Annotated in this window: 47 protein-coding genes (2 of these 47 only partly in view); 22 read left to right on the forward strand and 25 right to left on the reverse strand. The window is 36.9% G+C overall.

Annotation, left to right across the window (positions count from 1 at the left end; translation table 11 throughout):
* The 3 genes in view from GQR44_RS01540 to GQR44_RS01550 are tightly spaced (at most 14 nt apart) and all read left to right on the forward strand, a layout consistent with a single transcriptional unit that may run on beyond the window.
* Positions 1–595 carry the 3' portion of a ring-hydroxylating oxygenase subunit alpha gene (locus GQR44_RS01540; protein ID WP_166368528.1) on the forward strand. Its footprint begins 527 nt before the window's first position, so the window shows 595 of its 1,122 coding nt (coding positions 528–1,122); its start codon lies beyond the left edge, outside the window; its stop codon occupies positions 593–595.
* 14 nt (positions 596–609) lie between these two features.
* Entirely contained in the window at positions 610–2,058 is a 1,449-nt protein-coding gene (locus GQR44_RS01545; RefSeq protein ID WP_166368530.1) for an NAD-dependent succinate-semialdehyde dehydrogenase, read from the forward strand.
* A 14-nt stretch (positions 2,059–2,072) separates the two neighbouring features.
* Entirely contained in the window at positions 2,073–3,026 is a 954-nt protein-coding gene (locus GQR44_RS01550; RefSeq protein ID WP_166368532.1) for a PDR/VanB family oxidoreductase, read from the forward strand.
* Here the strand turns inward: GQR44_RS01550 and GQR44_RS01555 are convergent.
* Positions 3,021–3,911: a helix-turn-helix domain-containing protein gene (locus tag GQR44_RS01555; protein WP_166368534.1), complete on the reverse strand. Its 891-nt coding sequence runs from the start codon at positions 3,909–3,911 to the stop codon at positions 3,021–3,023. The two genes, GQR44_RS01550 and GQR44_RS01555, sit on opposite strands and share 6 nt — an antisense overlap.
* A 13-nt stretch (positions 3,912–3,924) precedes the next feature.
* Entirely contained in the window at positions 3,925–4,869 is a 945-nt protein-coding gene (locus tag GQR44_RS01560; RefSeq protein ID WP_166368536.1) for a LysR substrate-binding domain-containing protein, read from the reverse strand.
* 87 nt (positions 4,870–4,956) lie between these two features.
* Here GQR44_RS01560 and GQR44_RS01565 point away from each other — a divergent pair, with 87 nt between their 5' ends.
* Positions 4,957–6,042, forward strand: a complete 1,086-nt coding sequence (locus GQR44_RS01565; RefSeq protein ID WP_166368538.1) for a tartrate dehydrogenase — start codon at positions 4,957–4,959, stop codon at positions 6,040–6,042.
* 154 nt (positions 6,043–6,196) lie between these two features.
* Here the strand turns inward: GQR44_RS01565 and ugpC (GQR44_RS01570) are convergent, their stop codons facing one another.
* Positions 6,197–7,300, reverse strand: a complete 1,104-nt coding sequence (gene ugpC, locus GQR44_RS01570) for a sn-glycerol-3-phosphate ABC transporter ATP-binding protein UgpC (RefSeq protein WP_166368540.1) — start codon at positions 7,298–7,300, stop codon at positions 6,197–6,199.
* A 388-nt stretch (positions 7,301–7,688) separates the two neighbouring features.
* On the opposite strand from ugpC (GQR44_RS01570), the gene GQR44_RS01575 reads away from it, so the two are divergent.
* The 3 genes from GQR44_RS01575 to GQR44_RS01585 all read left to right on the forward strand — a co-directional run bounded on the left by GQR44_RS01575 (position 7,689) and on the right by GQR44_RS01585 (position 10,767).
* A complete protein-coding gene (locus GQR44_RS01575) occupies positions 7,689–8,615 on the forward strand; it encodes a sugar ABC transporter permease (protein WP_166368542.1) in 927 nt (308 codons plus the stop codon).
* The gene (locus GQR44_RS01580) at positions 8,615–9,466 is read left to right on the forward strand and encodes a carbohydrate ABC transporter permease (RefSeq protein ID WP_166368544.1); all 852 of its coding nucleotides are present in this window, start codon (positions 8,615–8,617) and stop codon (positions 9,464–9,466) included. The genes GQR44_RS01575 and GQR44_RS01580 overlap by 1 nt, the downstream gene beginning before the upstream one ends.
* A 71-nt stretch (positions 9,467–9,537) precedes the next feature.
* The gene (locus GQR44_RS01585; protein WP_166368546.1) at positions 9,538–10,767 is read left to right on the forward strand and encodes an extracellular solute-binding protein; all 1,230 of its coding nucleotides are present in this window, start codon (positions 9,538–9,540) and stop codon (positions 10,765–10,767) included.
* Between the two features lie 836 nt (positions 10,768–11,603).
* On the opposite strand, the gene GQR44_RS01590 is transcribed toward GQR44_RS01585, so the two are convergent.
* The 7 genes from GQR44_RS01590 to GQR44_RS01620 form a co-directional block, all read right to left on the reverse strand.
* Entirely contained in the window at positions 11,604–13,073 is a 1,470-nt protein-coding gene (locus GQR44_RS01590) for a tripartite tricarboxylate transporter permease (protein ID WP_166368548.1), read from the reverse strand.
* Between the two features lie 8 nt (positions 13,074–13,081).
* A complete protein-coding gene (locus tag GQR44_RS01595) occupies positions 13,082–13,528 on the reverse strand; it encodes a tripartite tricarboxylate transporter TctB family protein (RefSeq protein WP_166368550.1) in 447 nt (148 codons plus the stop codon).
* Positions 13,529–13,608: 80 nt separating this feature from the next.
* On the reverse strand, positions 13,609–14,544 hold the full coding sequence (locus tag GQR44_RS01600; RefSeq protein WP_166368552.1) for a tripartite tricarboxylate transporter substrate binding protein: 936 nt from the start codon (positions 14,542–14,544) through the stop codon (positions 13,609–13,611).
* A gap of 354 nt (positions 14,545–14,898) precedes the next feature.
* Positions 14,899–15,831, reverse strand: coding sequence for a DUF5107 domain-containing protein (locus GQR44_RS01605; RefSeq protein WP_166368554.1), 933 nt, complete (start codon positions 15,829–15,831; stop codon positions 14,899–14,901).
* Between the two features lie 54 nt (positions 15,832–15,885).
* Positions 15,886–17,760, reverse strand: coding sequence for a beta-L-arabinofuranosidase domain-containing protein (locus GQR44_RS01610; protein ID WP_166368556.1), 1,875 nt, complete (start codon positions 17,758–17,760; stop codon positions 15,886–15,888).
* 84 nt (positions 17,761–17,844) lie between these two features.
* Positions 17,845–19,374, reverse strand: a complete 1,530-nt coding sequence (locus tag GQR44_RS01615; protein WP_166368558.1) for a sulfatase-like hydrolase/transferase — start codon at positions 19,372–19,374, stop codon at positions 17,845–17,847.
* Between the two features lie 85 nt (positions 19,375–19,459).
* Entirely contained in the window at positions 19,460–21,046 is a 1,587-nt protein-coding gene (locus tag GQR44_RS01620) for an MFS transporter (protein ID WP_166368560.1), read from the reverse strand.
* A gap of 392 nt (positions 21,047–21,438) precedes the next feature.
* Between GQR44_RS01620 and GQR44_RS01625 the strand changes: the two genes are divergently transcribed.
* Positions 21,439–22,164: an IclR family transcriptional regulator gene (locus tag GQR44_RS01625; RefSeq protein WP_166368562.1), complete on the forward strand. Its 726-nt coding sequence runs from the start codon at positions 21,439–21,441 to the stop codon at positions 22,162–22,164.
* 345 nt (positions 22,165–22,509) lie between these two features.
* Here GQR44_RS01625 and GQR44_RS01630 read toward each other — a convergent pair whose 3' ends face one another.
* Positions 22,510–24,060 (reverse strand): sulfatase-like hydrolase/transferase, encoded by a 1,551-nt coding sequence (locus GQR44_RS01630; RefSeq protein ID WP_166368564.1) that lies wholly within the window; start codon positions 24,058–24,060, stop codon positions 22,510–22,512.
* A gap of 481 nt (positions 24,061–24,541) precedes the next feature.
* Here GQR44_RS01630 and GQR44_RS01635 point away from each other — a divergent pair, with 481 nt between their 5' ends.
* From GQR44_RS01635 to ugpC (GQR44_RS01650), 4 genes are all read left to right on the forward strand, one after another.
* A complete protein-coding gene (locus tag GQR44_RS01635; protein WP_166368566.1) occupies positions 24,542–25,774 on the forward strand; it encodes an ABC transporter substrate-binding protein in 1,233 nt (410 codons plus the stop codon).
* A gap of 81 nt (positions 25,775–25,855) precedes the next feature.
* Complete coding sequence (locus GQR44_RS01640; protein WP_205962926.1) at positions 25,856–26,725, forward strand: sugar ABC transporter permease; 870 nt, start codon at positions 25,856–25,858, stop codon at positions 26,723–26,725.
* Complete coding sequence (locus GQR44_RS01645; protein WP_205962927.1) at positions 26,722–27,603, forward strand: carbohydrate ABC transporter permease; 882 nt, start codon at positions 26,722–26,724, stop codon at positions 27,601–27,603. The genes GQR44_RS01640 and GQR44_RS01645 overlap by 4 nt, the downstream gene beginning before the upstream one ends.
* Before the next feature lie 93 nt (positions 27,604–27,696).
* Positions 27,697–28,794, forward strand: a complete 1,098-nt coding sequence (gene ugpC, locus GQR44_RS01650; protein WP_166368568.1) for a sn-glycerol-3-phosphate ABC transporter ATP-binding protein UgpC — start codon at positions 27,697–27,699, stop codon at positions 28,792–28,794.
* Positions 28,795–29,514: 720 nt separating this feature from the next.
* On the opposite strand, the gene GQR44_RS01655 is transcribed toward ugpC (GQR44_RS01650), so the two are convergent.
* The 6 genes from GQR44_RS01655 to GQR44_RS01680 form a co-directional block, all read right to left on the reverse strand.
* Positions 29,515–30,507 (reverse strand): ABC transporter permease, encoded by a 993-nt coding sequence (locus tag GQR44_RS01655; protein WP_166368570.1) that lies wholly within the window; start codon positions 30,505–30,507, stop codon positions 29,515–29,517.
* On the reverse strand, positions 30,504–32,039 hold the full coding sequence (locus GQR44_RS01660) for a sugar ABC transporter ATP-binding protein (protein WP_166368572.1): 1,536 nt from the start codon (positions 32,037–32,039) through the stop codon (positions 30,504–30,506). Before GQR44_RS01660 ends, GQR44_RS01655 begins: the two co-directional genes overlap by 4 nt.
* A gap of 103 nt (positions 32,040–32,142) precedes the next feature.
* Positions 32,143–33,069, reverse strand: a complete 927-nt coding sequence (locus GQR44_RS01665) for a sugar ABC transporter substrate-binding protein (RefSeq protein WP_166368574.1) — start codon at positions 33,067–33,069, stop codon at positions 32,143–32,145.
* Positions 33,070–33,594: 525 nt separating this feature from the next.
* Positions 33,595–34,233, reverse strand: a complete 639-nt coding sequence (locus GQR44_RS01670; protein ID WP_166368576.1) for a 2-dehydro-3-deoxy-6-phosphogalactonate aldolase — start codon at positions 34,231–34,233, stop codon at positions 33,595–33,597.
* Complete coding sequence (locus GQR44_RS01675; protein ID WP_166368578.1) at positions 34,220–35,161, reverse strand: 2-dehydro-3-deoxygalactonokinase; 942 nt, start codon at positions 35,159–35,161, stop codon at positions 34,220–34,222. The genes GQR44_RS01670 and GQR44_RS01675 overlap by 14 nt, the downstream gene beginning before the upstream one ends.
* A 39-nt stretch (positions 35,162–35,200) precedes the next feature.
* The gene (locus tag GQR44_RS01680) at positions 35,201–36,346 is read right to left on the reverse strand and encodes a mandelate racemase/muconate lactonizing enzyme family protein (RefSeq protein WP_166368580.1); all 1,146 of its coding nucleotides are present in this window, start codon (positions 36,344–36,346) and stop codon (positions 35,201–35,203) included.
* Positions 36,347–36,657: 311 nt separating this feature from the next.
* Here GQR44_RS01680 and GQR44_RS01685 point away from each other — a divergent pair, with 311 nt between their 5' ends.
* Entirely contained in the window at positions 36,658–38,079 is a 1,422-nt protein-coding gene (locus GQR44_RS01685) for an aldehyde dehydrogenase family protein (protein ID WP_166368582.1), read from the forward strand.
* A 410-nt stretch (positions 38,080–38,489) separates the two neighbouring features.
* On the opposite strand, the gene GQR44_RS01690 is transcribed toward GQR44_RS01685, so the two are convergent.
* Positions 38,490–38,702: a hypothetical protein gene (locus GQR44_RS01690; RefSeq protein WP_166368584.1), complete on the reverse strand. Its 213-nt coding sequence runs from the start codon at positions 38,700–38,702 to the stop codon at positions 38,490–38,492.
* Positions 38,703–40,088: 1,386 nt separating this feature from the next.
* Between GQR44_RS01690 and GQR44_RS01695 the strand changes: the two genes are divergently transcribed.
* The 5 genes from GQR44_RS01695 to GQR44_RS01715 all read left to right on the forward strand — a co-directional run bounded on the left by GQR44_RS01695 (position 40,089) and on the right by GQR44_RS01715 (position 45,584).
* Complete coding sequence (locus GQR44_RS01695; protein ID WP_166368586.1) at positions 40,089–41,381, forward strand: FAD-binding oxidoreductase; 1,293 nt, start codon at positions 40,089–40,091, stop codon at positions 41,379–41,381.
* A 69-nt stretch (positions 41,382–41,450) separates the two neighbouring features.
* On the forward strand, positions 41,451–41,813 hold the full coding sequence (locus tag GQR44_RS01700) for a cupin domain-containing protein (protein WP_166368588.1): 363 nt from the start codon (positions 41,451–41,453) through the stop codon (positions 41,811–41,813).
* Positions 41,814–42,135: 322 nt separating this feature from the next.
* Positions 42,136–43,059, forward strand: coding sequence for an EamA family transporter RarD (rarD, locus tag GQR44_RS01705; RefSeq protein WP_166368590.1), 924 nt, complete (start codon positions 42,136–42,138; stop codon positions 43,057–43,059).
* A 382-nt stretch (positions 43,060–43,441) separates the two neighbouring features.
* Positions 43,442–44,194, forward strand: a complete 753-nt coding sequence (locus GQR44_RS01710) for a sulfite exporter TauE/SafE family protein (protein ID WP_166368592.1) — start codon at positions 43,442–43,444, stop codon at positions 44,192–44,194.
* 19 nt (positions 44,195–44,213) lie between these two features.
* On the forward strand, positions 44,214–45,584 hold the full coding sequence (locus GQR44_RS01715) for an aldehyde dehydrogenase family protein (protein ID WP_166368594.1): 1,371 nt from the start codon (positions 44,214–44,216) through the stop codon (positions 45,582–45,584).
* A gap of 599 nt (positions 45,585–46,183) precedes the next feature.
* Here the strand turns inward: GQR44_RS01715 and GQR44_RS01720 are convergent.
* From GQR44_RS01720 to GQR44_RS01740, 5 genes are all read right to left on the reverse strand, one after another.
* Entirely contained in the window at positions 46,184–46,678 is a 495-nt protein-coding gene (locus tag GQR44_RS01720; protein WP_166368596.1) for a universal stress protein, read from the reverse strand.
* Between the two features lie 76 nt (positions 46,679–46,754).
* On the reverse strand, positions 46,755–48,098 hold the full coding sequence (locus GQR44_RS01725; RefSeq protein ID WP_166368598.1) for a TRAP transporter large permease: 1,344 nt from the start codon (positions 48,096–48,098) through the stop codon (positions 46,755–46,757).
* Entirely contained in the window at positions 48,095–48,679 is a 585-nt protein-coding gene (locus GQR44_RS01730) for a TRAP transporter small permease (protein WP_205962928.1), read from the reverse strand. Before GQR44_RS01730 ends, GQR44_RS01725 begins: the two co-directional genes overlap by 4 nt.
* Before the next feature lie 135 nt (positions 48,680–48,814).
* On the reverse strand, positions 48,815–49,816 hold the full coding sequence (locus GQR44_RS01735) for a TRAP transporter substrate-binding protein (protein WP_205962929.1): 1,002 nt from the start codon (positions 49,814–49,816) through the stop codon (positions 48,815–48,817).
* A 666-nt stretch (positions 49,817–50,482) separates the two neighbouring features.
* Positions 50,483–51,235 (reverse strand): IclR family transcriptional regulator, encoded by a 753-nt coding sequence (locus tag GQR44_RS01740; RefSeq protein WP_166368600.1) that lies wholly within the window; start codon positions 51,233–51,235, stop codon positions 50,483–50,485.
* A gap of 186 nt (positions 51,236–51,421) precedes the next feature.
* Between GQR44_RS01740 and GQR44_RS01745 the strand changes: the two genes are divergently transcribed.
* Both GQR44_RS01745 and GQR44_RS01750 read left to right on the forward strand, forming a co-directional pair.
* Positions 51,422–52,423: a dihydroxyacetone kinase subunit DhaK gene (locus GQR44_RS01745; RefSeq protein ID WP_166368602.1), complete on the forward strand. Its 1,002-nt coding sequence runs from the start codon at positions 51,422–51,424 to the stop codon at positions 52,421–52,423.
* Positions 52,420–53,037, forward strand: coding sequence for a dihydroxyacetone kinase subunit L (locus tag GQR44_RS01750; protein ID WP_166368604.1), 618 nt, complete (start codon positions 52,420–52,422; stop codon positions 53,035–53,037). Before GQR44_RS01745 ends, GQR44_RS01750 begins: the two co-directional genes overlap by 4 nt.
* 262 nt (positions 53,038–53,299) lie before the next feature.
* On the opposite strand, the gene GQR44_RS01755 is transcribed toward GQR44_RS01750, so the two are convergent.
* The gene (locus tag GQR44_RS01755) at positions 53,300–54,019 is read right to left on the reverse strand and encodes an exonuclease domain-containing protein (protein ID WP_166368606.1); all 720 of its coding nucleotides are present in this window, start codon (positions 54,017–54,019) and stop codon (positions 53,300–53,302) included.
* Positions 54,019–55,863 carry a DUF294 nucleotidyltransferase-like domain-containing protein gene (locus tag GQR44_RS01760; RefSeq protein ID WP_166368608.1) on the reverse strand — a complete coding sequence of 615 codons (1,845 nt, stop codon included), beginning with the start codon at positions 55,861–55,863 and terminating at the stop codon, positions 54,019–54,021. The genes GQR44_RS01755 and GQR44_RS01760 overlap by 1 nt, the downstream gene beginning before the upstream one ends.
* 336 nt (positions 55,864–56,199) lie before the next feature.
* Here GQR44_RS01760 and galE point away from each other — a divergent pair, with 336 nt between their 5' ends.
* Together galE and GQR44_RS01770 are read left to right on the forward strand one after the other, a co-directional pair.
* Positions 56,200–57,210: a UDP-glucose 4-epimerase GalE gene (gene galE / locus GQR44_RS01765; protein ID WP_166368610.1), complete on the forward strand. Its 1,011-nt coding sequence runs from the start codon at positions 56,200–56,202 to the stop codon at positions 57,208–57,210.
* Positions 57,211–57,277: 67 nt separating this feature from the next.
* A protein-coding gene (locus GQR44_RS01770; protein WP_166368612.1) for a UDP-glucose--hexose-1-phosphate uridylyltransferase crosses the window boundary here: on the forward strand, positions 57,278–57,671 show its 5' portion. 662 nt of this gene lie beyond the right edge of the window; 394 of the gene's 1,056 nt are visible here — the first part of the coding sequence; its start codon is at positions 57,278–57,280; its stop codon lies off the right edge, out of view.

Raw genomic sequence — 57,671 nt, forward strand, 5'->3', positions numbered from 1 at the left:
ATGTACTGTAGTAAAAGACCTCAAATTAGCGGCTCGTTTTGTAAGCGAAACGCCAGCGAACTGGAAAACTATCGTTGATAACTATATTGAATGTTATCACTGTCCAACTAATCACGTGAGTTTTGCTGAGTCTGTAGATGTTGGAGATTATGAGCATAGCTTGCACCACAATTGGACACTACAAGTAGGTAAAGCAAAGCCTTCTGAATCCTCATATAAATTTGATGAGTCCATCGTAGATCCTCGCTTTAGTGGCTTTTGGATTTGGCCTTGTACCATGTTTAATATGCCCCCTGGTGGCGATTACATGACCGTTATTTATGAGTTTCCAATGAGCGCAGGGAAAACATTACAATATTATGATATTTATTTTCTAAATGAAGAACTTACAGAAGATCAAAAACGTTTAGTGGAGTGGTACAAAGATGTATTTCGCCCAGAGGATTTACGCTTAGTTGAGAGTGTTCAAAAGGGATTAAGCTCAAGAGGCTATCGTGGTCGAGGCCGTATTATGACAGATAAACAAAGAAGTGGTATTAGCGAACATGGTGTCGCACATTTCCATCAAATTCTTGTTCAACAACATTTAGATTAATAAAGGACTTTGCAATGAACATACTTCAACAACCAACACTTTTTAAACAGTCTTGCTATGCCGGTGGTAAGTGGATCTCTTCGAGCAATGTTATTAATGTAACAAACCCAGCAAATGGTGAATTGATAGGCACGATCCCAAAGTTATCAGAGCAACAAATAATAGACACAATTGAACAATCTCAGCAGGCAATGCAAAAATGGAAACAAGAAACTGCAAAATCTCGCTCAATTATTTTACGAAATTGGTTTAATTTAATTGAAAGTAATATTGATGATTTAGCATACATTATGACCATGGAACAAGGTAAACCGTTGCATGAATCACGTGGTGAAATTAAATATGCAGCTTCATTTATTGAATGGTTTGCAGAAGAAGGTAAACGTACTTACGGCGAAACTATTCCCCAAACCATAGGAACAAACCGCCTCACAACAATTAAACAACCTATTGGTGTGTGTGGTGCAGTTACTCCATGGAACTTCCCTGCTGCGATGATCACTCGAAAAGCGGCACCAGCAATGGCGGCAGGATGCAGTATTATTATTAAACCAGCTTCTGAAACGCCTTATACTGCTCTAGCCCTAGCAGAGTTAGCAGATCAGGCTGGGATCCCAGCAGGTATATTTAATGTAGTAACGGGCGAGTCGAGACAAATTGGTGAAATACTTACATCGCATTCACTGGTGAAAAAGTTTTCATTCACAGGATCCACCCCTGTTGGGCGACAACTATTAAAACAATGTGCAACAACGATTAAAAAATCTTCAATGGAATTAGGCGGCAATGCTCCTTTTATTGTTTTCGATGATGCAGATATTGATAAAGCGGTAGAAGGCGCAATGATCGCAAAATTTAGAAACGGGGGACAAACTTGTGTTTGTGTAAACCGTCTATATATCCATGATGCGATCTATGATCAATTTGTCAGTAAATTCATGGATAAAGTTAGTAATCTTAAAGTAGGCAATGGACTTGATGAAGGCATTGATATTGGCCCGATGATCACGTCTCAAGCAATTAAAAATATGCAAAGCTTACTTCAAGATGCGCTAGACAAAGGGGCCAAACTCGCTCCTTTATCTATTTCAACACCTGACCATGCTAACTATATGAGTCCACAAGTACTATTAGATGTTGACCATAGTATGAATATTGTACATGAAGAAATTTTTGGACCTATTGCTTCAATCATCAGGTTTAGTACTGAAGAAGAAGTACTTGAACGGGCTAATGATACGATTTACGGTTTGGCTTCTTATTTCTATACCAATAATATTAAACGAGTTTACCGCATGTCAGAAAATTTAGAGTACGGCATGATAGGTATTAATACTGGATTAATTTCAAATGAAGTATCTCCATTTGGCGGTACAAAACAATCAGGCTTGGGCAAAGAAGGCTCTAAATATGGTATCGAAGATTACTTAGAGGTTAAATACCTCTGCTTAGATATAGCGTAATAACAGAGGTTTATATGGAAGAGAAAGCAAAATTAGTAGTAACGGTTACTGAATGCAAGTTGATCAGTGAAACAGTTAAATACTTTCAATTTGAGTTAATTGATGGCTCTTTACCAGAGTTTTCACCTGGCAGTCACGTGACAGTATCGATGCAAAATGGGGAATTACAACGCTCATATTCTTTGTTAAGCGCACCTACAAACACACGCTTTTATGCGATTGCAGTCCACCTTAATGAAACCTCAAAGGGTGGCTCACATTATATGCATAACAATGTAAAAGTGGGTGATACTTTAGATATTTCTGAGCCTGAAAACTATTTTCCCTTAGTAGAAAATAGTACAAAGAAACATATTCTAATTGCGGGTGGTATTGGTATTACTCCATTTCTTTCATATCTACATACGCTACAAAAAGGAGCGTTTGACTTTGAATTACATTATTGTTTTCGTCAGCCAAATACCGCAGGCTTTATATCAGAGTTAAAAGAGCAGTTAGGCGATAAGCTATTCTTGTATAATGGCGCACAACAACAAAGGATTAATATAGCTGAGCTAATGTCTACTATTCCTGCAGATAGCCATTGCTATGTATGTGGTCCAGATTCTCTGATTGATGAAGTCATTGAGAGAGGCAAAAAGTCATTTGACGATGAATATATTCACTTTGAAAAGTTTACTGAAAGTATTCAAACTGGCCATGCTTTTGATGTGCATTGTAAGCGATCTAACATTACGCTTCGAGTAGAAGAAGATATGTCTATCCTCCAAGCATTAGAAGCAGATGCACGTATTAATATTGAGTGTCTATGCCGAAATGGTGTTTGTGGAACCTGCGAAACAACTATCTTAGAAGGTGAAGCAGAGCATCATGATCTTTATCTATCAGAAGAAGAGCAACAAGAGCAATCTACTATGATGGTATGCGTGTCTCGTGCTCGCTCTGCTCGACTAGTTCTCGATTTATAATTGTTCAAAAACTAACATCAAATAAGGTTGTTTATTCTGCTCATGATAACTTGCAATAATAGTTGAATGATCAAATTCGTATCGCATATTTGATGCCACTTGAAGTTGCTCCACTAGTTTTTGTTCAGCTGCAATAAAGTGATAGATTTTTGTTTGCAGTTTTAGATAGGAGATCTCTGGCTTTTTGTCATGATAGTTTGTGGCCAGAATTTCTCCTTCTTTATCGGTAAATACAACAATTTTAGGGATGTACTTCAATAGCGTATTAAAATAGTGTTGTGTTTTTTGCAAATTAATTTCAGCTTCCTTACGCACTGTATTATCAAGGCTGATACCAATCAATTTTGTTATTTTCCCGTTACGGCCCCTAACACCTGTAGCACGAGAGGTTATCCAACGAGAAAGTCCATCTTTAGATATTTTAAAATCAATTTCATGTGCCCCGCCATGCTTAATAATATCTTCATAGTTACTATTTAAGCGTTGCTTTGTATTTTCATCCATCAAACTCCAAAAATCGCTATTAGAGGTAACGTTAACACCATAAACTTTTTCAACATTGTCAGAATAAGTGGCAGTATCATTAAACAAATCCCACTCCCAAGTTACAATTTCACCAGTACTATGCAGTATATTTAACTCATTAATTTTCTTGGTAGAAATGGGGTGCATTTCCTCACTAGGCGTTCCATATTTAAGCCATATTTGATCTACTTTTAAAAAGTCAGCTAACTGTTCTAGATTATTATCATCGATTTTGCCGTCTTTAGTCCATTTGTTGACTGCAGTACGAGAAATATCTAGCATTTTAGCAACTTTTATTTGCGTTATTTTTTTATCTTTAAGTAACTTAACAAAACGTTGATTGAACTGTTCAGTGCTCATGAAAGTTATAACCTCAGGTAGCTGGTATATTTAAATCAGACTGAATTTGAGTCGCTAAAAACTGTTCAAATTCAATTAAAAATGTCCGTAGATTGGCGTTATGACTGGTTTTTTGGTGGTAAACAGCATAAACGTTTGCCTCTTGTTTCCATTGAGGTAATAGCTGAATAAGCTGTCCTGACTTCAATTCTGCTTCAACATCCCAAATTGAACGCAATATAATACCCTGCCCTTCTTGACACCATAACTTGGCTACATGGCCATTATTCACAATTAATTCAGTGTTCGGCATGATAACCACAGACTCACCATGACAACCTAATTTCCAACTCCCAAATAAGGTATCGCGCTCTCTAATACCAATGCAAACATGCTTTGACTCAAGATCTGATGGATGTATTGGTTTGCCATGTTGCTCTACATAACTAGGGCTCGCACATAGGATTCGGTGGTTATTAGCTATTTTTTTGGCGATATATTGTGGGGGAAATGAGCCACCGATCCGAATATCTAGGTGTAGATTGTCTTCTATAAGATCAGAAGGTTTGTCATTTAAATATAAATCAATATTTAGCTGTTGGTATTTTTGTTTTAAAGCTGCAATAAAATGACTTAAAAAAGTGGCCCCAAATCCTGAGCTACAACCAACACGGATTAAGCCTTTAGTTTCAATGGCTAGCTCTCGTAGTTGAGCTTGCATTTTATCCAGTTGGATTAATAGCTGTTCAGATGTGTTGAGTACAATTTTCCCCTGCTCAGTTAAGTGTACAGATCTAGGTGCACGAAAGAATAAAGTAACCCCAACATTATCCTCTAATAATTTAATGCGCTTTGAGATATATGCAGGTGATACGCCTAGTTGGTCTGCCGCAATACTAAAGCTTTCGCAATGAGCCGCAACACTAAACACTTTTAAATCTTCTAAAGAGGGTAATTTGTTTACATTTTGTAATCTCATACTTTACACCTTGGCACTCCTTAGTTAAGTCGTTTCATTCTATTATCTTTCGAACGAATAAAATCATTATATAGTAAAGGATTAATTATGAAAGAATACAATATAGCAGTAATAGCTGGCGACGGAATCGGTAAAGAAGTGATTCCAGAGGGAATTATTGCTCTACAGGCAGCAGCAAAATTACATGGCGTTAACCTGAAGTTTACTTATTTTGATTGGTCATGTGAAACCTATCATCGAACAGGACGTATGATGCCTGAAAATGGTATTGAACAATTAAAAGCTTTCGATTCTATTTATTTAGGTGCAGTTGGTTACCCTGGTGTACCAGATCATATTTCCTTATGGGGCCTTTTATTACCAATAAGAAAAGAATTTGAACAATATATAAACTTACGACCTGTGCGATTATTTGATGGTATTCCTTCACCGCTAGCAAATAAAAAAGCAGGAGACATAGACTTTTATGTGGTTCGCGAAAATGTGGAAGGTGAATACTCGGCGATTGGAGGCATACAATATGAAGGTACTGAAGATGAGTTTGTATTACAGCAAAGTGTATTTACACGAAAAGGAACAGACCGAGTTTTAAAATATGCCTTTGAACTAGCACAAAGCCGCCCTAAAAAACACTTAAGCTCAGCCACTAAGTCAAACGGTTTATTTCATTCAATGCCTTACTGGGATAGTCGAGTGAAAAATATGGGAGAACAGTACCCTAGTGTCAATGTAGATCAATTTCATATAGATATTTTCACTGCTAACCTTGTACGTATGCCCGAGTTTTATGACGTCATCGTCGGCTCTAACTTATTCGGTGATATTTTATCTGATTTAGGACCCGCTTGTACTGGCACCATCGCGATTGCCCCTTCTGCCAATATAAACCCGGACAAACGATTTCCATCAATGTTTGAACCAGTCCATGGGTCTGCACCAGATATAGCTGGCCAAGGTATTGCAAACCCTATCGGGACTATTTGGGCTGGAGCAATGATGATGAAACACCTAGGGGAAACAGATATACATGACCTCATGATCGATGCTATTGAAAAAGTAATTAAAAAACAACAGTGTTTAACAAGAGACATGGGAGGAACAGCCAGCACTGGTGAACTAGGACAGGCAATTACAGACCAAATTAGCCAATTAAACATAACTGCATGTGCTTAAAAAAAGTGTTATAACAAAAGGGTGTTAACAGTGATTTAATAACACCCAGTTAACGTAAATAAAAATGCCTCGATATAAGTAACTTATATCGAGGCATTTTTGTTAAACGGTAAAAGTAAGTTTTAAGTAAAGTACTAAAATAACAGCCTAAACATCACTTGGATTCATAATCACGTAGTGACAGCCCTTCTTGATCAAATAAATGCAGGTCAGACTGCTCTGCATATAAAGACATTTTATCGCCTCTATTCACTTGTTGATCCGAAGGAATGTGCACAATAAAATTATCATTGCTCTGATAATGCCCAAATAGATAAGTACTATTACCTAAGCGCTCTACGTTGTTAGCCAGAAATGATAGCGTCAGTGCGTTTGCTTCTGTAGCAGCTAGTTGCATATGTTCCGGTCTGATACCCAACTTAACTTGGTCGCCTTTTTGGCAATTGCTTGAATGCGTATTAATCAATACCGACTGCCCATCAGGTAAGCCGACGCTAACTTGAGAGCCGCTAACATCAAGTAATGTTGCACTAATAAAGTTCATTTTAGGAGAGCCTATGAATCCGGCAACAAACTCATTACCAGGACGGTAATACAGTTCCATTGGACTGCCAGTTTGCTCCACTCTACCATCTCGTAATATGACAATTCGATCTGCTAGGGTCATGGCTTCAACTTGATCATGGGTAACATAAACCATGGTATTACCCAGTTGCGAATGTAAGTTAGCTATTTGCAAGCGCATCTCAACACGTAACTCAGCATCTAGATTAGATAATGGTTCGTCAAATAGAAACACTTCAGGGTCACGAACGATGGCTCTTCCTATTGCAACACGTTGACGTTGGCCACCCGATAGTTCTTTTGGTTTACGATTTAATAATGGCTCTAATTGTAAAATATCACTGGCTTTCTTAACTTGCTTTTTAATCTCACTTATCTCAACGTTTGCCATTTTTAAAGCAAACCCCATATTCTCCTCAACCGTCATATGCGGATAAAGTGCATAGGATTGAAATACCATGGCGACTCCGCGATCAGCAGGTTCTACGTTGGTGACATCGATGTCTCCAATAGAAAGTGTGCCACTGGTAATATCATCAAGTCCAGCAATGAGACGCAATAGGGTAGATTTACCACAACCAGAGGGACCGACAAAGACAGTAAACTCACCTTCTTTTATTTCTAAATCAACACCATGGATAATTTCGGTTTCTCCAAAGCGCTTAACAACCTGATGTAATGAAATTGCAGCCATGACTAATTACCCTCTTAAGAACGTGTGATGAAAACCGAGTGCGAAGCGAAAATAATGTTTGCGAAAACGCTCAATCAAATGAATTTACGTTATCGCAACTTTCCTCGTGTAGATAGTCCCGAGCACATTAAATGTGATCTATAAAAATACAATTTATAATAAGTATGACTGGGATCTCACTGTTATTTTTGAATTATTTACACATAAAAAAGGAGAGAGACCAACCTCCCAATTTTTAATTTTTAAACTGAAATCGTGAGTGAAAATGTTTACCTTATTAGGGTAATTAGCTAGGCTTATTTGAAATAAGTGAAATAAAGGCTTGAAATGTATTGCGTAAACATAAGCGCAATTGATGATTATCTGATAACAATATGATGGAGCAGATATGTTGCAGCAATCAACAGCCAAAACAAATGGAATTCAACGACCAAAGCGCTTACCAACACCAACACGCAGAATATCCAAACAGTGGGTACCTTGGATATTTATGGCACCAGCCTTAATATTATTCAGTCTCTATGTGCTCTATCCCATCGCTGATAGCTTTATGCTTAGTTTTTATAGTTGGGATGGTCTTGGCGATAAAACTTGGATTGGTTTCGATAATTATATTCAGTTGTTTGACTCAGAAAGCTTCTGGACGGCATTAAAAAATAATATTCTTTGGATGATATTGTTTATGTTAGCTCCGCCGATCGGGTTAGCGATCGCACTGTTTTTAAATCAAGACGTGGCCGGTATACGTTTAGTTAAAGCCCTCTTTTTCTTTCCATTTGTAATTTCCCAAGTAGTTATAGGATTAGTTTTTTCTTGGTTTTATGATCCTAATTTAGGGTTGCTGAATACCATTTTAGATGTTTTTGGTTTTCAGACCATTGCCTTACTGTCTAGCGAAGAATATGTCACCTACGGCATTATTGTTGCGGGTTTATGGCCACAAATAGCGTACTGCATGATTTTGTACCTCACAGGATTAAATAGCCTCAGTCCCGATCAAATAGAAGCGGCACGCTTGGACCGCGCAAAAGGTTTAAAAATGCTGCGTTATATTATTTTACCGCAACTATCACCTGCAACATTTATCGCTGTCGTCGTGACCGTGATAGGTGCACTACGTTCCTTTGACTTAGTGGCAACCATGACAGCCGGCGGACCATGGGGAAGTTCCACAGTACTCGCCTACATGATGTATGAAGAATCTATATTCAATTACCGTATGGGTTATGGCGCTGCCGTTGCCGTTGTGTTGTTTTTGATTATGGCTGTTTATATTGCCTATTTCTTAGTTAATATGTTGAGGAGTGAAAGATAATGTATCCAACACCGATAAAACATGCTTCACCGTTAACCAACATTCTTTATCGTATTTCACTACCGATAACTATTTTATTATGGTTAATGCCTTTAGCAGCGGTAATGATGACTTCGATACGATCCATTCAAGATATTAACCAAGGTAATTATTGGGGTTGGCCCACCAGCTTTAACTTCATTGAAAACTATAATATGGTTTTTCAATCAACAGAGATGGGACAATATTTACTTAACTCCATGATCATCACTCTACCTGCCGTACTCGGTGCGGTCGCTTTATCAACCTTAGCGGGCTTTGCTTTAGCCAAGTATAAATTTAAAGCAAATATTTGGATGTTGGCTATTTTTATTGGTGGTAACTTTGTTCCTTTTCAAATTTTAATGATCCCAGTACGAGACCTCACTATCTCTTTAGGTTTGTATGATACTCACATGGGATTAATCATGTTTCATGTAGCTTTTCAAACCGGCTTTTGTACGCTATTTATGCGTAACTTTATTGTAGGTTTGCCTAATGAATTATTAGAGTCTGCGCGGGTTGATGGCGTTAGTGAGTTTAAAATCTTTTGGTATATTGTTTTACCCTTAGTACGCCCCGCACTTGCAGCACTTTCTGTACTTATTTTTACTTTTATTTGGAATGATTACTTCTGGGCATTGGTATTGGTACAAAGTGATACCGTGCGTCCTGTGACGGCTGGCCTAAGTTCATTGCAGGGCCAATGGCTAGCGTCTTGGAATCTAATTTCAGCGGGTGCAGTCGTGGCCGCATTGCCACCTGTAGCACTCTTTTTTGCCATGCAGCGTCACTTCATTGCAGGGTTAACACTCGGTGCAACCAAAGGATAATAGTGATCTTATAGATCAAGTTTAAATAACCATTGGCGACAAGATGCTGCCATTACTTACAAGGAAAAAATATGAAAAAGTTCAATACAATATTGGCTGCTAGTGCGCTTTCCGTGACGCTATCATCCATGTCCTATGCTGGTAACTTAGTCATCAATTCAGATGCTTCAGATCCAGCACCAAAAGCGGCATTTGGTGAAATAATCACTGCCTTTGAAAAAGAAAATCCAGATATTAAAGTAACTTACAATCTTTATGACCATGAGGGTTATAAAACCACTATTCGTAATTGGTTAGTTACGTCACCACCAGATGTTGTATTTTGGTATGCAGGTAACCGCATGAAGGCATTTGTGGACAAAGGCTTATTTGAAGACGTATCCGATATTTGGAATGCTAACGATATGCACCAAGATTTTGCCAGCTCTAAACCAGCGATGACCATAGATGGGAAACAATGGGGGGTACCTTATACTTATTATCAATGGGGTATTTATTACCGTAAAGATATCTTTGATAAATATGGTATTGCTGAACCCAAAACATGGGATCAATTCCTTGCAGCTAGTGAAACACTGAAAAAAAATAATATTGCACCCGTCGCGATTGGTAGTAAATATCTTTGGACTACGGCCGGTTGGTTTGATTACATTAATTTACGTGTCAATGGCTTAGATTTTCATATGGATCTAATGGATGGAAAAATACCATACACAGACGAACGTGTGAAAAATACCTTCAACACATGGAAACAGATGGTTGAACCTGGCTATTTCCTAGAAAACCATGCCACTTACTCTTGGCAAGAGGCACAGCCTTTCTTATACCGTGGTGAAGCGGCAATGTATTTGATCGGTAACTTCATTACCCCTAACTTCCCAGCAGAATTAGAAGGTAAAATGGCCTTCATGCAATTCCCAGTGATCAACCCAAAAGTTGGTATGGCTGAAGATGCGCCAATGGATACCTTACATATTCCGTCAAAAGCAGCAAACAAAGAAGATGCACGTGCTTTCCTCGCATTTATGGCAAGACCTGAAAACCAAACCTTAGTTAACAAAGCGCTATTACAGATCCCACCGAATAAAAAAGCAAAAGCAGTTGATAATCCTTTCCTAAATAAAGGGGTTACCATGCTTAATAATGCCGATGGAACGGCTCAGTTCTTTGACCGAGATACCGATCCAGGTATGGCTAAAGAAGCAATGAAAGGTTTCCAAGAGTTTATGGTAAAACCAGAGCGACTTGATAGCATTCTTAAACGTTTAGAAAAAGTGCGTAAACGTACTTTTAAAAAATAGATCGCAGATGCTAAATAACTAAATATTTGATAAATAAACATTAAATAATTAGCTAACTAGGCACTACCTCTAGCGTTACTACTTAAAAAGGAGCTGTTAATAACAGTTCCTTTTTTTATGCGGCCATCAAAATAATGCAATGTAGTAGTATTTTCACCTCTACCAATGATAATTAACTAACCTCAATTCTGCTTAATGGAAGTGGAATTATATTGAAATCATAAGATTATATTTTGGGGCTATACCGTGCTGTTAGTTTTGCGTAGTTCAAGGCGAGTTATTACTTGAATTCAACAAGCAATAACTGGTTATTGAGAGGTAATTTAACGAAGAAATAAGCGGAAATAAGAGTGTTGTATCGCTTTGCTTATACAGAACTGAAGTTAACTAGATGACTAAAAATTAAGAAGGGGTTAAGGAGGTAAGACCTGATAAGTAAAATGGCTAAAAACGACTACTACAGCTACTACCACTGAACCGAAACTGAAACGGCTAATTTAAACCAGTAGTACCTCGACCGTTAACAAACGGACTTATAACAGGACACTACGGTCTTTTTTACTAACTAGCCAGCCACAATATATGGGCTAGCGATACTTACCTATTAATCATCAAGATGCATATGCTATCGCCAACACCACACTCAAACGAGGTATACCTGCAATGACCTTACGGGCAGCTAACTACGATAACCTTCTTATTTTACAAATAAAGATTATCGAATTAACACCTCATAGAGCAAGTCATGGAGTAAACACCTTTGCGTTTGTAATACACCTTTGCTCTTGTAATAAATGATGAATGGCATTTTATTGCCTGTTTTTTAACAATTTCTATTATCTGCTTTTTAATAATTTCTTTTGTAGCATAGGTAAAAACAAAGATACGATTATTAATATAAAGAATACCCAACAAATACCAGTAGAAAGGAAAGTACCATAATCCCCTCGCCCCATTAATAGTGCCCTTCTAAAATTACTTTCAGCCATAGGTCCAAGAATCAGTCCTAATATAATAGGTGATGAGGACATTTCTATTTTTTGGAAGAAGTACCCAAGAATGCCAAAAAATAACATAACAATCACATCGAATATATTGTTAGCTAAAGCATATGAACCGACAAAACATAAAAGAAAAATGGTAGGAACCAATATTGACTTTGGAACCGATAAAACCTTGGTAAATAACCGAACGCTGTTTAAACCTAATACCAACATACAAACATTAGCAATCAATAAACCTATAAAAATCGCATATACAATTGGGCCATCGTTTTGAAATAATAAAGGACCGGGCTGTAAACCTTGCACTGTCAGCGCACCTATCATAATAGCAGCAACCGCATCGCCGGGAACACCTAGCGTTAACATTGGTATAAGCGCCCCACCTGTCACACCATTATTGGCAGCTTCAGGTGCTGAAATCGCTTCAGGCAACCCTGTACCAAATTTTTCAGGATGTTTAGACATACTTTTTGCTTGGCCATAGGCGATAAACGAAGCGATATCAGCCCCCACACCAGGAATACTACCAATAAAGGTGCCTAATGAACCAAAAGCAAAACTATTTTTAATAATCACTCCCCAATCTGAACGCTCAGGGAACACTTTTGTGACTTTTCTAGTCGGCGCGGTCTTCTTAAAGATATCTTCGACACCAACAAAGGCTTGGCTCATTGCAAAAAGACCAATCATGACTGGAATAAAATTTATGCCGCTAAAAAGATTCATATTATTAAAGGTGAAACGTAACGTGCCTGTAATATCATCAATTCCTATCGTCGCAATAAGTATCCCAAACGCGCCACTTATCAAACCTAATAGCATTGATTTCCCTGATATGCTCGAGATAACACACAATCCAAACACTGCAAGCATAAAGAATTCAGGCGCACTAAACCTTAGTGCAAATTTAGCTAGTAATGGTGAAATTAGAATCAGGAAAATACAGCTTATAGTGCCACCTAAAAACGAACTGGTAGTCGAAATACCTAGGGCACGCCCAGCCTCTCCCCTGGATGCCATTTTATAACCATCAAGTGCTGTTGCAGCAGAGGCAGGCGTTCCTGGAGTATTAAGTAAAATTGCTGATATAGAACCACCGTATACAGCACCAACATACACGCCAATTAATAATAAAATACTATGTGTTGCATCCATTCCGAAGGTTAAGGGTAAAACTAAAGCAACCCCCATTGTGGTCGTCAGGCCGGGAAGGCATCCAATGCACATTCCTCCTGCGACACCTAATACGATATATAATAAAACAGAGGGTTGTAATACCAAATTTAATGCTTCAGCTAACATATCAACTCCTAAAAAAGCACACCAAATCTAAATGGCACTTTTAAAACATAGTGGAAAACACAATAAATAACTGCGGTGATAGCAAAGGAAGAAATAACTCTGAAATACCATTTATAACTACTAAACCATGTAATAAAGCCATATAACATTACGAAGGTTGATACTGCGAACCCAATAAAAGTCATCGCTATCAAATATATAACTAAAGAGATCATTGATAGATAAACTCTAACTTGCTCTTTCCCAGCGATACCTAGTGGTTTTTTATCCTTATCATTAAAAGATTTAATAGCGACGGTGATTGCAGAGAACAGCATAATTAAAGATATTAATATTGGCCAAGTTCCAGGACCAGGAACACCTTTTCTTGAAGCGGGTAGTTCAAGGGCGAACGCAATAATGAATAGTGATAAAGTGATAAAAACACCTGCTAATACCAATTTTCCTTTTCTCATATAATTCTCACTTAAATCTTTTATGAAGCATTACAACAGAACAAGTGATTAGTCTGCTGTAATGCTTTGTTATTTTAAAATTATAAAGTTGAAATTAGGTTTTTATAAAAATCATCTTCTCTTTTTAATTTCTTAGCGAAACCTTCAGAGTCAATGATTTCAATATCATTGTTAGTATTTTTCATGAATTTAATAAAAGTATCTGTTTCAGCTGCTTTTAAGATTGATTTAGTTAAAAAATCTACTGTTGCTGTCGGCGTACCCACTGGTACTGCATAACCTCTCCATGTTCCAATCACCACATCGTAACCAAGTTCAGTTGCAGTAGGCACATTAGGGGCATCAGCTAATCTATTTGGCGCTAATACTGCTAAAGTTCTTAATGCACCTGCTTTTACTTGAGATGCAACTTCTGCATAAGAAACAGAAACAGCATCTAAATGATGACCAAGTAGTGAGGTAACTGCAGCAGAAGAGCCTTTAAATGGTACATGCGTAAATTCAACACCGGCAGATTGCTCCATCCCTGCACCAGCTAGGTGCCAGATAGAACCTGTTCCTGAATTACCAAAAAGTAGATTGTTCGATTTAGCATCTTTTAATAGGTCATCTAACGTTTTGTATGGAGAGTCAGAAGGGACTGTAATTGCAGCATAACCTGAGTTAACAATTGCCAAAGGAATGAACTGTTTATAATCAATATCGCCACCATTTCCAGTATGTGGAAGCATCACTAACTCTGGCGCAACCATAGTAATAATGCTCCCGTTTGCTTTCGAATGCATACCATATGACATACCAACTGAACCTGCGCCACCAGTTCTATTTTCTACCGCTATTCCATCAGGGAACTCAGGTTTTAAAGCTTCAGCTAATGCTCGACTTACACTATCTGAGCCACCACCTGCTGAGTAAGGGACAATGATTTTTACAGGTCCATCAGGGTAAACATCTTTAGCAGATGCACCAATTGTAACTAATGATAATAACAATAAAGACAGTAGTGATTTTTTCATGTTAATTCCTTTTTTGATTAATACTTTTATTACTAAATGATAAAAAGCCATTTAAAAAATTAAAATAAGCCTTTGAATTTAAAGCAATATGTAGTTTTAGGGTTAAAGGTTTTAAACTAAAAACCTATTTTTCACAGGATAAATATTAGCCTATGACAAGGTTAGGAACTACATAATAAAGCCCAGAAAGGGAAATATCCCACCATCTGGTATCTTCTATTTTGTGTGATCTTGGAAGGAATAATTTTTATGATATTGTGCAAAATTAATACAAATAAATTTAAAGCATTAGCATCTCTTAGATCACCTTAAAATTTTTCAGCAATAAGGAGATGATGAGCTTTAAAGAGACGGTTATGCCTTAATTTTTATAGAAAATTTCCACTCAATGCTGCTATTCGGTTCAACAACTTGGCATAATTTTGAGTCGTATGCATGGGCTGTATCATCATAAATACCAGTACAAGGTTCGATAGCAAAGTTGTAATGCCCTTTATAGGCCCCTTGGTTTTTCCAAATACCTAAATAGGGAACAATATGATGATCAACACTCATTCTGACTTCGATATTATTATCGTTAAAACCAAACAAACTATTCGCACAAAGTTTCTTAGTAAAATAATATTTTTCACAGTTATTTGCAGATTTTGGTTCAAGATACCTTAAATCCAACATTGCCTGCTTAATTGCAATCGGGTAATCGTATACACAACCATAAGGACCTAAACGGCCTCCGCCACATACATTATAAATTTTATCCATATACTCAGGAATGATAAATTGGGTTGTAGCTGTTCCACGAAACAGTGCATGCGGAGTCCATATAAAAGGCAATGATAATACTGATTTATGTAATTGAACTTGATAGGTACTTATTAAGGAATCATCATCAAGGGTAATATTTTTACTAAAAGTGTAATTAAATTTTTCACTATAAACACTAAAGGTCAATGAGCCATTAAGGAGTTGTTCACAATGCCATGGCATTGCCCAAACCTCACCATGGTCAGGCATATTTTGATGATTCCATTCACAACTATCTATACTAGGAAAGCATTCATCGAACCCACTTGAATCATAGTCACTAAATACAGCTCCATAGCTTGGTATAATTAATTCTGTCAAATCAGATTGAAATAATAACTCCTGTTCACCGGACTGATTTTTAGCAATAAGAGATGCTAATTTAGAACCATAGCTTGGTAACCAAGTTGCTCTTATTTTTTCATTCTCAAGGACAACTGAAGCCACCCCTTTATATTCGCTATTGTAAAATTGTGTTTTCATTTTTCCCTTCATTAAAAAAGGGAAGAGCATAAGCACTTCCCTTTTTATTATTAGCTAGGCTCTAGGAAACCAGATGCCCATATCCTGCTCTTCTCTATTTGCCCAAGAGAAATAAGGAATAAACCGCACCGATACTTTTTCTTGATCCTCAAGAATAGGATAATAAAGTTTATCCCCCTGTGGACGGCGTATTAAATCAGCTCTCAGACCAACCATGTTATATGGGAACTCTGGAATTGCTTCTTCGGTAAATAACGTGTCTTTACTAATGACAAGCTCGTCAATAGAAACCCCATTACTAATATCAGAGCTTTCTAGGCAATAAACAACCGAACCACGTTTGATCGCACACATTCCATTAGCTTGCTCTACCATTGGGTTTGCAGCATAAAGTTGAGCTTTCATCGGTAATTTAATCTCTAAAACTTGGCCTTTTTGTACCTCAATTGTATGCATACCTGATGCAATTTTTTGATTATCAAGTGTTGCTTTATTACACCAATTAGGAATACGAAATGTCAGCTCTATTCCATCTTTAGGAGCATCAACCACTTCAATTTTGACATTCTCATCCCATGGATAATCCGTAGTCATTACTATTTTCACCTGACTACCATCAGCAAGCTTGGTGTCTAGATCGGCACCTGCAAACAAGTTAATCGAAACTCCTTTCTCTGCAATCGCATAAATCCACTTAGGCATGCCAGTAAAGGTACGTAACAATTGCGGAGGACAACACCAACAATCAAAGGTAAAGAAGCGTTCATTAGGAACATGCGAATATTGACCAAAAGTAGGTTCAATATGATGATGCGCTTTATGAGCTAAAGGATTGGCATAAAAATAACGCGTCATTTCTAAATTTGAACCTGAAATGCCCGCATTAAATAATATGTTTTCCATCCAATCGCCATATTCAGCTTTATTAGTCAGTAATAACATTCGCTTAGCCCACATTGCGACGGCAATATTGGCGCACGTTTCATTGTATGCTACACGCTGAGGAAGATTGTATTCAGAGGTAAATGCTTCATAAACAGGGTCGCCACGATCTGAATAACCGACATATTGTGGACCAACACCGCCTGTAATATAAATGCGACGTTTAATCAGATCATTCCAAATGCGTTCAATCGCATCAAGCAATGCTTTTTCACCTGTTTGTGCATAAACATCAGCAGCTCCTGCATAAAGGTAAGCCCCAGTTACTGCATGACCAGTCGGGTGAGTTTCATCTCGAAGAGCAACATGATTTTGATTACAATCACCGCCAATTGCAGGATTTTCACCGCGCATTTGAGTGTAAATATCAGCTAACTTTAGATAGTTTTCATTATTAGTTAAACGGTATAACTCAACTAATCCCATAATTTGACTTGGATTAAAACCAAAATGACTTAACTCTGGAGGGCGGGGAGAAAATGTTACCCATAGATAGTCAGCAGCTTTTTTTGCTACATTAAATAGTCGCTCATCTCCGGTAACTTCAAAATGTATGCAAGCCATTGTTAATAAATGACCCATATTATAAAGTTCATGATTTTCAGTATCAGTCCATCGTTCTCTATCGGTTAATAAAGTTTGTGTACCGATATAACCATCCTCTTCTTGAGAGGCTTCAATCCATGGAATATATTTGTTAATGACCGTTAAAATACGTTCATCATTTGTCACAGCATATTGATTGATACAACCCTCAAGAAACTTATAACAGTCACCATCAGACCACTCATTCATATGGAATTTACCTTCAACTTCCCCTGCCGCAATGCCAAAATTAAGCATACGTGCGGCGTTATCATTCGATAGCAACGCCTCCTCTAAGTTAAAAATAATGCCCATATAATCATTAACACGATTAGCCCAAAAACCGGTTGTTAGTTTTGAATCACCTGTTTTTAATGTTTGGAATTTTGAAAAATTATCCATTTTTAAATACCTCAGTTAAATACTTTAATTGCCTACTGCTCTTATAAAACATTGATTTTTATAATTGAAACTATAAAGCTTCCATTACCAAAGTGAGTAATGATTGAATAAACCATTATCACTTTCGACATGTTTTTTTAGTACGCTACTTTTAAATTTCTCACATAATGATCCCATTTCAGGTGTTGCATTAGTGGCTAAATTAATGAGTTCTTGATAATCCGTACGATGGTCGTATAGCTCTTCTTCTTCACTATCTAAATAATAGGTATAACGATAGTTATCATCATATAAGGTAATATTTCTATTTTTCCCACTAGCAGAAAAACAGGTTGCCATCGGTGTGTTGTGTTTAGCTTTAGGGCTTAGAATATCGATACCTTGCAGGTAGTCATCTGGTTTAATACCGACCATAGATAACAACGTAGGAAGTACATCAACATTACTCATTGCCGTATCAATTTTCTTTGGGATTTCAACATGGTCGGCAGCAGGTTTAAGGATAAAAGGCACATGCAGAAGATTATGGAATGCCAAATCTGTTTTACAAATCATATCCAAATCACCAAGAAAATCGCCATGGTCTGAAGTGAAAATGATAATGGTATCGTCGTAGATACCAAGTTGCTTTAATTTATCAACAATAATGCCAACAGACTTATCGATGAGATGCACTGAAGCACTCGTATATCGATACGCTTTAGTAAGATCATCTGACTCAACACTGAATGAATTCATCGCATCAGCGACAGCCTGAGGTTTACCCCCTACTATGTTTTTTTTATCTGAAAAACCAGGGAGTGGAAGATCAACAAACTCTTTTGCAATTTCCTTTGGTGGCGTAAAAGGATGATGAGGATCAGGGTATCCAACGAACATAAATGTTGGTTCATCACTGTCTTTATTTTTTTCTAAATATTGGGATACTTCATCTGCTAACCACATCGAATTATGTTGTTCAGGTGTAAGGTTAGACATGTAAATATCATTACTAATAGAGCCATCTTTAGTATTGGCATCTTCTCCAGGGAAAACTTTATCAATCACGTCAGGGAAATTTTTATGCAACCAACGCCCATAATGGCCACGATTAAAACCACAAGGTTGTTCGCCATGACCTAAAATAAGTTTTCTAGTTTGAAAACCATAATAAGGCTTAGCATCTGTTACTGCATCTTCCTCTTCCCAACGACTATAAGATTCAAAGAAATCATAAGAACGATCGGACAAATGCGGCTCAAGATGAATCTTTCCAAATAAAGCGGTCCGATAGCCATTTTCTCCCATAATATCGGCCATAGTTGGTATTTTATCTTTCACTGATACACCAAAAATACGCTTAAATGTACTGTTATGTTTATCCTCACAACCATTATCTCGACGCCATAATGGAATGCCATTAGAAGAAACGCCATGACCTGGAACATAAAGACCAGTCATCAAACTTGCCCTCGAGGGCATGCACACACTATTAGCAGTAATATGACGAGAAAAATTACAACCTTCAGATGCAAGCGCGTTGATATGCTCTGTGCGAGCAGATGAATTACCATTACAGCCCAAACTGTCAAAGCGTTGCTGATCCGTATGTAGAATAATTATATTTTTTTTCATAAAAAACCTTGATAGAAACTGCCTAAATAAAACAGACCGCTGTTATGAATAACCTTTAAAAGTGACTGTCATAAAAAATATGCCATCAATTACTTACTATGATTGGGGCTGTTACTTTTTTATTCTTCACCATTAAATCTTCAATTTCTTCAATCGATTTGTTTTTTGTCTCTGGCAAAATCATACTCACCAATAAAACGCCTAAGCCACTAAATAATGCATAGGATAAAAATGTATCCGCAGCCCCAAATGTATTTAACTGCCAAGGGAAATAACGTTGTACAAAGAACGCAAATAAACTTGCGATCAAACCAAAGGCAGGAATAGCTGCAGAGCGAATTGAGTTAGGCGTAATTTCAGAAAATACAACCCACATAACAGGCCCAATAGAGAAGAAGAAAGCAATTTTAAATAGGAAAATAGCGGAGATAATTGGCGTCGCACTTACTTTAACAAAGGCTTTTATCAACGCATCTGCATGCAAACGAGTTACTTTTTCGCCATAGTTTTGTTGAAGTAAGTTTTTAAACTCAATATCCGTTTTAAATACCTTACCGATATGTGTTCGTAACGGTGCCACATCAATAATTTTTTCAACTTTAGCAATATTTGCTTCTGTTATTGAATAAGAGGCATTACTAAAATTGTACCAAATAGTAAGATGACTCAAGCTGATTGCTAATAGACCAATAATTAAAATAGGTTTACGACCAATTTTATCAATTAAACTTACTGAAACTAATGCAGATATAATGCTGACAAAACCAAGTAGTGTCGTTTGGAAGAAGGCACTGTTTTCACCTAGTCCAACTTGTTTAAAAATCATCGGTGCATAGAATGAAACAGCCCCCATTCCACTTAAGGATTGAACAATAGCAAGCCCAACACCTATATATAGAACTAGGCGCATATTACTTGATAGTAAGGTTTGTAACTGTTGTTTGATTGGCGTGTTACAAGCTGTTTCTGTAATATTTTTCTTGATTTGAGAAATGACATCTTTTACATCTTCATCTCGGTTGACTAAATTAACAACTTGCTCTGCTTCTTTCTCGCGCCCTTTAATCATTAACCAACGTGGCGATTTAGGTACAATCAATAGGAAAGCAAACCAAATAGCAACAACAGGAATTTCAGTTGCAAACATAGTTCGCCAAACATTCTCTGGAGAGAATAATATTGATTCAGCACTAACATTAAGGATCAGAATATAATTGATAAGGTAAGCGATAAAGAAACCGAGCCCCATCATTACCTGTGCTGCAACGACTAACTTACCACGCATTTTTGCAGGAGCTAATTCACCGACATACATCGAAGCAAGGCTAATTGAGCAGAAAGCCATACCACCAAGCATTCGAGCAAGGGTTAAAGACCAATATCCAACTGCAAATGTTGAAGCGACAGCTGAAAGGAAATACATAAATGCAATTAATAACATCGCATTCTTACGACCTAAACTATGTGCAATTTTACCAGTAAAAAGCAACGCAATAATTGCACCAAATGCTGGTGCACTAACCACTGTTCCTACTTGTAAATCGGTCAAAGAAAATTCAGTTCGAATGAATTTTATAGTTCCGGAAATAAGCCCTGCATCGATACCAAATACAAACCCACTCACAACCAATATAAGTATGTACTTCAATGCACTTTTATCTTTTATATTCATATTAACTCTCTCATAAGTAACATATAAAGGATCACTTTAATTTCAATACACCATTTTCAAAAAACATAAAATTTTGAAAGAGTTGGTGTATTGGAAATAAATAACAAAGCGGATTTTAGCGATCAAGCTGATAATAAACGTGACTAGGATCTCTCTTTAAAAAAACAGAATAATAGTCCCGTTATGTGGAATTAATTGAAAACATTGGACTTTTATCCACTGATTTAACGTGTATTTATCGTTATAGAGAGTTAATTTTTTAACAAACATATAGTTTTTGATCATTTTCCCACTATATGGAACTTTATGTCCTGTATATAGAATTTTAATCATACTCACATTTTTTTGTACAAATAAATGTAACTATCGACTCTAATAAAAGGGGACTCACAATGACTACCAATGTTAGAAATCAATCACTTAACAAGGCTATTTTAGTTGTTGATGCCGTAGCTGATGGCCACCGCCACCTTAAAGGTATTTGCGATCATTTAAATTTACCCAAATCTACTGTGCATCGAATTTTATATGGACTCATTGAAGCGCGATATATTCGAGATGTGAAAGGGATCGGCTTAGTACTTGGCACTAAAATGATTCAATTAGGCAATCGAGCACAAAGAGATATGCCATTAAAAGAGATTGCACACGGTTATCTTTGCGAGTTAGCAGAATTAACTAATGACACCGTGCACTTGGGGATCAAAGATCGAGATGAGATTTTTTATCTAGATAAAGTGCCAGGAAATCGTGCTATTCAACTTCGTTCACAAATCGGTGACCGACTTCCACTAGCTGGTACTGGTGTTGGTAAAGCCTTGATGATAGATATGCCGAAGATGGAGTGGAAACGCTTAATTGACAAAGAAAAGCACTTGGATACGGATCTAATGATTACGAGAATGGAAAAGTATGCAAAGCATGATTACACATTTGATTTAGAAGACAATGAAGAGCTTGTTCGTTGCGTCGCTGTTCCTATCCGTAATAAATATGGCAACATTATAGCGGCCATTTCAGTCACCAGTATTAAACCTTATATGTCTGATGCCAGAATGATTGAATTAATTGAGACTATTACCATCTATAGTAAAAAAATATCTGAAAAATTAAATTAGTAAAATAGAGAATAGAGTAAAATTTCTGAGCAACATTTGTTCTCTATTTAAGATTTTTAATACAGTTAATTTTAAAGAATAAGGCTGCTCACCTATTTATATCCGTTGCCATCAAAGTGAAAAAATCATTAAGCTCTGAGTCATTAGTGCGAAAATTGATATGTTAATCTAACATTCAATAAGCACTCATATGCCTTCATGCAGTGCCTTTTTTTAGTGTCCAAATCAGTGGCTTAATAATGTATTTTGGTTGATGACGGATAGAGTTCATCTAGCATGAGCAATAATTAGACCTTATTTAAGCAACTGATTTGTTAATGATTTTCCTACTTTATTTTAATAGCTTTATTTTAATATTTTTAATTGTGATAACTTGCCATCATCGGCTAATGAATTTTTTACTTTATTTATATTTTCACCCTGCAACAAAATATATTGTCCAAATCGATTAGGTAGTTGATTGGTATGAGTATTAACGAGCTCTCCTAAGCTAGTTAACCATTCTTTAATTTCTGTCAGGTAATTATCTTTTATCTCACTATATTGCTCGTCATTAAATAAATTGTACCTTTCCTCGGGGTCTTTTTCTAAATCGTACAATTCCCCTAAAAATTCTTCACAATCAAAAAATTCTGACATTTTTAATGGATGATCTTCCAATAAAAAATCTTCAAGGGCATGCCCTTCTGGATAAGAAGTTAATTTCCATTTTTTATCACGAACCATCAATGCAGGGGTATTTTGAAGAGAGCCACAATAGTATTGCGCAAATACTTTATCTTTATGGTTCGAAGTATGCTCTCGAATATAGGGTACTAAACTCTTACCATGCACATTTTCAGGGATATCCACATTCAATAAATCTAGTAAAGTTGGCATCAAATCGATTGATTCTACAAAACTTTTTTTACGCGTATTTTCAGCTTCATTATTTGGCATTTTGATTAATAAAGGAGTGTGTATAACCTGATCATACATATAGCCCCACTTCTCAAGAAACCCCTGTTCTCCTAACATGCTGCCATGGTCGGATGTAAAGATGATCAAACTATCGTCATAAAGATCATTTGCTTTTAAATAATCTACAAATATGCCAATACGTTCATCTACATGTGAAACAAGCCCATAATAAGCAGCTTTAGAACGTCTAAAGTCAGCTTCATTAAAAGCTTCAAAGCCACGCACTTTCTTGAAATATTGCTGTAATATTGGTTTATTTTTTAAATTATCAAACATGCTTTCTGGCATAGGTAACGAATCAGGATCGTACATCGATGCAAATGGTTCCGATGGTAAATAAGGAGTGTGTGGATCTAAAATAGATAAGCGGGCAAAAATAGGCTGGTCACTATTTTTAATACTGTCGAGATAGTCTAAATAATGCTTTGTGACCACCGTATCTAAGGTGTGATCTTTATGAGTTGGACGTGTGCCCGACATAATTAGGGAAATATCACCGGGATTTTTTTTATAGGTTGTAGATTGACGCGTTTTTTTATCTGCAATCCCAAAGCAGCTAATCGTTTGCTCAATCTCATCGGTCTCATTCTCGTATGTATTTGAAATATCTATACCAAATTTTTCTGGTGCTATATTGCTATGCCACTTTCCAAAATTAGCAGTAGAATAATTTTGCTCTTTTAATATTTCATAAAATGACTTTTCAGTTTCTAAAGGCTTTAATAAGTTATCAACTGCACCATGACAAAGAGCATGACGACCAGTTGAAATACTAACACGAGAAGGTACACACATCGGTGAACCACAAAATGAGTTTTCAAAGATAACAGAGTCTTTTGCCATCTCATCTATTCTTGGTGTTTTAATAATGTCATTGCCCATAAACCCTAATGCATCTGCGCGCAATTCATCACATAAAACCATAAAAATATTCATCATCTATCCCATTTAAAATTATAAAAGGGAAATACAATATCATTTACCTTACTTTTTAATGTGATATATGTCGCACCATAAACACCAATAAAAACAATCCCATCATATAGAATAAAGTTATTTATCAGCAGCTTACGAAAAATTTCAAGAGTGTAGTTAAAAGGTATGAATCAATCTAATAGTGATTCCAATACAAACTAATATGTTAATGAGATAACCATTTTATAGAGTGGGAAAAATGGTCATCGCTTGATAATAAATATCAATTTATAGGGTGAAATGAGTGAATTATCAAAAAATAACGACCTATTTTTTAGATTTACTCAGCTTTAATGAAAAATATTCCACTATGTGGGATTCGAAATCACAATTTATTGGTGGTGATGGCAATCACAAACTTTTAACACTTTTCACTGTAACTTACAGTGATTATAAATAGATGAAATTCCCTTACCCAGACTAACTACAAAGGAATCTAACAATGAACAAACAAAAAATAAAGCTCATTGGCACAGCCATTTCCCTACTTTTAGCGAGTAATTATTCATATGCAGCTGCCGTTACTTTAGATGTAACAGCATGGAAAGGTAACGAAGCGGAACCAGCAGGTTTTCCTGTATTACTTAAGAAATTTGAACAAGAAAATCCAGATATTAAAATTAAATTAAGCTTTATTAGCCGTGGCGATACCGATGTTGTTATTCCTCCTAGACTTCAAGGCAATAACTCACCCGATGTAATGATGGTTGATATGCCATTAGTTAAAATTTGGGGTGATGCTGGCATGCTGAAAGATTTAAATACTAAGAGTGATTGGTATGGAGATATTGCGCCTGCAATTAAAGAATCTATCGCTCCCAAAGGTAAGTTATATGTTCAACCACTAGAGTTAGTAGGAATGGGCAACTTTATTAACACTGACTTAATGAAAAAAGCAGGTATTGATAAAACGCCTACAACGGTCAATGAACTAATCGACTCTTGTAAGAAACTTAACGATGCAGGTATAAGCCCTATGTTATTTCCTTCAGGTTTATCTGCTCGCCTGTTTGCTTTTGCTAATGGCTTAAGCCGTTCACCATCAAAACCTTGGGAACTAGGTAATGGAACGGCTAGCTTTGTTGATGACCCAGGCTTTAATAAAGCTTTTAGCTTAACCAGAGATTTGATCGCTGCTAATTGTTTTGACCCAAAAATACAAGCAGCTTTAGACCCTTGGACAACCACTCTATCAGAATTTCGAGGTGGTCGAGTTGCGATGGTAATGCATGGCGCGTGGAATATTAAAAGTTTCTCTGAGACTGAAGGGCTTAATTATACTTTAGGTCCAATTCCAACAGATAAAGCAACCGGAACGGCTTTAGATACTTTTGGTATGGGTTGGGCAATCAGCTCTAAAACGAAACACGCAGAAGCTGCTCGTAAGTTCTTAAACTTTTTCGCTGAAGATGAAAATTTAGCGGTATTACTTAAAGATGAATCGGCTTATAGCCCATACATAAAGGGTACTGATGGCGTACCAGCATTAGCTGAAAAATATAATGCAGCTCGTGCGGCCGGTAATATTGTGATGTGGCCTGTTTATATGAACCATTGGCCACAAGCGATGGAATCCGAATCAGTCGATGGCATGGCTTCCTTTTTACTTGATCCAGATATGAGCAGTAAAGAAGTACTTGAAATATGGGATGAAACAGTTGAAGACAGTATGTAATCAATTGTAAACCACGTTAACAATGAGAAAAAGGCTCGCGGATTTTTAACCAGCGAGCCAAATTAATATGGAGGTTGAATTTTGAACAATAAATTAAATATTTACTTATTCACTATTCCTGCTTTGCTTGTATTGTGCATATTTTTTATCTACCCAATTAGTCTTTCTTTGCAAATGAGTTTTACTGACTTTACTGGGGTAGGTATCGGAAATGATGTCGGATTGAAAAACTACGAACGTATTTTTTCTAGATCGCGTTATTTAGATGCGATTACGATCACTTTTGCATTTGCTTTTATAGTTGTTGTTGTACAAAACTTAATCGGGCTATTTTTCGCAACGGCTTTATTTAGGTTACCTAGGATCCGTAATTTTAGCCGTGCAGCTTTATTCACTCCTGCAATGATGTCTTTTGTTATTGTTGGTTATGTATGGCAGTTCATCTACTCGCCATATAGTGGAGGCCTAAATGCAATGTTGGTTTCTATTGGTTTAGAGTCATTTCAACGACCATGGTTAGGCGACCCATCAACGGCATTATTTGCAATTACTGCGGCTCATATCTGGATGTTTGTTGGTTATTCCTGCGCCATATTCTTAGCAGGTTATGCCAATATACCTACCGATATTCAAGAAGCTAGCCGATTAGATGGTGCATCTTCATGGCAGCGTTTTTGTCATATAGAGTTTCCACTTTTGGCGCCAAGCATCACTATTAATATCGTATTAGCAACCATTGGTACATTAAAGACCTTTGAACTCCCTTTTATCATGACCGGTGGTGGTCCTGCAGGTGCAACACGAACTTTAAGTCTAGAAATTATGACCAATTTATTTGGTCGTTATAAATTTGGTTTCGCAAGTGCACTTTCTATTGTCATGCTTATTGTGATTGTTGTGGTTGTAACCTTAATGAATAAATACCTGCGCAATAGGGAGAACAACACATGAGTATCTCCATGAATAAATCTTCATCAGGATCCCCAAAAGGTAACGGTATGAAATTCACTGGTAAAACCGTATTTTCGGCTTCTGCGAATGTGTTTGTACTATTCCTCGTTATTGCGATGCTCATTCCTGTTGCCTATATGATTATGATGTCATTTAGAACCGGTTCGGAAATTGCACAAGATCCACTTGGTTTCCCGACTAGCTTATACTTTGGCAATTACATCAATGCCATGGATAAAATGAATTATTTCCGTAGTGTAGTAAACTCGCTTGGCATTACCTTGTCTGTCACGGCATTAGTTTCATTACTTGGATCTATGGCTGCCTATCCTCTTGCTCGTCGTACTAATGGTTTTTCCAAAGCGGTGATCATGTTAGTTTCCTTGGGTCTTGCGACTCCGAACTTTGTAAACATCACGCCTATTTATATCATCTTTCGGGATTTAGGTTTATTAGACAGTTACGTCGGTATTATTATTGTTTTTACCGCGTTGAACTTACCTTTATCTATTTTCTTTTATACCGGATTTATAAGCTCAGTTCCTAAAGAGCTAGAAGAAGCGGCACGTTTAGACAACTGTAGTAACTGGCAAATATATTGGCACGTGATCCGCCCTTTACTTGGTTCGGCTACAGCAACGTTATCGCTATTTGTGATGTTGATGGTGTGGAATGACTTCATATATCCACTACTTCTGTTAACAGATGAAAGTAAATTTACTGTGATGATTTCAGTTTATCGATTTGTAGGTAATCGAAGTATTGAACCAGATATGCTTTTCCCAGCAGCAGTATTAGGGTCATTACCGTTATTAATACTATTTGGATTTTTCCAACGTCGTATTTTGTCTGGTGTAACTGCAGGTGCAGTGAAATAGAGCAAACGTTATTTAAATCGTAATTGTTAGTGATTTAAATAATTATTTCCGGTTTTGAGCCAACGAGCTCGATAAAGATTAGGTGAGTAAAAAATGGCTAATATTAATTTAAAAAATGTCACTAAAAGCTTTGGTGATGTAAAGATAATTCACGGTATAGACTTAGATATTAATGATGGTGAATTTGTTGTATTTGTTGGACCATCAGGCTGTGGTAAATCTACATTATTAAGACTGATTGCCGGTTTAGAAGATATTACTGACGGCGAAATATATATTGATAATGACTTAGTTAATGATGTAGATCCTGCAAAAAGAGGCGTAGCAATGGTATTTCAAAGCTATGCGCTTTACCCACATAAAACCGTTGAACAAAATATGGGTTTTGGTCTAAAAATGAGTGGCCATGACAAAGCATTCATTGATAAACAAGTTGCGATTGCAGCCAAGTCATTACAACTTGAAGACTTGCTTAAACGCAAACCTAAAGCTTTATCAGGGGGTCAACGTCAACGCGTTGCAATAGGACGAGCCATTGTTCGTAACCCTAAAATATTCTTGTTTGATGAGCCATTATCCAATCTAGATGCGGAGCTAAGAGTAGATATGCGTTTACATATAGCTAAGCTTCATCAAGAACTAAAAAATACGATGGTTTATGTTACACATGACCAAGTAGAAGCGATGACATTAGCCAGTAAAATAGTCGTATTAAGAGCGGGCCAAATTGAGCAAGTTGGTTCGCCACTGGAGCTTTACAATAAGCCAGGTAACTTGTTTGTAGCGGGTTTTATAGGGTCACCAAAGATGAACTTCATACCTTGTACAGTAGAATCTATTGATGAGCAGTTTATCAAGCTAGCCATAATAAATAGCCAACCTATTTATTTACCTAAAACATATAAAAATTTGGTTGATAAAGTCGCTATAGGCAAAAACCTTACCCTTGGTATTCGCCCTGAGCACATACAAATTAATGATAGCCTACCAATTAAGCTTGATTTTCAGAGTGAAGTTGTAGAACGTTTGGGTAATAGTACTTACCTCTTTGGTCAAGCTGCTGGTATTGATGGCTTCCGCGTACATCAAACGGGTGATAGTGAAATTGCACCTTATCAGAAAATTGTATTAAGCTTTGACGTCGAAAGTTGTCATCTATTTGATGATAAAGAGCTTTCACTAACGAGCTAGTGGCATCCTAAAATATGCATTCCCTGCCAAGCTCGTCATGATTTAATCAGGCGAGCTTTTATCTAAATTGTTATGTAATTTATCGTTTAATCCCCAACAATACCTTCTCTAGCAAGACCTATAGTAATCAATAATACTTATCTACTCTTTAAGACGAAAAAGAAGCCCTTTAAAGGCCTCACCACAAGCTAGTTGATACTTATCATCATTCTTTTAATACCTAGCACTAAGCCTCTAAACTTATGATCATTTTCGGATTAAAAATAGGTATTAACATATTCATCCTCAATGACTCACACTAATCATTTTTCCATCGACAGACTCTCGACTATTGGCAGTGTGATAACGAGTAAAACCAGATCTATTAGTACCCATTTCATTTAACATGCAATCAAATATTAGGCAGGAAAAATGGATCAAATTAAAATGGATCAAATTAATATTAATTGGAATGGACATGACTTTATCAAAGTGAATACTCTCCTTCTTGAGTAAAGTCTATTCTTGAGCAGATGGTGTTAAAAATTTTAGGCTGTTAAAACCTATTACCAGAAAATGTTGTCATAAAGTATTGCCAGGAAAAGTTGTCGTTTAGACTAATGAAAAACATTAATAATTAGCTAATGAAATTAAAAAAGTAGGGATCAGTATTGATCCCTGCTTTTATTTATCACCTATTTAACTAACAGAAGGCTTACCAGAATTTATATTTCTACCTGTTTAAGTTCTTTTCATTGCAACCGTCATGGCGAATACAATAATCAGCCCTTTACTAACAAGCTGGTAAAAATAAGGCACGCCTAACATGTTTTGACCGTTTAAGACTAAAGCAACAATTAGCGTTCCTAGCAATGTTCCTGCAAGTCGCCCTTCACCACCTTTTAAGCTAGTACCACCTAGAATAACCGCGGTTAATGCATCAAGTTCATAACCATTACCTGCAGCTGGAATACCTGCATATGTTTGGGCTGCAAGTAAAATACCCGCGATACCGGCAAGTAGAGCCATAATGCAATAGACTAAAATTCGAGTTTTGACGACATTGATACCCGATAAACGTGCGGTCTCTTGGTTGTTACCAATAGCATAAACATTACGACCAAATTGCGTATATTTCATCATAAATGCAATGATCACCAATACCGCTATCATAATCACAATAGGAGCAGGAATACCTACGATAGAGCCTGTCCCCATAAAACGGATAATTTCTGATTCGAAAGGTTGAGGCTGGCCACCAATGATAATATAAGCAATACCACGTACTAAGCTCATACTACCTAGAGTAATAATAAAAGGGTTAATCTTTAATACCGAGATAAAGAAACCATTAAATAAACCAACACTGATAGCACCAACAAAAGTAAGCATTAGAGAAATGGTTAAGCCTAATCCTGCGTTAAGGCTGACACAGAGTATTACACTACAAAATGCGACCACTGAACCTACTGATAAATCAATACCATCACTGATCAGTACAACGGTCATACCAAAAGAAATAATACCAATGACGGCTGTGCCTAATAAAATATCTTTGAAATTGGTGATAGTGAAAAAATATGGGCTCAGATAAGAGAGCACCATAATGAGCACCACGCAGGCAATAGATAATTTAGCTAAATAACTAGATGTTAATAACTGAAAAAGAGAATTAAGTGGTTTTTTAGCCACTAATTCTTCACTTGTCGTGGTTGAATTTGGGTTATTACTCATTGTGCGACTCCTAATTCTTGCTCTGTATGAATTCCATTCATTGCCAAATAAATATCGTTATGATCATATTCGCTACGTGTAAACTCTTTAAATATTTCACCTTTATAAATAGTAATAATTCGGTCAGACACATGCATCAACTCAGTGATATAAGAAGATGTATAAAGAATGCCTCTGCCTTCTGCTGCAATTTCTTGAATTAATTTATTAACATCAAGTTTGGCAGCGACATCAATACCAGCCGTAGGCTCACACATAATTATTATTTTAGAGTTGAGTTGTAACCACTTTGCAATAATGGCTTTTTGTTGATTTCCGCCACTTAAGTTTTTAATGACTTTTTCTTCTGATTCAGTTTTTATATTTAATTTTTCAATAAAAGATCGTGAATCAAGTACCTCTTGGTTATTTTTGATCAAAGAAAATACTTTGTTTTTTTGTCCATTTGGAATGCAAATATTATCTTTCACACTAAGTTCAAGAAACTCACCATTTGATTGCCTATCATCAGAAACAAAACCTAATCCATAGTTAATAGCATTAATTGGGTTATTGATTTTGGCCTGCTTTCCTTCGATTTCAATTTCACCAGAAATTCGTTTTTTCAGCCCATAAATACTTTCAAAAACATCTTCAACACCAGAACCACCTAAACCTGCAAAACCAAGGATCTCTCCCTTGTGAAGTTTGAAAGTAACATTCTTAACATTAGCAACATTAAGGTTCTTAGCTTCTAACAACACTTCATCTGATACTGATGTCTGAGAACTATCATTAATATCTTTATGATGCTCAAACTCGGTTTGATCAGTAATGCCGCTCATACTTTCAATAATCCGATCGGCTGAGAAATCTTTTTTATCGCCTTCAACGATATTGCTACCATCACGAATAATGGATATTTTATCGCATATCTCTATGACTTCTTTTAATCGATGGGAAATGAAAACAACGCTACAACCTTGGGATTTAAGTTTGTTCATCAACTTAAACAATCGCTCTACATCACCTTGACGAAGTGTTGTGGTCGGCTCATCCATTAATAATATTTTCGGATTTTTTGAACAAGCTTTTACTATTTCTACCAATTGCTTTTCTTCCGCAGATAACTCAGAAATTAATGCCTTACAGTCAATATTCAACTCCAGCATTTTTAATAAACTAGTGGCATCTTCATTCATTTTTTTGAAATCAACGATGCCATATTTTTTGGGCATATTATCTAAAAATATATTTTCAGACACTGTCATATAAGGCATTAACCGACGATGTTGAAATATAATACTAATACCCAGTGCCTGTGCTTTTTGTGGATTAATATTGTTAATTTTTTCTCCATTAACAAAAATCTCTCCAGAGTCTGGCGCATAAGCTCCGTATATAACATTTAATAAAGTCGATTTCCCGGCACCATTTGATCCTACTAATCCAATAATTTCACCTTTATTAAAATTAAGAGAGATCCCTTTTAATGCTTTGGTACCATCAAAGCTTTTAACAACATTGTTAATTCTTAGTGCTGTATTATCCATAACTCAACCTAGTACTTTATGGTGTATTAATCAGAATTGATCATTAAGGTAATATTAATAAGCATGATAATTAAGGTATTAGCATGCTTATTAAACTAAATAGTTAGTCGAAATTTAAGAACTCTAAATTTTCCTCAACATTATCTTTAGTCACTAAAACACCTGTTGTTTTAACAATAAACGGAACGGGACGGTTATGATTCAAAATATCTAAAAGAGTTACCGCAAGAGCGCCGTAATTGTATGAATGCATAGCAAACACCCCCGTAATTACTTTGTCTTTTTTTAATTCTTTATAGATACTCGTACTTTCCACCACTGTAACTGATTTGATTTTCCCTTCCATATGCGCATTTTCAATACCGCGTACAATGCCTAATGCACTCGTATCTTCAATAGAAATAAAACCTTTAATATCTGGGTTTGCTTGAATAGTTGCAGCCGTCCAGTTCATTGCTTTAATAGTGTCGTAACCTGGACCAGCCTCTGTAACTACTTTGATTTCTGGATATTCTGCAAATGCTTTATAGAAACCTTTTACGCGGTCTTCTGATGGTGGGATAGGATCTGGAAATTTATTAATAGCAACTTTACCTTTACCACCAATAGATTCAGCTAATTGTTTAGCTGCAAAATAACCCGCAGCAACATCATCACCACCAACTTGGCTTTCAGCTTTTGAATCAGGCTGAACTGAATCCATAGTAACTACTTTCATTCCAAGAGAATGAGCTAGTTCAACACCTGCAACACCTGCAGCTTGTGTGGTTGAGCCTAAGATTAAAAGCTTTGCTCCTCTTTTTGAGAAGTTTCTAATAATTTCTAACTCTTTTACTGGGTCATCATTTGAAGATGCATCCATGAAATCATAACCTAATCGCTTTGCATTTTCTGAAGCACCACGTAGCATGCTTTGTTGAAATGAATCCGATTGATTATGCTGCATCAAAGCAATGACTTCAGGAGCAGCAGTCGCATTGAGACTAAAACCAGCTATTGCAGCGATCAATAAAGTTGATAGTTTTTTCATTTTAAGATTCCTTGTTAAATTAAACTGTATGTTATTTAGGTTTAAGGGGATCGTTATAAATAATGCTTAATAGATAATAACGATGTTGTTTAAAAAATATTTTATGTTTAAAAATTAACCTATTAATAATGAAACTGAGACGAGTTTAAATGCAATAAAATCATTTTATTGTGATCGCCCTACCGATTGTTTTTTATACGGAATGATTCCCATATAGTGGAACAAAATTGATCTAGATTAATTATTATCGATAAATCTAAGAAAAATATTGATTTTTAAATCTTACTAAGAAGTGTGATAACTATTTTTTAAATATGAATTTAAGTTGGTGAGAAATTTAAATAAAGAAGGTGAAATAAGAGGATTGATTAGATGACAAAGAGACGCTACTGAAAATTAAAAAGACACATCAACTCAAATCATAAGCTATTGTTTATTAGTTAAAATTAAATTTTATAGGCTAGGTAGACTAGCCTATAAATAATAATAAATAGTGCAATTAAAATAGACTATTTGATTCTTTTTTTAATTAAGACTTTCATTATAAGCAGTAACAAATGCTTTGGCATTGTTACGAATTTCATCATCACTCATGGATGGAGAATATAAAGCAGATCCTAAACCAAAGCCTAATGCGCCGAGATCTAAATAAGGTTTCATACTTTCTATGGTTGGATTGATACCACCAACAGGCATACAAATTGTCTTCGGTGGAAGTACCGATTTTAATGCTTTAAACCCATCTAAACCCAACGCGGAAACCGGGAAAATCTTTATACCAGTTGCACCAGCAGCCAAAGCGGAAAAAGCTTCTGAAGGTGTAGCAATACCAGGGAATACTGCGCAGCCTGCAGCTGCAGATAAATGGACAACTTCTTGATTAAAATTAGGTGTTACCACTAAGTTGGCACCCGTCGCAATCACTTGTTTCGCCTGCTCGCCGGTTGTCACTGTACCTGCACCGACTAAATATTCGTCTCCAAATTTTTCAACTAACTTCTTAATACTCTCAAGCGCATTTGGGCTATTTAATGGTACCTCTATCATAGTGAAACCTTCACTAATTAGGATTTCCGTCACGCGTATTACTGCATCTGATTCTACCCCTCTAATAATTGCAATAAGAGGTAAATGGTCTTCTAACTTAAACTTATTTTTTAACATTATTAATCACCTTCTTCAGTTCTATCATGCCCTTAATGAAACAATCATCACCATTAACATAAGTATTTTTTATACCAAACTCAGAACAAGCAAGTTGATAGGAACGGCATAAATTTTCACTGCCAACTAAATAAAGATGCTCATCCGTTTCATTCATCGTGTTTTTTAATGCGCTTAACTCTTTGCCTATTAACATACCTGACAAATACTCTAATACCTGATCATCAGACAGGTTATTAAAGAGTCGATGGGTTCTAACCAAAAATAATGCATTACTTAGCAGCCCTGATTGTCCTTCATTAAGCCCTCTAATAAATGCTTTCCCAAGCTCATGGGGCTGAGGTAGTTCAGATAAGCCTCGACCTAAAATCGAATATTGGGACAATATAGAGTAGAGCTCACCTGTCATATAAGTTGAAAATGAGCTTAATTTCCCATTTTTCATAACCGCATGTTTACTATGAGTACCTGGTAATATTGATAAAAAAGAAGTAGATTCAAGCAGATAAGAAAGGCCAATTAATTGGATTTCTTCACCGCGCATAACATCATATTGATCACCGTTCGATTGATGGCTAACCCCGGGAAAAATAACAGCCGACGCCCCCCACGGTAATAAAAATTGATAAGCAGTTGAAGCAAGGTTAATTAAGTCAACGGGCGTAGCTTGATAATTTACATCATGCCAGCCTTGTTTTGAGCCAACCATACCCGCCATGAAAATAGGCAAACTTTTAAACTCTGCTAACCATCCAGATAATATTTCCTCTAGTTGCTTTGCAAAGCCTCCCTCCTTCACTTGTAGTAGACCTAATTTTTCTTCTTTTTTATCAACAACATCATTGTTTGCATCCATAGCGAATACTCTAAAATTTGTTGTTCCCCAGTCTATGATCAACCAACTTATTTCTCGTTTGTTTAAATTCATTTCAGACCCTTTAATTAAAGTGAAAATAATTTTATTAACTTAATTCACTTTATATTTGTCTATGATTTCTCTATTCACTTCGACACCAATACCCGGTAATTTAGATATCTGAACTTTTCCATCTTTTAGCTTGATCCCATCAAAAATAAGATCCGTTCTAAATGGGTGAGACGATTGATCAAACTCAAGCATGGGTTCAAGGGGATTAAGAGATAATGGCGTGGCAGGAATGGAAGCAATAAATTGTAAAGATGCGGCGATACCAATACCAGACCCCCAAACATGAGGAATCATCATGGTATTGTGCGCTTGAGCCATTGCAGCAATTTTTTTACATTCTGTAATACCACCTGAAGAACATAAATCTGGCTGAACAATGTCTAGTGCACTAGCTGCAAACCAAGGACGATAACCAGTTTTACCAAAAATTTGTTCTCCTGCGGCAATATAAGTTTTAGATAAGTTTTTTATCTGTGCATAACCTTGCAGATCTTCAGGTGCTAGTAGCTCTTCAAGAAAGTAAGGATTAAACTCTTCCGTTTCTTTTATAATTCGACGTGCAGCACCAACATTATAAGCACCATTCGCATCGGCCATAATCTTAATATCATTACCAACGGATTCGCGAATCGCTTTAATGAACTTGATATCTTGTTCAACACCAAAGCCAATTTTTAACTTAAACGCAGAAAAACCTTTATCTACATATTGCGCCGCTTCTTCAATGGAATCTTCTGGATATTTACCATTTTCTACTCGATAAAATCCTGTTGCATAGGGCGTTACTTCGGTTCTGAATGCACCACCAATAAGCGCATGAATAGGTTTATTTACTGTCTTGCCCATAATATCCCATAGCGCAATATCAACACCACTCATCGCATTGACGGCAGCGCCACCTTGGCCATATGGACGGGTGTGGTTATACATTTCTTCCCACAACACCTCGACGTCAAAGGGATCTCTATTCAATAATATTTTTTTAAATATATGACTAATAAATGCAGCAGCAATATGTGGAGACTGTAGGCCATGACATAGAGATTCACCCCAGCCAGTTACACCTTTGTCGGTAACAATTTCAATAATAAGTGAGCTTCGTTCATGTACCCATCCTTGTGAAAAATAGAAAGGTTGATCAAGAGGTACTGATATAGCGTGAGGAATAACATCTATGATTTTCATTTCATACTCTTCCAATTGATAAATTTATTGTTGGCTTATTATGTAAGTCAATATTATGGAGAGATGATAGTGAAAATATTGAGATCTAACTACCAATAAACCATCGTAAGAATACATTCCCACATGATGGAACAAATCAGTTTTTTGTTAATGGGTTAGTATCAATTTTAATATTCCATCATATGGGAGAAAACAAAAACCAAATAGGAAAAATGACTTCATTGGCTTATGCTAGAAAGCTAAAGATTATCTACTGATGCAGTCCTATAACACTTGATCACTGCAGTTTATTACAAGAGGATTTGAATATTATGAAATATCAAAAAATGTATATTGATGGTGTTACTGTGGTATCGCCACAACAAATTGAAATTGTGAATCCCGCAACAGAAAATGTGATTACGAAGATATATAGCGCAGATAAAGAATATGCTCAAAAAGCATTAGATGCAGCAAAGAAAGCACAAAAGCCTTGGGCGAATACACCGATATCAGAGCGTGTAGCATGGATGAAAAAACTACAACAAGCAGTCATAGAAAATGAAGAACTATTGCGCCAGTGTGTGCATGAAGAAACAGGAAAGACATGGGCCGGTACTGAGGAAGACTATCAATCATTAGTGGATAGTTTAGGATTTTATTCCGAAGAGATTCAACGCCACGGTGTTACCCAAATTCCAGATATCGCAGGTACTCATAAACATACACTAAGTACTAAACCTGTAGGTGTTGTAGTTGCTTATTTATCATGGAATTTTCCATTATTAAATCTTGGATTTAAGTTAGGTCCTGCAATGGCAACAGGCTGCCCGATTATATTAAAACCTTCATTAAAATCTCCCTTGTCAGCCTATGCTTTAGGTGCTATTTGTGAACAAATAGGTCTTCCTTCTGGCGTTGTTAATATTATTAGCGGTGATGATGCCGATATTGGCGATTACATCTCATCATCTAAAATTCCAGCAATGTTGACATTGATTGGGGCTATTAGTACCGGCATTAAAATTATGCAAGCAGGGTCAAGTACTATTAAGCGTTACTCTATGGAACTAGGTGGAAACACCCCATTTATTGTTTATAAAGACGCAGATTTAGATCTCGCGGCAGACATACTAACCGCATTGAAATTTGGTAATGCAGGTCAAATCTGTGTAGCTCCCAATCGTATATTTGTTGAAGCAGCTATTGAGAAAGAATTTACAGCCAAAGTATTAGAACGAGTTAAAAATGTTGTTGTAGGTTACGGAAAAGACAGCAACGCAACAATGGGGCCATTGATAGATAAAGCGTCGAGAGAAAAGGTTCATGCTTTAGTAACTAACGCGGTTCAATCTGGGGCAGAACTTATTACAGGAGGGACTTTTGATGCTAAACAGGTTGGAGCATTTTACCCACCGACAGTACTAAGAAATGTAATAGATACTATGCCAATTTACCAAGAAGAAGTTTTTGGCCCCGTTATTAGTTTGATTACGTTTGAACATGAAGATGAGGTTTTACAAAGAGCAAATGATACTGATACTGGATTAGCTTCCTATGTCTTTACACAAGACCATGTTAAAGCAAATAATGCAGCGAATACGTTAGAGTTTGGAGAAATCCAAATTAATGGTGTTAAGTACGGTATAGATTTACCCCATGTTGGCATTAAACAATCTGGTATCGGATGTGACTGTTCAAAGTATGCTTTGAATGATTACCTTTATCTGACACGTGTTACTGAGGTTATTTAAAACTCTCGCTATTTCGCACCTATTTTTGATGGTGCTTAATAGCATTAGTAACCTATTCAACTATTCAATCTATGTAGCCAATGATAACCAACATTAGAATAAATAATCCCTATTGGAATCAGTATAAGACTTGGATTTATTGGTGGATTAGAAATACTGAAAGCTATCAAGAGGTATGAGTTCAACTAGTTTATAAAGGCACTGCTAGCTTACAAAGGTATAAATAGCTTATACAGATATAAAAAATAATTTAAATTTCAATAACATTAATGATTTACAGGGTCATAACTGGTGGATTCAATATTGAAGTACATAATGACTAAACAGCTATTTACTGAAAAAGCCCATAAAAATCACAATACAATATTTAACTTTTACATATTAACCAGAAATGATTAATAATCATATTATTACTTCTCTTTTTCAGGCCATACATAACCTACATTAATGCACCAGATGCCATCGGAAGGCACAACTAAACGATCGCTTCCTTTTGCATCCCAAACACGTGAGAGTAACTTTTTAAGCTTAACGATTAAGTTATGTTTTTTAAATGCTTGGTATCGGTTTGAATAACCTACATCTACTGAATTAGGCACGGGTTTTAACTGTAGAATACTCATAATTATCTCCTAGAATAAGTGTTAATAACGGTATACATACACTTTTAAAAGCTATTTATAGTTGAAGGTATAATAAAGTAGCTAGTGTTTGTCGCTTATTAGCAATATAAGCAAAACTTATTCCAAAAGTAGCGTAAGGTTGATTATTAAATATAGAAAAAGCACTACAAGAAAGTTTATTGAATAAGAAGCCACACAAATAAGATAAAATAAAACAAATACTTAACTAACTTAACAACCCTTTTAATATGTTATTTCTTCATCGGTAAAACCCACTTAGTTTATAGTATTTTCCTATCTGTAAAAAATATTATGATTCAATAATAGAATAACATCTTCCAGTTTGGTGCAAATTAAGCGCAAAAATGGTGCGAAAACGGTACGAAAATATCAATTAATTACGAAACGCTAGTAAATTAATGATCGACCATCTGGTAACGTTAGTTTTTTAATCGTTATGCTCTTCAATATTAAATCTGCCAAACAATAAAAGGCTAGAATATCTATCAAGCACTAAATAAAAACAACGCCGTTAATAAAGCCTTGGCTCCTACAAACCGACACCTTAAATCAAATTTTATATTTAACCTCAGTTCGGACTAAGCAAAATGAGTCACACCGCTATTTTCGTGAATTTCTGCGTTGATTCATCTTACAATAACCTGTTATTACTTCATTAAATAGCCTTGAACTTAACAAAACTAGCGACACTGCCTAATGTGCATATATACCCGTTACCATTCAAGATGCAAAGTTCTGCAAGTTGTGAGACGAGTAGCTTCTAGGCAGAAAGTTGAAGATCTAACGAGTTCAATCAATACTTTCAAACAACAAAGATGCTTGCCTCACAACTTGCCCTGTGGGTCGTTAGCTCGAAAGCAATTCAGCGTTGCAACATTCGATAAGGACTAGCCATTTAAGATGTAAATACTTGTTTTTACATCTACCGGCAGAGGATTAACGTAGTTAATCGCTCGATAGGTCATCTACGCCTTGCCTTGCTGTCCAAGCTAACAACTGAATAAAGCATATCGATTGATAACGGGTATAGCTTTATGAATTTAAATATAAAGACGCTCTCATTATCCAGAATTGTAGTTAATTATTTAAGAGTCTCCAAAGCAATATAGAGCCTTATAATTTTGTGTAATGTGATCACTTAACATTTCAAGAAAATGCTTAAAAAAACACAACAAAAACGCAACATATTGATAACAAAGTTATTTTTTTTGAAATGTATGTGTCACATTAAAATAGTCACAAACAATCGATTATGCAGATTGAACAAAACTATTGACGAACACAATTGCTTATAGTAGTTTCGCATTTCGAAAGTAATATTTTACAATGCAGAACAACTATTAGAGAGATACGCCATTGACTAACATGATGAAACCCAAAGAAGAAGTGCATTGGCGGACAACCGCGCCCCGTGGGCCAGATTGTTCATCATTAGAAACTAACCTAACCGTTGATACAGTGATTGTCGGTGGCGGGCTAACTGGTTGCCGAACTGCTCTTGGTTTAGCTGAGAGTGGTATGTCTGTTGCTTTACTTGATGCCAAAGAAATTGGCTGGGGTGCATCAGGTAGAAGTGGTGGTCAATGCAACCCTATCTGGCGTGAAACACCAGCACAGTTGATCAAGCGCTTTGGTGAGGCACAAGCTCAACGTTTGATTAAAACAACGCTTAATTCAGCCGATGCTCTGTTTTCAGACATTGCTAAATACAATATAGACTGTGACGCGGTACAAGCAGGTTGGGTTCAAGCAGCACACAACCGTAGTGCCAGAAGATCACTTGAAAAACTTGGTGCCGCTTGGTCTGCAGTAGGGGCGAAAATAGAAACACTTGAAGGTGATGCGGTTAAACAAGCTACGGGTTCTCCAGCTTATAATTTTGCCTTACGTCATGCAGCAGGAGGCCACGTCCAACCTTTATCATTAACACGTGGTTACGCTAAAAATGCTCAAGAGAAAGGTGCGCAGTTGTTTAGTGATAGTCCTGTTACATCTATTGAGCGTCAAGGAAAACAATGGCGAGTAACCTCTCCTTCAGGTTCCGTAACCGCAGAAAAAGTTGTGCTAACCACCAACGCCTATTCAACTGACTTATGGCCAGGGCTAAAACAAACTTTTTTACCAATGATTAGTATCGCTATTGCTACTGAGCCTCTTTCAAAAGAATTACAAGAGGTTATTTTACCAGGTAAAGTTACCATTGCAGACTCGCGCTTAGCCATTTACTTCTCTCGTTATGATCGTGATGGACGACTTATTTTTGGTTGCGTAGGTAGTGCAGATGCAGTTGGTATGTTAGGTGGGCATAAGCGCCTTCGCGAGGGCTTACATACAGTATTCCCTCAGCTAAAAAACACAAAAATCGAACGCACTTGGTCAGGACGCATTGCCGTTACGCCAGAAATGATGCCGCACTTACATGAGCCTGCACCAGGCATCATCGCGGGACTTGGCTTCAGTGGACGTGGTATTGCGATGACATCCGTCATGGGACGAACAATAACGGATAAAATATTAGGCGCTAGTGATGATCAACTTGCATTTCCAGTGTCTCCTATTAAGAAGATCCCAATGCATAAAGTTATGGCTGCTACGTTGCCATTTGGTGCTCCAGCAATGAGTATCAGAGATAAAATTAGCACAATAATCGACATTTAATATTAATCTAAACCTGGTCTAGTGAATGCTCTGTTCACTAGCCCTTTTTGACCTAATAGGTAATTAATTATGACTACATTTACTAAGTTTTCAGACTGTGACACAGCGCCAAACGAAAGAACCCCAACGGATGTAACTATTTCAGGTACACCAATCCATACTGGATGGCCTCACTTTATTAGTGCTGATGGCAAAACACGCTCAGGTGTATGGCAGAGTACTGCCGGTGTTTTTCGCGGCCCGATGAATGATCAAATTGAGTTTTGTCACATTCTTGAAGGCGAAGCATTAATTAAAACAGAAGATGGCAAAGAGTTTACTGTAAAGTCTGGGGATGCTTTTGTGATGGATAATGGCTTACAACCAATATGGCATGTTGATAACTTTGTAAAAAAACACTTTGTGATCGTCGCTGTACCTGCATCTGAATAACTATTTTTGGTAATGGCTCCCTAAAATGGAAATAGGAAATCATTACCAACAAAGACGACCTTATTAAAATACTAAAATGATCAATCTTATACTTGGTCAAACTGATAGATCATAATAGTTAAATTGATAAATAAAATCGTTAAGTTATTTATATATAAACTCAATAGGATTAATTAAAAATGCCAAAAATAATGGTTCAGGAGGTATCCAAAAGGAAGGTCTATCCCTTATTTAACGCCCTTTAATTAATCTATCCACCTAGTGCATACATAATGCGCCATTCCTTTTCTACCATCATCACTATTTTTAGCTGGAATCGACTATGCAACGATCTAACCTTTTAAAAGACGGCCTATTCTGGATCACTTCAGGTTATATCCTTTGGGGGCTGACACCACTCTTCTATCAGTATTTTCATGGTGTAGATGCAGTGGAAATATTTGCCATGCGAGTTCTATTCTCAGTACCACTTATCGCTATATTATTGTGGGTAACGCGTACTCCAGTACGTGTATTCAAAATGTTGATGGTACCTAAAACTTTCATTTCATTAATTCTATCAACTGCTTGTATCTCTACCAGTTGGTATCTAAATACTTGGGGGGCTACCAACGGCCAAGTACTAATGGTAAGTCTTGCGTATTTCCTTACGCCACTGATTAGCATCTTGATTGGTGTGATCTATCTACGTGAGCGGCTTACTACATTACAGATAATCGCGTTGCTACTTTGCATATCAGGATTTTTATATGCATGTATCAGCTTAGAAAGCTTCCCATGGTTAACGATCGGAATCGCACTTGCATTTGGTTGCTATGGTGTAATTAAGAAACAAGTACGTATTGATACCCTCAACGGATTAGCAGCAGAAACTTTATTAATGATACCTTTTGTACTATTTTATCTGGTTGTTATATCAGGGCCGACACAATGGGAAATGGGGGATAACACTATACGAATTTTGTTGATCCTAACTGCCCCAGTAACTATTTTACCACTGGCCCTATTCTCTTTCGGCGTCGCACGGATAAAAAACCTTTCTACTATCGCGATTCTACAATACATAGAACCTACTCTTTATTTCTTGTTAGCCGTCTTTATATTTGGTGAAGCAATTGATATGCAACGTCTAACCACTTTCATTTTAGTATGGATGGGCTTTACTGTATTTTCAATCGATGGGATACGTCGTGCTAAGTTAGCTAAATTTGCAGAGAATATAGTAATAGAGCGTTCAGAAAGGTGACATTCTAATTTAACCTAAGTTGGGGTAAGCAATTTCTCCAGCAAGGTTATTTTGTATTAGCTTCTTTTAAGGTTAAAACTACCGACTTTAGTCGACTGGCCTATGATATCTCTAATTTTCATTTCTATTGTTTATGGGGAGAAGATAGCGTAATCATCATGCTTTTATCCAATCAGGTACAGTCAATTCAAATTAACCTTAAAATTTCATTTTATTTATAAATTTAAATTTAATTACCCCTCATAAAAACAAACCTAACATGCTGAAATAAAAAGACATTTAATTATTTCATATCTGGCACTATAAGTTGAATTTTGTGGCTCTAAATTACCCTCTGCGCATCGAATATATTGAATACATCAATCACTTTTAGTAAGAAGCAATGGACATTATCTCTCTAACATTAGAAGCCTCTACCTTGATATGCGTTGCTATTTTCATAGCATCTGTGATCTCTTCAGCGACGGGTATGGCAGGTGGCGTATTAATGTTTGCCAGTATGAATCAAGCAATCGCTCTGCAACCGTTAATTGCGATTCACGGTATGGTGCAAGCATTTAGTAATGGTGTTCGTTGTTGGTTACTAAGACCTCAAATACTATGGGGAATGTGTTTACCTTTTGCTTTCGGTGCACTCATTGGTACTGCCATTACTACATATTTCCTGATCAGTTATATTTCAGAAGGTAATGCACTATTTGTTTTGCTAATACTTATTTTTTATACCCTTTGTAAACCAAAAAAATTACCTGAATTACTGCTTTCAAATAATCAGTTTTTTGGTGTGGGAATACTAACTGGAAGCCTCGGCATTATAGCAGGTGCTATTGATCCGTTATTAGGTGCTTTCTTTGTTAGAAACGACTTATCTAAAGAGCAAGTGGTTGCCACTAAATCAATGATGCAATTTATTGCTCATATGATAAAAATTCCAGCCGCAATATTTATCGGTTTTTCAGTATTAGAGAACATCAATATCATTGTACTGTTTTCATTTGTTGCCATGTTAGGTACACAAGTCGGTGTTTATATGCTCAAACGTATTCCAAATAATGTTTTTTTCATGGTCATGAAGGTCGCGTTATTACTAGCTGCATTGCGAATTAGCTATCAACTAATCGTAATTTATTATTAATCAGAGTCGAGTATTTATTATGTCAATATCATATAAAGTTAATAACCCATTTAATCAAGAATTACTTGGAGAATTCCCTTTTTCAAGTAAAGAAGAAGTAGAAGCCCAATTAGTTTTATTAAAAAAAGGCCAAAAAACATTAAAAAATATACCGGCACATGAGCGTTCAGACATACTTCGACGTTTATCGGTATTATTAGATGAAAACTCAGAAAAATTAGCGAAGTTAATCACTTTAGAAACAGGTAAAACAATTGCTGATAGCCGTGTTGAAATGGTTCGAGCCGTCAATGCAAGTATTGCTAGTAGTGAAGAAGCAAGACAGATTATAGGTGAAACATTAGATTCTGACGCTTATGCCCCTACAAGAGGTAAATTAGGTATCGTTTGCTGGCGCCCACTTGGTACTGCGTTATGTATAACACCTTTCAATTTTCCTATTAATATTGCGATTCATAAAATTGGTCCAGCTTTCGCCGCAGGTAACACCGTTATGTTTAAGCCGGGACCACAAAATACACTCTCAAGCCAACTATTAACTGACTTATGCTATGAAGCAGGTTTTCCTGAAGATACATTGCAGTTATGTATGCCAGATATTCCAGAAATGGGTGATCTAATAGCAAGCCCTTTAATTAATGTGGTTAACTTTACCGGAGGAACCGCTGCAGCTAACTCAATTGCACGTGCAGCAGGTTATAAAAAGCTCTTACTTGAATTAGGTGGAAATGATCCACTCATCGTTATGGCAGACGCCGATATCGATTCAGCTGTCAATGCAGCAATAAACCAACGATTTGCAACTGCAGGGCAACGTTGTACAGCCGCTAAACGCCTTTTCTTACATGAAGACATCTACATGCAATTTAGAGATACATTAATAGCTAAAACAAAACAGTTAGTTGTTGGTGATCCGCTACAGGAAGAGACATTCATCGGTCCAGTGATAAATGAAAAAGCGGCTAATGAAATTAAACTAAGCATCGAACAAGCTGTTTCAGTAGGTGCAACGGTTGCGTTAGGTAATAAACAAGAAGGTAATGTTATTTATCCAACGATTTTAGAAAACGTAAATAGCGATTGTGAGTTGATGGTTGAAGAAATATTTGGCCCAGTGATTCCACTGATGTCATTCTCAGATATTGAACAGATTATTCCTATTATTAACAACTCTGCTTATGGCTTACAAGGTGGCATTTTTACACAGCAATTAGGCCTTATTAAATATTTGTTTGACGAGTTAGATATAGGTACTCTTGCCGTTAATGATGGCCCAGGGTTCCGTGCTGAACATTTTCCTTTTGGTGGCGTTAAATCAAGTGGTGTAGGCCGAGAAGGTATTAAATACGCAATACGCGAAATGAGTTATTTGAAAACACTTGTGATCTAAACGATTATTTAATTAACAATAAAAAAGACTCGGCTAATTCTTAAATTAACCGAGTCTTTTAGTATGAATTGATATTGCGAGGACAATGTGAGGTTAGCAGTATTCGAGCTACCGACTGAAAAAATCATCTTGAAGTAACATGGGTATATATCCGAATAAGGCCCAAAATATTGATAAGTACCTTCATCATAAAATTCTGACATTTAACCTATCTGAGATGATTTATCAGAACTGCTTTTCTTACAGATTTATTGAGTATTTTTTGTTTAATTAAACATTAATATTTATCTAGAGTTATCAACAAACATTTACAATGCCACTCGTAACGTCCCCCGAACTACTCGCTCTTTTTAGATATTGAAAATAGCACTTTATCCTTGATGTAATTTGCTACCAGAAAGAGATTAACCAAACAAATAATTCAACAAAAACTGATTATATTTTAGTGTTAAAAGGTAACAAGAAAAAATCACCTGTATGGCCGCGAAAAAGAAAATGGTAATAGATGATAAGTACCGCTTAACCTTATTGGAGAGCGGTATTAAAGTGTGCTAAGGATGATCTTTCATGGAGGACTTATTGATTTACTTATTACTCTTTTATCTTTTTTCTTTAGGCGCCGGTACAACAAGAACAGGTATCAAAGAACTCCTCAGCACGCTCTTCGTGATACTTCCTAAGAAGGTATGAATGACTCCTCGTTGATGCGTACCCATGATAATAACGTCCGTATTGATCTCTTTAGAGACGGATAAGATAGTTTCTGCTGGGTAAGCTTCAATTACTTGTGATGATTTGATCTGTACACGCAGTGCTTGATCTTCAACAGAGAGACTATTCCAAAAATTGTCTTGTCGTTCCTGTAATATTTCTGTCGCAGATTTGACTCGCTCCTTTAGCAATTTATGGCGAGTATCAGAATTGGTAATATACCGTAAAGTAATTTTCGCATCCGTAGAGAGTTTTTCTACCACGTGTAACACATGAATATCAGCCCCAGTCGTTTTGGCTAAATAAACCACGTATTTGAAAGCATTAATAGAACTTTCGGAAAAGTCAGTACAGTAAAGTATGTTATTAAATTTAGGTAGCATAGTCAGTTATCCAAGTAACAGTGAACGATTTGTTGGCTATTGCTTGATATGTCTAGCGATAGCCAACAAGGTTTATTTAGTAGCCAAAGAAGCGAGGTAAAAATAACGTAATCTCAGGGAAATACGCAATAATAAATACCGCTATAGTTGATACAAAGGCAAATGGTAGTGCTTGGTTTGTAACGCGTTCCAATGAAATATCAGAGATACCCGCCGCTACAAACAAGTTCTCACCCAGCGGAGGAGTTGCAAAACCAATTGATAGTGTACAAATCATTACGACACCAAAGTGAATTGGATCGATTCCTAAACTGTAAGTTACTGGTAATAGCACCGGTGTCAGAATCATGATGGCAGCGAGTGTTTCCATAAACATACCTACAAATAATAGAAACAAGATGATCATTGCCCAGATTAAATATAAGTTACTTGTCATGCTCAACATTGACTCTGCTACAATAGCTGGGATCTGATTTTCAACCAGTACACGACCAAATATTGTAGCAGTAAACAGGATCATGAGGATACGGCCAGTGAGCCAAGTGGTGGTTTCTAAAGAATCAACAATCTTTTTCCACGTTAGCTCTCTGTAGATAAACACACCAACAAATAAAGTATAAAAAATGGCTACAATTGCAGATTCAGTTGGCGTAAAGAAACCTGAATAAATACCACCTAATATAACTAAAGGCGCTAGTATTGACCAAAAACCACTGCGCATAGCATTAAGGATAGTGCGAAAGCTCCAGCCTTCTGCTGTACCTTGGTAACCACGACGACGACAGCGAATATAGTTCAAAATTAATAAACTAATTGAAATAACTAACCCAGGAAAGACACCTGCAATAAACATTTTGCTAATTGATACGGTTTGAAACTCACCATGCATTTCGATCGCTTCTCTCGGGACACTTAAACCAATCGCTGAAATACCAAAAATAACCATAGGAATAGAGGGTGGAATAATAATGCCTAAACCACCTGCCGATGCTGTAATCGCAGAAGCGTAGCCTTTATCATAGCCACGGTTGACCATAGCTGGAATCATTAACATACCAACTGCTGCGGTTGTTGCAGGTCCTGATCCTGAAATAGCGCCAAAGAACATACACGCTAATACAGTCGCTGCACCGATACCACCGGTGACTGGCCCTGCAAAACTTTCTGCTAATACGACTAACCGTTTCGATATGCCAGCTGCTTCCATTAAAGCACCTGCTAATACAAATGCTGGCAGTGCCATTAAGGGAAACGATCCGACCGAAGTAAAGGCGACTTGTACGAGTTTTATTGGGTTTTCACCGAGGTAGAGAAAAGAGGAAAGTGCGGCGACTCCTAGTGATACACTAATCGGTGCGCCCATAATCATCAGGCCTAAAAACGAACCAAATAGAATAATAATTAGATACGAATCGTTCATGATTTTTCCCTTGCTGTCGCTGATGTTATTGTATCGTCAGACTCGCTGGTTTTATTAATTAGGTTATCCATCTCTTGTGATTCAGGATCGATAATCTCTTCACCTTTAACTAACTTAAAGTAATTCACCTGAAGTACGCGAAAAGTAATGAGCGAGAAACCTAGTGGTAGAATGAAATAAATATATTTCATAGGGATGCCTAAGGTTTGTGACTTCCAGAATAGATTCATTTTGTTAAATACGAAGTCATATGAGAGGTAAATAAAGTAACTATTGAAAGCTACCCAAACCATGTCTGTAAAAACTTCTAGCTTTGGGGGAAGCCAGGCTGGCATCAGCTTATATTGAAAGGTTACACGGTTGTGTGCATTGAGTCGTGCTGCATGTGCAGCGCCAAAATAAACAAACCATACAAACATATAAACTGACAGTTCTTCACTCCAAGCAATAGAATGGCCAAAGAGTTGTCGGGAGATAATTTGTGCAAACAATAGCGTTACAAATATGGCTAATAAGGCGCGGCAAACATAGCCTTCCAATTTATCCATGAAAATATAAAACTTTTTAAATTTTTCGCCCATCGTGATAATCCAAATATATGTAGCCTTACGAATAACTTATTAGCATCATTTTATGCCAAAGTGTTCCGCAGGCTATTTGACCTAACAAAACAGTCCGAAGATGTTATCTAGCGGACTAAATATCGTGGTTATTGACTAGATTTCCTCACGACCGATCGCTTTCAATACTACGTTTATTTTGTCTTTACCACCGACACTATCATAGTATTTAGGCCAAACTTGAGTTGTCGCTTTTTCGATCCACTCAGTCTCATCGACCTCATTGACTTCCATTCCATGTGCTTTTAACTTTTCAAGAGCTTCAGCTTCTTTTTCTCGTAAAAATTCAGCACTATAAATAGTTGCTGCTTTGCCGGCAGCCAAAATTGCTGCTTGTACGTCTTTAGATTGATCTTGATAAACACTTTCCGAAATAATCATTGGCTCAAGCATGAAGTTATAATGAATTAGACTGATGTACTTTTGGATTTCATAAAACTTCAATGATTCAATGTCAACCAATGCAAGATCTTGCCCATCAACAACTTTTTGTTGTAATGCAGTAAATAGCTCAGACCAAGCCATTGGTGTTGGATTGATACCCCAAGCATTGTAAGTATCTATCATAATTGCGTTTTTAGGGACACGGACAACAAGACCGTCTAAATCAGCGAGTGTTTTAACTGGTTTCTTAGAGTTTGTTAAAACACGAAAGCCAGAGAACGTCCAACCGACAATACGCACGCCAGCATCACGAACAGTGTTTTCAACAAGTACATCAGTTGCATCACTTTGAATTAGCTTTTCAGCTTCTTCTAAACTCGTAATCATATAAGGAAGGGTGTAAACACCAACCGTTGGAGAAAATGGGGTAATGTTATTGATAGCAACAACAGAGAAGTCTAATGTACCCAGAGACGCATCATTCACAGTATTTTGCTCAGAACCAAGCTGACTATTTGGAAATATACGTATTGTATCTTTAGTGTTTGCTTCGAAAGATTCTGTAAATTTAGTTGCTAGTGCATGTTGAGCGGTTCCTTCTCCGCCACCTAATGACATTTTAAATTCTTTGGCAGTTGCAGTGAGTGAAGCGCTTGTTAACAGTATAAAGCTCAGTAACGTAGCAGTTGATTTAAACTTAGGTTTCATTTCCATACTAGACCTCTTAATTATTTTTAATTTAATAAAGAATCAAAATAGTGGGATACAACTTTAATAACTCCACCAATTGTTTCAAGGATGTTACTCATTTGTTTCACAATGTTATATACATGTTTTATAATATGCAACTTCAATTCCATACTCAAACACGTTATGCAGCGACATTTCCCTGATAGAATTCAAATAGGGTGACGAACATCACAGTGAACGATAATTACCCTAACTTAGAACTGTTACTTATCTTTAGTGCCAAGAGCTATAATCGATAGAACCAGATATTATGCTTAAAAATTGCTGAGATTCTGTTCATTTCAATAAAAATTAAACATGCATAAAGACCATTCATGAGTAAAAAATATTGCATCATAGTGAAAATATTCATTGGTCTATAAATACTTTTATTCGTTCAAATTTGCTTGATTACTATGGGCATTACTTTAGGTATTACTTTGAGTATGGCTATCGTGACTTGTGTGCGAGGCTTTAGATAATTTAGTTTTGATGTGAAAGTTAATTGTTGTTATTAAAAGGAATTTTTAGCTCGTATTTTAACCTTGAGGTTATTACTGCACCTAACCTCAAAAGAAAGGGGGCACAGCATTAAGTAAGAAAAAGCATGAGTTATTCGATTCAATGACGACAATCAACTCAATGCTTAACTTATACCATTGAACCAAATCTAGCTGAGATTTTAGCAGCGGTTTCCAGCAATAGTGGAGCTTCACTTTCTAACGCTTCCAGTGAGGCAAAGCGGGTTGGTGTCCACAGGCTCAAAGAGGCCATAATACGATTATCATAATCCACGATAGGAACGGCAATCCCAACGACTTGCCAGAACTCTTCACGATTAGAGGTCGCGTAGCCTTTAATTTTTATCTGCTCAATATCACGTAATAAAGACTTCTGATCAGTCAACGTATTTTCTGTAAATTTTTCAAGTTCAGCAGTATCTAAATACTTATCTAGCTCCACTTTATCCATATGCGAAAGGAAAAGTTTGCCTACTGCCGTGCAATGTAAATCCGATTGTCCCCCCAATTTCACAGCCAGCTTATAGGGCTTGATAATACGGGTGCGGATAAAAGTAGCAGAGTAATCGCTCAATACAGCAACGGCGACATTCATCCCAGTTGCATTACCGAGATCAATTAAATCCTGCCCCTCTATTTGCTCTAGGTCTGTCTTCTGCCATGCAGCCCTTGCCCAACTAAATAATTTGGGCCCCACTGTGTATGACTTATCGCGCTCGCTAAATTCAACCAACGCCTGCCCCATTAAAATAGACAATATTCGATGCGTCGAGCTTTTATTAAAACCTGATGCAGCAACAATTTCAGAATATGTTAATTTGCCCGGTGCTTTAGCCAGTATATCCAATACAACCACCAGTTTTTCAACGATGGAACTTTGCACTTCACGTGCCATAACAATCTCCTATAAACCTAAAAAAATTGGTCATTATACTCGATACCAATAATTTTGTATTAAATACCATACGCCAAGACTAAAACGGAATTTATTTGACTGGCCTGTCAATTCATCGTATCTTGTTTTGCGAAACTAGAATTTTACAATGCAAAACAATTAAAAGAGGTGCCTATGAAAAAACTAATTAATGACCCAGCTAATTATGTCGATGAGGTTGTGGAAGGCATGTGCCTTATGCATCCTGAAATTTATACTGTCGATGGTGATACTTCTCGAGTACTTCGCCGTACGACTGCCGCAGAAAGCAAAGTTGGCGTTATATCTGGAGGTGGTTTTGGCCACTTACCGTTGTTTGCTGGCTACATTGGCGAAGGTCTATTAGATGCTTGCGCGATAGGTGATGTATTCGCCTCTTCTGACATGAACCCAATGTTAGAATCAGTGCGCATTGCAAATACTGGAAAAGGCGTCTTATGTGTTGTCGGTAATTACGGTGGTGACCGAATGAATTTCGACATGACAAGTGAAATGGCAGAACTAGAAGATATCGTAACGACTAAGGTCATCGTTGCTGATGACGTTGCTAGTGCAGGTCCAGAAGAAGCATCTAAACGTCGTGGTGTTGGCGGTTTAGTTTATGTATTTAAAATTGCAGGAGCAGCAACTGCTGCAGGGCAATCATTAGAAGAAGCAACAGCGACAACTCAGAGAGCTTCTGACAACTGCCGCTCTATTGGTGTTGCATTATCGTCTTGCATAGTTCCTCAAGCGGGGAAAGCGACCTTTGAAATTGCTGATGATGAAGTTGAACTAGGCATGGGTATTCATGGTGAGCCAGGTGTATGGCGTGGCAAAATAAAACCTGTCAATGATCTGGTTGATGAAATGATTGATTACATCCTTAAAGATATGCCATTAGGTGCATCAGATCGAGTATCAATACTGGTGAATGGCTTAGGTGCTACGCCAATTGAAGAGCTATATCTTGTTTTTCGTCGCGCTAAAGAATTACTTGAAAAACAAGGTATTACTATCGCCTTACCGATGGTTGGGAACTATGCAACGTCTATGGAAATGGCCGGTGCATCAATAACTATTATGAAATTAGATGATGAACTAGAGTCATTATTAGGCGCTCCTGCCGACTGCCCTTTTTGGAGAAACTTGAAATGAGCCAATCAACAATTACGACTGAAGATTTAAAAGCTACGATCGCCGCGATCCACAAAAATATTGATGTAGTTGGTGCTGAACTAAACGAACTTGACGGTAAACTGGGCGATGGCGATTTAGGTGTTACCCTAATTAATGGCTTCAATAATATGCAAAGTACTGCTGATGCCTTACCAGCTGATGTGGGCATGGCATTATTTGAATGTGCTAAAGCTGTTACTAAAGTATCTGGTTCTAGTTTTGGTACCTTAATGGCAACGTCAATGATGGCTGCTGGAAAATTAGTTAAAGGCCAAGAATCTATTGAAGCAACTGAGATCCCTAAATTATTGCAAGCAGCACTTGATGCAATGATGAGTCGTGGAGGCGCTAGCTTAGGCGACAAAACGGTATTAGATTCCCTTAATGCGATGATTTTGGCAATGGGCGAAGCTCAAACAACTGGTGCGATGTTAGATGCAGGCGTTCAAGCCGCGGATGAAGCATTAGTTGAGTATAATGGCAAGATTAACAAAATTGGTCGTGCACGCATCTTTGGCGAACGTACTATTGGGATGGATGATCCTGGTATGGTTGCCGTTGTTAGAATGCTTGGCTGTATTAAAAACGCGTAAGTTATTTATACCCGTTAAATAGTCACTCTTATACCTAAAATTAGCTCTCCTCAGGGCTTGCTGATTTTTGTATATTGATTTGTGACGGGTATATACGTTTTTATTTAATTAAAACTTTCAACGTATAACAGTCCCATACTTAAAGTAAAACAGTCCCATACTTAAAGTAAAATAACGTCAAAAAAGTAATCCTCCTTCCCAACACTTTATTTTCTAACTTACTTACTACACATCATATTTTATACAAATTAAACTTTATTGTTTATTGACTCATTTCATACAACGTTTCAAGGGTGACTTGCCGATCTCGGTACATATGCGCTATTTGTGCAAGTAATAGTTCAGCGCTAGCAACTGAGTCAACCAAGGCATTATGAGCGGTATATTGAGGTAAGTTATAGCGTTTCCTGACCGCTGAAAGCCGATTATCTTGGGATATTGTGTTGCCTCCCGTTTTTGCAGTTTTCCACTCTTCTATTTTCATGGTATCAACCCACATCAAAGGTAACTCAGGGAGCCCTAAGAATTTTTGTGCATAAAAGTCTAGAAAGTTTTTTTCAATCACTTTGCCATGCACCACCAATATTTTACCTTTACTGGCATTCAGTAAAGCATTAATCACTTGCTCAAGAGGAACGCCATCATTTTGGATCATTTGCGGTACGATTTGATTGATAACCGCTGTCTCATGATTAATGTCTTGGCTATTACGAATGTAATAATGTTGCTTACATCCAAGGTCGATTTGCATATTGACAATTTCTACCCAACCAATACTAATAATATCGTTTTTGGCTGGCTCAAAACCAGTAGTTTCAAAATCAACTACGAGAAAAGGCAGTGCCTTAAACAGTGTATTTTTATCGAGTAATGGCTGACTTAAATTCAAGCTAACTTCATTAGGAAGACTCGATGCTAAACATTCTGTGCGTTTAGCCGCCAATTCTTTCCAATAATTCTTTTTTTTAAAAAAGCGACGCATTAGCTAAATCTCATCTTCGTATATTGTTGCCAATCATCAATCAGACGAAAAGCATCTTTGATGTGCTTACGCTCGAAACTACCAAAATAATCAGGATTTATCTTACTACTTGGTATCTCGCCTTTATTGAGCATATCCACTTGATAAGAAAAACGGAAACTTTTAAGAAAGTTATACGCACTGATTATATTTTTTAAGGTTGCATCATCCATCAGCCCCGCTTTATTGACTGCAATTAACCTGTCAGTGGTATTACAGGCATCAGACTTAGCTGATAGCGCATAAATTCTCGCTAAATCGACAATAATATTAATGCCATAACGCTTTATATTAAGTGTTTTTTCATTATGTTCATTCTTACTTAATACCAGATTATGGAAAATCCCTAAAGGTGCACGATTCTCTGCCGCATCACGAATTAATTTACTCAAGAAAATACGGCTAGAAAGCATTTCTTTAAATTCATTTACCAAGGTTGTTCTGTATTGGTGGTTCCCATATATAACCCTAGTATCAAGAAATACACTCAGGTTCAAAAGGCATTCGTATTCTGGATTGCGGATCCACTTTTTAAAATATTCTTGCCATACAGATAAAGGTTGGCACCACTTCGCAGTGACCGCCATAAACTTACCGGGACAAAGCTCATAACCACAAAGGTCGAGCCCCTTAGTGACGACCATCGCAAGGTGACGAAAATATACTTTATCTTTTGTTGTTGCCTCATTCGATAAAATAATCGCACTGTCCTGATCAGACAAAATATGCGCCTCTTTACGCGCATGAGAGCCAGAGACTACCCAAGAAAACTCACAGGGCACAGGGCCAAGTCGGTCAATGGCAATATCAATTAAACGCTGATTCACAGCATCCATGATCGTACTCAAAATAGTAGTGATTAAGTCTGCAGGCACTTTATCATTGACCAATGATTGAAAAATACGGTCACGTTCAGGCATGTGTTCTGCCAATTTATTTTCACTAGTTGATTTTTTTATTTTATTAATCAGATAAATAGCTTCAATACGCTGATTTTGAAAAAGTTGATTTAAAGATAACAAACCCAGTACTTTACCATGTTCGACAATGGGCAAATTTTGAATATTGTTTTCCATCATGCAGATAGCAGCATCAAAAACACTGGCCTTTGGAGAAATAGTACTTGGTAGTGCACTCATAATCTCACTAACTGGCGATTGTGTGCTTTTCTCTTCCGCAATTACTCGCCCAATAAGATCCGTGCAGGTAACAATCCCAACTAACTGATTATCCTTTTTTACTATTAAACAAGATGCATCGTTATCTCGCATAACTTTAGCTGCTTGCGCAATGGAATCGTCACTATTAACTTGCGAAAATTGTTCACTGGCTACTTGTTCTACGCGATTAAAAAAAGAGTTCTGACTAATATCAGACCAACTTGACTCAAGTGCTGAATGGATCCGGTCTTCCGGTTTGGCAGTAAAATGTTGTGCATATTCGGGATATTGAGATTGAATATAATAAATAGTTTTGGCCGGCACTAAATAAAGTAATGTATTGTCAATTGCCTCTATTTGATAGCGCGCTTCGGAGTTAGAAAATAAACTAAAACCAAATACATCATCCTCTTCAAGCCGCCCTCTTAGGCTGCCATCAACGCACCGCTGTTCAATAGCGCCTGTTTTGACAATAAACAAATAGTTATCTTGTTCCGATGAAGGCGGTGGGATCACCTCTCCTTTGGCAAGATAAACGATCTTAATTGTCGCACTTACTTTTTGAAGTAATGCTTCCGGTAAGCGACTGAATGGATCGATATTAGCGATAAACGATTCAATATTTGGAATAAGTGTTTCTGACATAATACAACCATTAAGAAATAGACAATATAGTCATATTTATAGCATACAATGGAAACGTTTACACAATGCTTTTTATACAAAATAGCCTCAATTTTGGTCTATTTCAGACTATTAATGCTTATTTTATAAGCAATACAATTGTTATAATTAACCTAATAATCAAGCGAATAAAAAATATAAAGCTAAAAAAACTAACTTTATTGAGGGTGTAGGTAAGTAAAAAAACACTTCAAAAATAAAGTGTAAACGTTTACACTATGCGTATTGGATCACTTTTTTTCAAAATATTAATTGTTATTATTTATCTTAATTGAATAGCTATAGGAGCAGTTTGTCATGAAAGTTCTCGTTACTGGTGGTATGGGGTATATAGGCAGTCACACCTGTGTACAAATGTTACAAGCTGGCCTAGAGCCTATTATTGTTGATAATCTTTGTAACAGTAAATTGGCCGTGTTAGATCGTATTGAAGCGCTGACAAAAGTGCGCCCAACATTTTATCAAGGTGACGTTCGCGACCAAGCATTTCTAGATAAAGTCTTTAGTGAACATGATATTCAATCTGTTATTCATTTCGCCGGCCTAAAAGCGGTGGGCGAATCAGTAGCGAAGCCTTTGGAATACTATGATAACAACGTTAATGGATCCTTAGTACTAGCACGTGCAATGCGCACTGCAGGTGTAAAAAGTATTGTTTTTAGCTCTTCTGCAACGGTTTATGGCGACCCAGCAAGCGTGCCTATTACAGAGGACTCACCTGTTGGTGCAACAACCAATCCCTATGGTCGTAGTAAATATATAGTGGAATGTTGCTTCTCTGATTTTTATGATTCTCAGCCTGATTGGAGCATTACGCTACTACGTTATTTCAATCCTGTTGGCGCACATCCTTCTGGCTCTATGGGTGAAGATCCACAGGGGATCCCTAATAACTTAATGCCTTTTATTGCACAAGTTGCCGTTGGTCGTCGCGAGAAACTGTCTGTATTTGGTGATGATTACTCAACGCCTGATGGTACTGGTGTCCGTGATTATATTCATGTTATGGATCTTGCCGATGGTCATATCGCTGCATTAAATGCAGTCGGTCAAAAATCTGGATTACATATTTATAACCTAGGGACAGGTAATGGTTCTAGCGTCATTGAAATGGTTAATGCCTTCAGTGAAGCCTCTGGTAAAGAGATCGCCTATGAAATTTGTCCACGCAGGCCGGGTGATATTGCAGAGTGTTGGGCAAGTACCAGTAAAGCTGAACAAGATTTAGGGTGGAAAGCCAGCCGTAGCATTATGGAAATGACCGCAGATACTTGGAATTGGCAGTCAAAAAATCCACAAGGCTATTAATAATTATCCCAAATGTTAGGTGTTGAGTAAGCAATACCTAACGTTATAAATAGGAACGAGAATAACTATGTCTGATATTAAATTTAATCCAATTGATCATCCACATCGCCGTTATAACCCATTAACAGGACAATGGATCCTAGTTTCTCCACATCGTGCGAAACGCCCGTGGAGTGGACAAGATGAGAAACCATCAAACGTGCAGCTACCAAGTTACGATAAAGATTGTTTCTTATGTGCTAATAACACACGTATTTCTGGCGATAAAAATCCAGACTATAAAGGTACTTATGTTTTTGCTAACGATTTTGCAGCATTAATGACGGATTCGCCTGAAGCGCCAGAATCTGAAAACCCATTATTTAAAACCCAAGGGGTACGTGGTTTAAGTCGAGTGATCTGTTTTTCACCGGATCACAGTAAAACCCTACCAGAACTGCCAGTAAACAAAATTCGTGGCG

Source organism: Psychromonas sp. SA13A (assembly GCF_011378715.1).
GTDB lineage: Bacteria > Pseudomonadota > Gammaproteobacteria > Enterobacterales > Psychromonadaceae > Psychromonas.

Bases quoted from the DNA above. Each gene is read 5' to 3' on its own strand.
- GQR44_RS01675 (WP_166368578.1), bottom strand. From the start codon at position 35,161: ATGAATTTAAACAAACGAGAAATAAGTTGGTTGATCATAGACTGGGGA.
- GQR44_RS01560 (WP_166368536.1), bottom strand. From the start codon at position 4,869: ATGAGATTACAAAATGTAAACAAATTACCCTCTTTAGAAGATTTAAAA.
- GQR44_RS01595 (WP_166368550.1), bottom strand. From the start codon at position 13,528: ATGAGAAAAGGAAAATTGGTATTAGCAGGTGTTTTTATCACTTTATCA.
- GQR44_RS01545 (WP_166368530.1), top strand. From the start codon at position 610: ATGAACATACTTCAACAACCAACACTTTTTAAACAGTCTTGCTATGCC.
- GQR44_RS01670 (WP_166368576.1), bottom strand. From the start codon at position 34,233: ATGTTAAAAAATAAGTTTAAGTTAGAAGACCATTTACCTCTTATTGCA.
- GQR44_RS01630 (WP_166368564.1), bottom strand. From the start codon at position 24,060: ATGAATATTTTTATGGTTTTATGTGATGAATTGCGCGCAGATGCATTA.
- GQR44_RS01685 (WP_166368582.1), top strand. From the start codon at position 36,658: ATGAAATATCAAAAAATGTATATTGATGGTGTTACTGTGGTATCGCCA.
- GQR44_RS01760 (WP_166368608.1), bottom strand. From the start codon at position 55,863: ATGTCAGAAACACTTATTCCAAATATTGAATCGTTTATCGCTAATATC.
- GQR44_RS01605 (WP_166368554.1), bottom strand. From the start codon at position 15,831: ATGAAAACACAATTTTACAATAGCGAATATAAAGGGGTGGCTTCAGTT.
- GQR44_RS01580 (WP_166368544.1), top strand. From the start codon at position 8,615: ATGTATCCAACACCGATAAAACATGCTTCACCGTTAACCAACATTCTT.
- GQR44_RS01680 (WP_166368580.1), bottom strand. From the start codon at position 36,346: ATGAAAATCATAGATGTTATTCCTCACGCTATATCAGTACCTCTTGAT.
- galE (WP_166368610.1), top strand. From the start codon at position 56,200: ATGAAAGTTCTCGTTACTGGTGGTATGGGGTATATAGGCAGTCACACC.
- GQR44_RS01600 (WP_166368552.1), bottom strand. From the start codon at position 14,544: ATGAAAAAATCACTACTGTCTTTATTGTTATTATCATTAGTTACAATT.
- GQR44_RS01555 (WP_166368534.1), bottom strand. From the start codon at position 3,911: ATGAGCACTGAACAGTTCAATCAACGTTTTGTTAAGTTACTTAAAGAT.
- GQR44_RS01745 (WP_166368602.1), top strand. From the start codon at position 51,422: ATGAAAAAACTAATTAATGACCCAGCTAATTATGTCGATGAGGTTGTG.
- GQR44_RS01655 (WP_166368570.1), bottom strand. From the start codon at position 30,507: ATGAGTAATAACCCAAATTCAACCACGACAAGTGAAGAATTAGTGGCT.
- GQR44_RS01610 (WP_166368556.1), bottom strand. From the start codon at position 17,760: ATGGATAATTTTTCAAAATTCCAAACATTAAAAACAGGTGATTCAAAA.
- GQR44_RS01565 (WP_166368538.1), top strand. From the start codon at position 4,957: ATGAAAGAATACAATATAGCAGTAATAGCTGGCGACGGAATCGGTAAA.
- GQR44_RS01550 (WP_166368532.1), top strand. From the start codon at position 2,073: ATGGAAGAGAAAGCAAAATTAGTAGTAACGGTTACTGAATGCAAGTTG.
- GQR44_RS01710 (WP_166368592.1), top strand. From the start codon at position 43,442: ATGGACATTATCTCTCTAACATTAGAAGCCTCTACCTTGATATGCGTT.
- GQR44_RS01730 (WP_205962928.1), bottom strand. From the start codon at position 48,679: ATGGGCGAAAAATTTAAAAAGTTTTATATTTTCATGGATAAATTGGAA.
- rarD (WP_166368590.1), top strand. From the start codon at position 42,136: ATGCAACGATCTAACCTTTTAAAAGACGGCCTATTCTGGATCACTTCA.
- GQR44_RS01755 (WP_166368606.1), bottom strand. From the start codon at position 54,019: ATGCGTCGCTTTTTTAAAAAAAAGAATTATTGGAAAGAATTGGCGGCT.
- GQR44_RS01735 (WP_205962929.1), bottom strand. From the start codon at position 49,816: ATGGAAATGAAACCTAAGTTTAAATCAACTGCTACGTTACTGAGCTTT.
- GQR44_RS01585 (WP_166368546.1), top strand. From the start codon at position 9,538: ATGAAAAAGTTCAATACAATATTGGCTGCTAGTGCGCTTTCCGTGACG.
- GQR44_RS01645 (WP_205962927.1), top strand. From the start codon at position 26,722: ATGAGTATCTCCATGAATAAATCTTCATCAGGATCCCCAAAAGGTAAC.
- GQR44_RS01590 (WP_166368548.1), bottom strand. From the start codon at position 13,073: ATGTTAGCTGAAGCATTAAATTTGGTATTACAACCCTCTGTTTTATTA.
- GQR44_RS01660 (WP_166368572.1), bottom strand. From the start codon at position 32,039: ATGGATAATACAGCACTAAGAATTAACAATGTTGTTAAAAGCTTTGAT.
- GQR44_RS01625 (WP_166368562.1), top strand. From the start codon at position 21,439: ATGACTACCAATGTTAGAAATCAATCACTTAACAAGGCTATTTTAGTT.
- GQR44_RS01620 (WP_166368560.1), bottom strand. From the start codon at position 21,046: ATGAATATAAAAGATAAAAGTGCATTGAAGTACATACTTATATTGGTT.
- GQR44_RS01665 (WP_166368574.1), bottom strand. From the start codon at position 33,069: ATGAAAAAACTATCAACTTTATTGATCGCTGCAATAGCTGGTTTTAGT.
- ugpC (WP_166368568.1), top strand. From the start codon at position 27,697: ATGGCTAATATTAATTTAAAAAATGTCACTAAAAGCTTTGGTGATGTA.
- GQR44_RS01695 (WP_166368586.1), top strand. From the start codon at position 40,089: ATGATGAAACCCAAAGAAGAAGTGCATTGGCGGACAACCGCGCCCCGT.
- GQR44_RS01575 (WP_166368542.1), top strand. From the start codon at position 7,689: ATGTTGCAGCAATCAACAGCCAAAACAAATGGAATTCAACGACCAAAG.
- GQR44_RS01690 (WP_166368584.1), bottom strand. From the start codon at position 38,702: ATGAGTATTCTACAGTTAAAACCCGTGCCTAATTCAGTAGATGTAGGT.
- GQR44_RS01615 (WP_166368558.1), bottom strand. From the start codon at position 19,374: ATGAAAAAAAATATAATTATTCTACATACGGATCAGCAACGCTTTGAC.
- GQR44_RS01750 (WP_166368604.1), top strand. From the start codon at position 52,420: ATGAGCCAATCAACAATTACGACTGAAGATTTAAAAGCTACGATCGCC.
- GQR44_RS01700 (WP_166368588.1), top strand. From the start codon at position 41,451: ATGACTACATTTACTAAGTTTTCAGACTGTGACACAGCGCCAAACGAA.
- ugpC (WP_166368540.1), bottom strand. From the start codon at position 7,300: ATGGCTGCAATTTCATTACATCAGGTTGTTAAGCGCTTTGGAGAAACC.
- GQR44_RS01715 (WP_166368594.1), top strand. From the start codon at position 44,214: ATGTCAATATCATATAAAGTTAATAACCCATTTAATCAAGAATTACTT.
- GQR44_RS01720 (WP_166368596.1), bottom strand. From the start codon at position 46,678: ATGCTACCTAAATTTAATAACATACTTTACTGTACTGACTTTTCCGAA.
- GQR44_RS01635 (WP_166368566.1), top strand. From the start codon at position 24,542: ATGAACAAACAAAAAATAAAGCTCATTGGCACAGCCATTTCCCTACTT.
- GQR44_RS01725 (WP_166368598.1), bottom strand. From the start codon at position 48,098: ATGAACGATTCGTATCTAATTATTATTCTATTTGGTTCGTTTTTAGGC.